Origin of the sequence: Paraburkholderia caffeinilytica (assembly GCF_046030355.1) — a bacterium.
Classification (GTDB): domain Bacteria; phylum Pseudomonadota; class Gammaproteobacteria; order Burkholderiales; family Burkholderiaceae; genus Paraburkholderia; species Paraburkholderia caffeinilytica_B.
Map to the genome: position 1 here is coordinate 1 of NZ_JAQQCQ010000036.1, position 57515 is coordinate 57515.

At 60.8% G+C, this 57515-nt stretch carries 51 protein-coding genes and 2 pseudogenes (1 of these 53 running past the window's edge); 24 read left to right on the forward strand and 29 right to left on the reverse strand.

What is annotated here, in order from left to right; genetic code table 11:
• The 3 genes and pseudogenes from PQQ95_RS33990 to ppnP form a co-directional block, all read left to right on the forward strand.
• Positions 1-888, forward strand: a pseudogene (locus PQQ95_RS33990) (hypothetical protein); the annotation flags it as partial.
• Positions 889-1313: 425 nt separating this feature from the next.
• Positions 1314-2018 (forward strand): hypothetical protein, encoded by a 705-nt coding sequence (locus PQQ95_RS33995; RefSeq protein WP_408446079.1) that lies wholly within the window; start codon positions 1314-1316, stop codon positions 2016-2018.
• A gap of 190 nt (positions 2019-2208) precedes the next feature.
• On the forward strand, positions 2209-2529 hold the full coding sequence (gene ppnP, locus PQQ95_RS34000; RefSeq protein ID WP_408446082.1) for a pyrimidine/purine nucleoside phosphorylase: 321 nt from the start codon (positions 2209-2211) through the stop codon (positions 2527-2529).
• Between the two features lie 48 nt (positions 2530-2577).
• Here ppnP and PQQ95_RS34005 read toward each other — a convergent pair whose 3' ends face one another.
• Positions 2578-3639 (reverse strand): HoxN/HupN/NixA family nickel/cobalt transporter, encoded by a 1062-nt coding sequence (locus tag PQQ95_RS34005; RefSeq protein WP_408446084.1) that lies wholly within the window; start codon positions 3637-3639, stop codon positions 2578-2580.
• A gap of 160 nt (positions 3640-3799) precedes the next feature.
• On the opposite strand from PQQ95_RS34005, the gene nikR reads away from it, so the two are divergent.
• Positions 3800-4258, forward strand: a complete 459-nt coding sequence (gene nikR / locus PQQ95_RS34010; protein WP_408446087.1) for a nickel-responsive transcriptional regulator NikR — start codon at positions 3800-3802, stop codon at positions 4256-4258.
• A 12-nt stretch (positions 4259-4270) separates the two neighbouring features.
• Here nikR and PQQ95_RS34015 read toward each other — a convergent pair whose 3' ends face one another.
• On the reverse strand, positions 4271-5242 hold the full coding sequence (locus tag PQQ95_RS34015; RefSeq protein WP_408446088.1) for an AraC family transcriptional regulator: 972 nt from the start codon (positions 5240-5242) through the stop codon (positions 4271-4273).
• Between the two features lie 94 nt (positions 5243-5336).
• Between PQQ95_RS34015 and PQQ95_RS34020 the strand changes: the two genes are divergently transcribed.
• A complete protein-coding gene (locus PQQ95_RS34020) occupies positions 5337-6170 on the forward strand; it encodes an oxidoreductase (RefSeq protein WP_408446090.1) in 834 nt (277 codons plus the stop codon).
• 57 nt (positions 6171-6227) lie between these two features.
• Here PQQ95_RS34020 and PQQ95_RS34025 read toward each other — a convergent pair whose 3' ends face one another.
• Positions 6228-6647, reverse strand: a complete 420-nt coding sequence (locus PQQ95_RS34025; protein WP_408446092.1) for a cupin domain-containing protein — start codon at positions 6645-6647, stop codon at positions 6228-6230.
• A 247-nt stretch (positions 6648-6894) separates the two neighbouring features.
• Between PQQ95_RS34025 and PQQ95_RS34030 the strand changes: the two genes are divergently transcribed.
• From PQQ95_RS34030 to PQQ95_RS34040, 3 genes are all read left to right on the forward strand, one after another.
• Positions 6895-7767, forward strand: coding sequence for an AraC family transcriptional regulator (locus PQQ95_RS34030; RefSeq protein ID WP_408446094.1), 873 nt, complete (start codon positions 6895-6897; stop codon positions 7765-7767).
• Between the two features lie 273 nt (positions 7768-8040).
• Entirely contained in the window at positions 8041-8529 is a 489-nt protein-coding gene (locus PQQ95_RS34035; RefSeq protein ID WP_408446096.1) for an NUDIX domain-containing protein, read from the forward strand.
• A 111-nt stretch (positions 8530-8640) separates the two neighbouring features.
• Positions 8641-9321: a hypothetical protein gene (locus PQQ95_RS34040; protein WP_408446099.1), complete on the forward strand. Its 681-nt coding sequence runs from the start codon at positions 8641-8643 to the stop codon at positions 9319-9321.
• A 113-nt stretch (positions 9322-9434) separates the two neighbouring features.
• On the opposite strand, the gene PQQ95_RS34045 is transcribed toward PQQ95_RS34040, so the two are convergent.
• Positions 9435-10139: a GntR family transcriptional regulator gene (locus PQQ95_RS34045; RefSeq protein WP_408446101.1), complete on the reverse strand. Its 705-nt coding sequence runs from the start codon at positions 10137-10139 to the stop codon at positions 9435-9437.
• 209 nt (positions 10140-10348) lie between these two features.
• Here PQQ95_RS34045 and PQQ95_RS34050 point away from each other — a divergent pair, with 209 nt between their 5' ends.
• The 3 genes from PQQ95_RS34050 to PQQ95_RS34060 all read left to right on the forward strand — a co-directional run bounded on the left by PQQ95_RS34050 (position 10349) and on the right by PQQ95_RS34060 (position 14452).
• Complete coding sequence (locus tag PQQ95_RS34050; RefSeq protein ID WP_408446103.1) at positions 10349-11623, forward strand: glucarate dehydratase family protein; 1275 nt, start codon at positions 10349-10351, stop codon at positions 11621-11623.
• 109 nt (positions 11624-11732) lie between these two features.
• A complete protein-coding gene (locus tag PQQ95_RS34055) occupies positions 11733-13061 on the forward strand; it encodes an MFS transporter (protein WP_408446104.1) in 1329 nt (442 codons plus the stop codon).
• A gap of 104 nt (positions 13062-13165) precedes the next feature.
• Complete coding sequence (locus PQQ95_RS34060; protein ID WP_408446107.1) at positions 13166-14452, forward strand: MFS transporter; 1287 nt, start codon at positions 13166-13168, stop codon at positions 14450-14452.
• 84 nt (positions 14453-14536) lie between these two features.
• Here the strand turns inward: PQQ95_RS34060 and prpF are convergent, their stop codons facing one another.
• From prpF to prpC, 3 genes are all read right to left on the reverse strand, one after another.
• Positions 14537-15721 carry a 2-methylaconitate cis-trans isomerase PrpF gene (gene prpF / locus PQQ95_RS34065; protein WP_408446109.1) on the reverse strand — a complete coding sequence of 395 codons (1185 nt, stop codon included), beginning with the start codon at positions 15719-15721 and terminating at the stop codon, positions 14537-14539.
• A gap of 156 nt (positions 15722-15877) precedes the next feature.
• Complete coding sequence (gene acnD, locus PQQ95_RS34070; RefSeq protein WP_408446112.1) at positions 15878-18475, reverse strand: Fe/S-dependent 2-methylisocitrate dehydratase AcnD; 2598 nt, start codon at positions 18473-18475, stop codon at positions 15878-15880.
• Between the two features lie 410 nt (positions 18476-18885).
• Positions 18886-20055, reverse strand: a complete 1170-nt coding sequence (gene prpC / locus PQQ95_RS34075; RefSeq protein WP_408446225.1) for a bifunctional 2-methylcitrate synthase/citrate synthase — start codon at positions 20053-20055, stop codon at positions 18886-18888.
• A 276-nt stretch (positions 20056-20331) separates the two neighbouring features.
• Here prpC and prpR point away from each other — a divergent pair, with 276 nt between their 5' ends.
• The 5 genes from prpR (at position 20332) to PQQ95_RS34100 (ending at position 26329) form a co-directional block, all read left to right on the forward strand.
• Positions 20332-22326, forward strand: coding sequence for a propionate catabolism operon regulatory protein PrpR (gene prpR / locus PQQ95_RS34080; RefSeq protein WP_408446115.1), 1995 nt, complete (start codon positions 20332-20334; stop codon positions 22324-22326).
• A gap of 74 nt (positions 22327-22400) precedes the next feature.
• Entirely contained in the window at positions 22401-23483 is a 1083-nt protein-coding gene (locus tag PQQ95_RS34085) for a tartrate dehydrogenase (protein WP_408446117.1), read from the forward strand.
• Positions 23484-23520: 37 nt separating this feature from the next.
• A complete protein-coding gene (locus tag PQQ95_RS34090; RefSeq protein ID WP_408446120.1) occupies positions 23521-24507 on the forward strand; it encodes a M14 family metallopeptidase in 987 nt (328 codons plus the stop codon).
• Positions 24504-25862, forward strand: coding sequence for an MFS transporter (locus tag PQQ95_RS34095; protein WP_408446122.1), 1359 nt, complete (start codon positions 24504-24506; stop codon positions 25860-25862). Before PQQ95_RS34090 ends, PQQ95_RS34095 begins: the two co-directional genes overlap by 4 nt.
• Positions 25863-25999: 137 nt before the next feature.
• Complete coding sequence (locus PQQ95_RS34100) at positions 26000-26329, forward strand: hypothetical protein (RefSeq protein WP_408446124.1); 330 nt, start codon at positions 26000-26002, stop codon at positions 26327-26329.
• A gap of 99 nt (positions 26330-26428) precedes the next feature.
• On the opposite strand, the gene PQQ95_RS34105 is transcribed toward PQQ95_RS34100, so the two are convergent.
• Both PQQ95_RS34105 and PQQ95_RS34110 read right to left on the reverse strand, forming a co-directional pair.
• The gene (locus PQQ95_RS34105) at positions 26429-27283 is read right to left on the reverse strand and encodes an AraC family transcriptional regulator (protein WP_408446127.1); all 855 of its coding nucleotides are present in this window, start codon (positions 27281-27283) and stop codon (positions 26429-26431) included.
• A 23-nt stretch (positions 27284-27306) separates the two neighbouring features.
• Entirely contained in the window at positions 27307-28020 is a 714-nt protein-coding gene (locus PQQ95_RS34110) for an alanyl-tRNA editing protein (RefSeq protein ID WP_408446129.1), read from the reverse strand.
• Between the two features lie 309 nt (positions 28021-28329).
• Between PQQ95_RS34110 and PQQ95_RS34115 the strand changes: the two genes are divergently transcribed.
• From PQQ95_RS34115 to PQQ95_RS34125, 3 genes are all read left to right on the forward strand, one after another.
• Positions 28330-28896: a chromate transporter gene (locus PQQ95_RS34115; RefSeq protein WP_408446131.1), complete on the forward strand. Its 567-nt coding sequence runs from the start codon at positions 28330-28332 to the stop codon at positions 28894-28896.
• Positions 28897-28898: 2 nt separating this feature from the next.
• Positions 28899-29471, forward strand: a complete 573-nt coding sequence (locus tag PQQ95_RS34120) for a chromate transporter (RefSeq protein WP_408446133.1) — start codon at positions 28899-28901, stop codon at positions 29469-29471.
• Between the two features lie 268 nt (positions 29472-29739).
• Positions 29740-30033 (forward strand): DUF1330 domain-containing protein, encoded by a 294-nt coding sequence (locus tag PQQ95_RS34125; RefSeq protein ID WP_408446136.1) that lies wholly within the window; start codon positions 29740-29742, stop codon positions 30031-30033.
• Positions 30034-30045: 12 nt separating this feature from the next.
• Here PQQ95_RS34125 and PQQ95_RS34130 read toward each other — a convergent pair whose 3' ends face one another.
• Complete coding sequence (locus tag PQQ95_RS34130) at positions 30046-30447, reverse strand: DUF302 domain-containing protein (protein ID WP_408446138.1); 402 nt, start codon at positions 30445-30447, stop codon at positions 30046-30048.
• A gap of 104 nt (positions 30448-30551) precedes the next feature.
• Here PQQ95_RS34130 and PQQ95_RS34135 point away from each other — a divergent pair, with 104 nt between their 5' ends.
• Positions 30552-31271: a phosphonate utilization associated transcriptional regulator gene (locus tag PQQ95_RS34135; RefSeq protein ID WP_408446141.1), complete on the forward strand. Its 720-nt coding sequence runs from the start codon at positions 30552-30554 to the stop codon at positions 31269-31271.
• An 80-nt stretch (positions 31272-31351) separates the two neighbouring features.
• On the opposite strand, the gene PQQ95_RS34140 is transcribed toward PQQ95_RS34135, so the two are convergent.
• The 5 genes from PQQ95_RS34140 to PQQ95_RS34160 all read right to left on the reverse strand — a co-directional run bounded on the left by PQQ95_RS34140 (position 31352) and on the right by PQQ95_RS34160 (position 38004).
• Positions 31352-32740: an FAD-dependent oxidoreductase gene (locus PQQ95_RS34140; RefSeq protein ID WP_408446143.1), complete on the reverse strand. Its 1389-nt coding sequence runs from the start codon at positions 32738-32740 to the stop codon at positions 31352-31354.
• Positions 32741-32846: 106 nt separating this feature from the next.
• Positions 32847-33977, reverse strand: coding sequence for a 2-aminoethylphosphonate--pyruvate transaminase (locus PQQ95_RS34145; RefSeq protein ID WP_408446146.1), 1131 nt, complete (start codon positions 33975-33977; stop codon positions 32847-32849).
• 34 nt (positions 33978-34011) lie between these two features.
• A complete protein-coding gene (locus PQQ95_RS34150) occupies positions 34012-35739 on the reverse strand; it encodes a putative 2-aminoethylphosphonate ABC transporter permease subunit (protein ID WP_408446148.1) in 1728 nt (575 codons plus the stop codon).
• Complete coding sequence (locus PQQ95_RS34155; protein WP_408446227.1) at positions 35736-36827, reverse strand: putative 2-aminoethylphosphonate ABC transporter ATP-binding protein; 1092 nt, start codon at positions 36825-36827, stop codon at positions 35736-35738. The genes PQQ95_RS34150 and PQQ95_RS34155 overlap by 4 nt, the downstream gene beginning before the upstream one ends.
• A gap of 121 nt (positions 36828-36948) precedes the next feature.
• On the reverse strand, positions 36949-38004 hold the full coding sequence (locus tag PQQ95_RS34160) for a putative 2-aminoethylphosphonate ABC transporter substrate-binding protein (protein WP_408446151.1): 1056 nt from the start codon (positions 38002-38004) through the stop codon (positions 36949-36951).
• A gap of 238 nt (positions 38005-38242) precedes the next feature.
• On the opposite strand from PQQ95_RS34160, the gene phnA reads away from it, so the two are divergent.
• Positions 38243-39478 (forward strand): phosphonoacetate hydrolase, encoded by a 1236-nt coding sequence (gene phnA, locus PQQ95_RS34165; RefSeq protein WP_408446154.1) that lies wholly within the window; start codon positions 38243-38245, stop codon positions 39476-39478.
• Between the two features lie 13 nt (positions 39479-39491).
• Positions 39492-40946, forward strand: coding sequence for a phosphonoacetaldehyde dehydrogenase (phnY, locus tag PQQ95_RS34170; RefSeq protein ID WP_408446157.1), 1455 nt, complete (start codon positions 39492-39494; stop codon positions 40944-40946).
• Positions 40947-41040: 94 nt separating this feature from the next.
• On the opposite strand, the gene PQQ95_RS34175 is transcribed toward phnY, so the two are convergent.
• From PQQ95_RS34175 to catA, 6 genes are all read right to left on the reverse strand, one after another.
• On the reverse strand, positions 41041-41514 hold the full coding sequence (locus tag PQQ95_RS34175; protein ID WP_408446159.1) for a hypothetical protein: 474 nt from the start codon (positions 41512-41514) through the stop codon (positions 41041-41043).
• Between the two features lie 334 nt (positions 41515-41848).
• Positions 41849-42625, reverse strand: coding sequence for a benzoate diol dehydrogenase BenD (gene benD, locus PQQ95_RS34180; protein WP_408446162.1), 777 nt, complete (start codon positions 42623-42625; stop codon positions 41849-41851).
• Complete coding sequence (gene benC / locus PQQ95_RS34185; RefSeq protein ID WP_408446163.1) at positions 42622-43644, reverse strand: benzoate 1,2-dioxygenase electron transfer component BenC; 1023 nt, start codon at positions 43642-43644, stop codon at positions 42622-42624. The genes benD and benC overlap by 4 nt, the downstream gene beginning before the upstream one ends.
• 39 nt (positions 43645-43683) lie before the next feature.
• Complete coding sequence (gene benB / locus PQQ95_RS34190) at positions 43684-44172, reverse strand: benzoate 1,2-dioxygenase small subunit (RefSeq protein ID WP_408446165.1); 489 nt, start codon at positions 44170-44172, stop codon at positions 43684-43686.
• Complete coding sequence (locus PQQ95_RS34195; RefSeq protein ID WP_408446167.1) at positions 44169-45527, reverse strand: Rieske 2Fe-2S domain-containing protein; 1359 nt, start codon at positions 45525-45527, stop codon at positions 44169-44171. Before PQQ95_RS34195 ends, benB begins: the two co-directional genes overlap by 4 nt.
• A gap of 111 nt (positions 45528-45638) precedes the next feature.
• Positions 45639-46574 (reverse strand): catechol 1,2-dioxygenase, encoded by a 936-nt coding sequence (gene catA, locus PQQ95_RS34200; RefSeq protein ID WP_408446169.1) that lies wholly within the window; start codon positions 46572-46574, stop codon positions 45639-45641.
• A gap of 176 nt (positions 46575-46750) precedes the next feature.
• Here catA and PQQ95_RS34205 point away from each other — a divergent pair, with 176 nt between their 5' ends.
• Positions 46751-47674: a LysR family transcriptional regulator gene (locus PQQ95_RS34205; protein WP_408446172.1), complete on the forward strand. Its 924-nt coding sequence runs from the start codon at positions 46751-46753 to the stop codon at positions 47672-47674.
• Positions 47675-47725: 51 nt separating this feature from the next.
• On the opposite strand, the gene PQQ95_RS34210 is transcribed toward PQQ95_RS34205, so the two are convergent.
• Positions 47726-48319, reverse strand: coding sequence for a TetR/AcrR family transcriptional regulator (locus PQQ95_RS34210; protein WP_408446173.1), 594 nt, complete (start codon positions 48317-48319; stop codon positions 47726-47728).
• A gap of 166 nt (positions 48320-48485) precedes the next feature.
• Here PQQ95_RS34210 and PQQ95_RS34215 point away from each other — a divergent pair, with 166 nt between their 5' ends.
• A complete protein-coding gene (locus PQQ95_RS34215; protein WP_408446176.1) occupies positions 48486-49262 on the forward strand; it encodes an alpha/beta hydrolase in 777 nt (258 codons plus the stop codon).
• A gap of 110 nt (positions 49263-49372) precedes the next feature.
• Here the strand turns inward: PQQ95_RS34215 and PQQ95_RS34220 are convergent, their stop codons facing one another.
• The 7 genes and pseudogenes from PQQ95_RS34220 to PQQ95_RS34250 form a co-directional block, all read right to left on the reverse strand.
• The gene (locus PQQ95_RS34220) at positions 49373-51592 is read right to left on the reverse strand and encodes a SulP family inorganic anion transporter (RefSeq protein WP_408446178.1); all 2220 of its coding nucleotides are present in this window, start codon (positions 51590-51592) and stop codon (positions 49373-49375) included.
• A gap of 425 nt (positions 51593-52017) precedes the next feature.
• Positions 52018-52782 carry a hypothetical protein gene (locus PQQ95_RS34225; protein WP_408446181.1) on the reverse strand — a complete coding sequence of 255 codons (765 nt, stop codon included), beginning with the start codon at positions 52780-52782 and terminating at the stop codon, positions 52018-52020.
• A 91-nt stretch (positions 52783-52873) separates the two neighbouring features.
• A pseudogene (locus tag PQQ95_RS34230) lies at positions 52874-53749 on the reverse strand (insecticidal delta-endotoxin domain-containing protein); the annotation flags it as partial.
• Positions 53750-53773: 24 nt separating this feature from the next.
• On the reverse strand, positions 53774-54310 hold the full coding sequence (locus PQQ95_RS34235; protein ID WP_408446184.1) for a hypothetical protein: 537 nt from the start codon (positions 54308-54310) through the stop codon (positions 53774-53776).
• 280 nt (positions 54311-54590) lie between these two features.
• On the reverse strand, positions 54591-55793 hold the full coding sequence (locus PQQ95_RS34240) for a helix-turn-helix transcriptional regulator (protein WP_408446186.1): 1203 nt from the start codon (positions 55791-55793) through the stop codon (positions 54591-54593).
• Positions 55794-55964: 171 nt separating this feature from the next.
• Entirely contained in the window at positions 55965-57080 is a 1116-nt protein-coding gene (locus PQQ95_RS34245) for a porin (RefSeq protein ID WP_408446189.1), read from the reverse strand.
• A 155-nt stretch (positions 57081-57235) separates the two neighbouring features.
• A protein-coding gene (locus PQQ95_RS34250) for an acyl-CoA dehydrogenase family protein (RefSeq protein WP_408446191.1) crosses the window boundary here: on the reverse strand, positions 57236-57515 show its final stretch. The gene runs 863 nt beyond the window's last position; 280 of the gene's 1143 nt are visible here — the last part of the coding sequence; its start codon lies off the right edge, out of view; the stop codon is at positions 57236-57238.

A 57515-nucleotide genomic window follows, 5' to 3' on the forward strand; every position in this document is an offset into this window, starting at 1 on the left:
GGAGACGGCGGCCACGGTGGCTCAGGTGGCTCAGGTGGCTCAGGTGGCTCAGGTGGCTCAGGTGGCTCAGGTGGCTCAGGTGGCTCAGGTGGCTCGGGCGGCTCAGGCGGCTCAGGCGGATACGGCGGCGGTTCCGGAAACGGTGGTCACGGCGGTTCCAGCGGCTCCGGCAGTTCCACTGGCGTGGGCTCCAGCAGTGGTAGCCAAACCACGGGTGGCCTCCTTGATCCGATCGTCAACCTGGTCGTCAGCGTCGGCGCAATCAGCGTACCTATCGTGCCGATCACGTTGGGCAACAATAGCGGCAGCGGCAATGGAAACGGCGTAGCCAACGGCACAACTGGTGGTTCACACGGCGTCGCAGGCGGGTCGAGCGGGCATAGCACCGGTGGCCTGCTGGCACCTGTGACCGCGTTGCTCGGCGGACTGTCGGTGGTCCCGGTAAGCGGCGGCTCGCAAGGCAACAGCAGTGGCCCCCTCGCACCAGTCACCACCCTGCTCGGCGGACTGACCGGCGGCTTGGGAGGCGGCACCTCGCAAGGCAGCAGCAGCCCCCTCGCACCGGTCACCACCCTGCTCGGCGGACTAACCGGCGGCCTGGGAGGCGGCACCTCGCAAGGCAGCAGCAGCCCCCTCGCACCGGTCACCGCCCTGCTCGGCGGACTAACCGGCGGATTGGGCGGCGGCACCTCGCACGGATCGTCGACGAACTCCGCGTCCAATCCGGTTGCACCACTGACTAACCTGGTCGGCACACTGACCGGCGTACTCGGCGGCGCAAGCGGCGGCTCGTCTCCGCTCGCACCGTTGACGAACCTGCTCGGCGGCCTCACGGGTGGACTCGGTGGTGGCAGCAGCGCGCAGACGCCGTCCATACCCAAGCATTAGCCCGCAACGCGAGGTGCTCTCCGGGGCACCTCCAGTGCAACCTCGTGGGTGCAACAGAAAGACCAGCCGGACCTGACTGGCATCACAGCATCACGACGTCAGGCCCGGCACACCCCGACATGTCTAGTCGTACGAAACGCCACACGCCACACGCCACACGCCACACGCCACACGCCACACGCCACACGCCACATCCACATCCACATCCACATCCACATCCACATCCACATCCACATCCACATCCACATCCACATCCGCTGACGGCTCACGGCTCACGACAGCAGACTACCCCCATGAAATCGGCTCGGCCTACCTAGCACGATTACGCAAGCGCCACGACACACGACCGACGCGCGCCAAGGCGTCCCCCTGGAATCGTTACAATGCCCGCATGAATCCCCCTTCAACTGAATCGAATGCGAGACATGCTGACCTCCTACTACTGGAGTGACGACGCCATCCGCAGTCGAAGCGTAAGCGACATCGTGCTATCCGGCACGGTCGACGTCCCTATGCCACCCACCCGCCTGCTGGCGGATTGGGAAAGAGAGATAGCGTCGCATCTGGTCCTGGAACCGGGAGACGTCGAGCCCATGCCTTTGCCGCGCGCGCGAGCGCGCTGGCCCGACTACACACGCTGCGTGCAGGCCGTGTCCGACTGGACCTGCATGCTTGGACTGCCCGAGGTGCTTGCCGCCAGTGACGTAGCCCTCATGGCCTGCCGCGGCGCAAGGTATCACCATGACGGCGCACAATATGGCGACGCGGCGTTTTGCAATCTCTTCATGAGCGAGGACAGGGGTCTTGATTTGCACTTCCCCGCTTTAGGCCGGCGTATTCCCCTGACCCGGGGAACGGTGGTGATCTTCGACACAGGCCAGCCTCATGGCGTGATTCAGCGCACCAGCAATGGCTTCAATGCGGCCGACTTCGCACCGGACCAGGATTGCATCCAGATATTCCTGACCTGGGAGCTTCCCATCGAAAATGCCCATGTCGGGCACGCGCTCAAGGTGGCCTTCGACATTGCCCCTTCCACGTCGTCGCAACTGGATACAGAGCAAGTCCAGTTGAACGGTGAACAGGTCGTTGTGTGCCCGGATTCGGGTCGTTGGCGCCGGGCTGACTAATCGCCAGCATTACGTCGCGGTGTTGCCCCGACAGGCACGAGGGTTACCGGCTGGCACCGCTTCGCGCCTGTATGATGGCGGGCTTGCGCAGGACCGAAAGCCCGCGGGCAGTCCGCGCAGATCGCGCGCCGCCCGTTGCCGCTGCACAGCGCGAACGCATCCATTCACGATGACCCAAAGGAAGACCGCCATGACGGCCACAACGCAATTCGATCAGGTTTCCGTTATCAAACGCGCCAACGTCTACTTCGACGGCAAGTGTGTCTCGCATACCGTTCTCTTCGCCGACGGCACGCGCAAGACGCTCGGCGTGATCCTGCCCGGCACACTCAACTTCGGCACCGACGCGCCGGAACTCATGGAAGTGCAGGCCGGCCAATGCCGCATCCGCCTGGAAGGCAGCGACGAGTGGAAAACGTATGGCGCGGGCGAGTCGTTCTCGGTGCCGGGCAAGAGCCGCTTCGATATCGACGTCGTCGAAACGCTCGATTACATCTGCAGCTATCTGTAAAGACGGACGGGCGCCGGGTCATTCCCCGGCGGCCCTTGTAGTCGGCGATCAGAGCGACGTGGACCGAATATCCAACTCTTCGAATCGCTTCCATCGGTAGACAGCCGCGGAAAGCAGCCAACTGACAAGAAACACGCCGATGATCACGTATCCGATCATGCCGAAGTTGTCGTTGAGGCTGCCGATGAAATCCCAGAAGCCCCCCTTCAAGTGAAGTTTGTCGGCCAGCAATCCGAGTCCCTCGATGCTGCCGACCAGCAACGCCACGACCACGGAGATCGTCGTAATGGTGATGTTGTAATAGAGCTTGCGGATCGGCTTGACGAACGCCCAGCCGTAAGCACCCAGCATCAGGATGCTGTCTGTCGTGTCGACGAGTGTCATACCGGCCGTAAACAACACGGGAAATACCAGAATCGACCAGATCGGCAATCCCTGCGCAGCGCTCGCGGCTGAGATGCCCAGCAGCCCTACTTCGGTTGCGGTATCAAAGCCCAGGCCAAACAGAAAGCCCAGAAAGTACATGTGCCAGCTTTTTGTGATCAGGCGGAACATCGGCCGGAAAATGCGTGCGAGAAACCCGCGATCCGCGAGCAGCATATCGAAGTCTTCATCGACGTAAGGCTCGCCCGCACGAACGCGGCGAAACGCGCGAATCACGGAGCGAAGAATCATCAGATTCATTAACGCTATCGCAAACAGGAACAACGTCGACACGAGCGTGCCGACCACGCTTCCAACCTCCTTGAAGCTGTCCATCCTGCTTTGCAACGCCATCGCAGTCGCGGCGATACCGACCGAGGCAAGTACGACGATAGTGGAATGTCCCAGCGAGAACATGAGCCCGACAGTTATTGGCCGCTTGCCGGCCTGCATCATCTTGCGCGTCACGTTATCGATTGCGGCGATATGGTCGGCGTCCACTGCGTGCCGCAACCCGAACGAGTAGGCCAGCAGGCTTGTGCCCATCAACAGCGGATAGGAATGGAAGGCAACGAAAGCCCATGCCCACGCCCCCACGTTGAACACGAGCAGCAGTGCATAGAGCCCCGTAATCTTTTTACGCAGATGGCTGTGCTCGCCGCTCAGCGCTTTCATCAGATTGTTCATTCTTTATCTCCCCTATGCGAGGAGCAGCAGTCGGAAGGTGGCGAGGCCACCGCCATGGTGGGTCGATTGAGCGAGCTAATAATACCTTTTTCAAAAAAAGTCATACCGACGACGTTCGGTTACGATTGACTCGCGACAGGACACTGAGCCAGGAGGGCATGTGCAAAGAATCACGATCACCATTGACGATGACCTGCTTGCCGTAGTTGATTCACTGGTCGAGCAGCGCGGCTATACGAGCCGCTCCGAGGCGTTCCGGGACATCGTGCGGGAGAGTCAGGCGCGTGCGCACGAAGGACAGCCGGACGGTCAGTGCGTGGCGACCCTGACCTATGTGTACGATCACGCAACCCGCGACCTGGCTCGCCGGATCACGCAAGCTCACCACGATCGCCACGATCTGGCGGTGGCGAGCATGAGGGTCCACCTGGATCACCGGAGCTTGCTGGAATCCTCAGTACTGCGAGGTCATGCAAAGGACGTCGCGGCTTTTGCAAACAGCCTGACCAGCCAGCGAGGAGTCCGATATGCGCACCTGCACACGATTCCCGTCACGATCGAGCACGCGCACCATCACCATGGAGACGACACCGCTCAGCACGAACATCTGCACGTCTGATTGAATCTGAACTCAGTGCGACGAAACGTATGTCGCATCGTCGAACGCTGGCGGAATGGCAAAGCTCTCGCGCATACGCTTCGTCTCCGCTGCGGGCGTCAAGCCAAAAAGCCGCTTGAACTCTCTGCTGAACTGGGACGCACTCGTGTAACCCACCGCGTGACTCGCGGCCTCCGCCGTCAAATCCTCGCGGACCATCAAGAGGCGAGCCTGATGCAAACGTGTCGACTTCACGTACTGCATCGGCGAAACGTGTGTGATTGCCTTGAAGTGGCTATGGAAGCTCGGAACACTCATTCCCGCCGCCTCTGCCAGCTGCGTTACGTCCAGCGGATGCGCGTAGCCGGCATGAATGAGGCGTAGCGATCTGCCTATCCGGCCGAACTGCCCTCTCATCGCCAACGCCTCGCGCATCGAACTTCCCTGCTTTCCGGTGAGCACCCGGAAATAGAGTTCGCGCAGCAGGCCCGGGCCCAATACCGCGGCTTCGAGCGGCCGATGCATCGCCTCAAGGAAGCGCAACACGGACGCCTGCATCGCGCCATCCATCGGCGTCGACATCATGCTCTGAGGCGCCCGCATGTGTTCCGTTGCGCCTTCACGATCGATCTGTTCGGCCAGTTCAGCGGCCAATGTGAAATCGAGGTGAAGGTACAGCGCGAGCAGCGGACGCTGCTGAGTGGCCTCGGTTTCCATGCTGAACGGAACAGGCACGGACACAGCCAGGTAGTGATGCTCGTCGTACAGATAGAGCTGGTCGCCGAAATACCCTCGCTTGCGGCCCTGGCAGACGATCACGATGCCGGGATCGTAGAGAACCGGCGTTCGCGACAGGGGCCGGTTTGAACGCAGGATGCGAACGCCCGGCAGCGCGGTGAGGTTATAGCCCTCCTCCGGCGCCAACGCGCGGAGCAACGCAATCATGCGTTGCCGGGTTCCCGGGGAAAGATCCGGATTGTGCGTAGAAGTCCGCTTCGCGTTCATAGTTTTAGGCAAGAAAAATAGCGGAATAGCGCTTAGCCAGCCTCGTCCTTCAGACTAGTATGCATTCTCCAGACACCATTCGGGAGAAGCTTCAGTGGCATCCAGCAAAATTCTGCTTATTACCGGCGTAAGCAGCGGCTTCGGCCGTGCACTCGCCGAAGAGGCGTTAGCGGCGGGACACACAGTCGTCGGTACGGTGAGAAGTGCGCAGGCACAGCATGATTTCGAGTCGCGCTCTGCGAAGGCCGCTTTTGGACGTGTACTCGACGTGACCGACTTCGATGCCATCGACGGCATCGTGGCGGACATTGAGGCGAGCGTCGGACCGGTAGACGTTCTGGTCAACAATGCCGGCTACGGTCACGAAGGCGTCATGGAAGAATCGCCTTTATCCGAGATGCGCAGACAGTTCGACGTGAATGTGTTTGGCGCTATCGCCATGATGAAAGCCGTGCTGCCCTTCATGCGTGAGCGCAGACGTGGCCACATTCTGAATATCACCTCGATGGGCGGCCATATCACCATGCCGGGCATCACCTACTACTGCGGAAGCAAATTCGCGCTGGAGGGCATCTCCGAAGCGCTGGGCAAAGAGGTCAAGCCGTTCGGCATCGCCGTGACAGCCGTCGCGCCAGGTTCGTTTCGCACCGACTGGGCAGGTCGCTCGATGACGCGAACGCCCCGTTCGATCGCGGATTACGACGCGATCTTCGAGCCCATCCGCCAAGCGCGTGAGGAGAAGAACGGCAAGCAATTGGGCGATCCCCGGAAGGCGGCACGCGCAATGCTCGCCGCAATCGCCGCGGACCACCCGCCCACGCATCTTTTGCTCGGCAGCGACGCACTCGGGCTCGTGAGGGACAAGTTGTCCGCGTTGGGAAATGAGATCCGTGACTGGGAGTCTGTTACGGTCTCGACCGACGGCTGAAGACCGCTAACGTAAGGAAAGCATGAGCGCCTGCCTCCGCAGGACGAAGCGCCGCGCTCAACGCTCGAGCAGATCCTGCGGCTCGATGCCGGCCTCGCTGCAGTAGCGTTGATAGTCGGCTAAACGATCGGCTGTTGTGATGCGGTGTTTGATCTCGCCATTGTGACCCAGATACTCGACGGTGCCCATCACCACCACCATCACGACCAGTGGTTCGTCACCCACCGCCTCCCACCAGTCGACGTTACCGGTAGACTCGTGCACGTAGTCGCCGGGTTCGACGATTTCGCCCGTACAGAGGCGACGCTGCCCTTCGAGGTTGAAAGCGTGCACTTCGCCGGTATGACGGTGCAGGCCGAGCTTGACACCCGGCGCCAGACGCATCAGTTCCACCCAGCCGCGGCCCTCTTTCAGAAAGCGCAGCGGCCGCGACCACTTACCCGGACCCTCGGGGATCCACAGTCCGTCTGCGGACAAAGGGCTGGCACGGGTGACGTATGGCGTTCATTGATCATGCGATGGCTCCGAATAGAGGGGGATGTCGTTGTTCGGTTAGCTACGCACCAAGGTGCGTAGAAAAGTCTATCACCCGTAACAGGCAAGCATCTCCGCGAATTTCCGTAGCCGAATTTCCGTAGCCTGGAGATTGAGCAAGAACGGCTAGGCGCGATGTGTCGACCATGAGCGACCATAACGCCAGTCGCACAATCCAGATATCCAGACCATGCAAGCTCACGTTGACGCCACTCATGCTTACACGAAGCGCTTCAATGCCGTACTCGCGTACATCGAAACAAACCTCGATGGCGATCTGTCGGTCGAGGCGCTAAGTCGCATTGCGAACTTCTCGAAGTTCCATTTTCATCGGCAGTTTGCCGCCTATGTGGGGGTGCCGGTCGCACGCTATGTGCAACTGATGCGCTTGCGTCGGGCGGCCCACCGCCTGGCTTCGCGTGAGTTCTGCCCGGTACTCGACGCCGCGTTCGACGCGGGCTTCGACAGTCCTGAAGCCTTCAGCCGCGCATTCAGACGCGCTTTCGGCACCACGCCAAGTTCGTTCCGGCAGCATCCGAACTGGCAGATCTGGAGTGCGACGTTTGTCGTCCCCTATCTTTCGAGGAAACTCACCATGCAAGTACACATTGTCGATTTTTCTGAAACCCGCGTCGCCGCGCTTGAGCACTGCGGACCGACCGGGCTCGTCAACGAGAGCGTGCGCACGTTCGTCGACTGGCGCAAGCAAAGCGGGCAGTCTCCGGTTGCGTCGAGCAGAACTTTTGGCATCCCGCGCAATAACCCGGATACGACACCGGCGGATGCATTTCGCTTCGATATCTGCGGAGAAATCGACGAGCCGGTCGCGCCGAACGTCTACGGTATCCGCGAACTCGTCATTCCGGGCGGCCGATGCGCGGTGGTTCGGCATACCGGATCGACCGACCACGTCGGCGAGACAATCTATCCGATCTTTCGCGACTGGCTTCCTGCAAGCGGAGAGGAACTTCGCGACCATCCCTTGTTCTTTCACTACCTGAGCGTCTTTCCGGAAACACCGCAGGACCAGTGGCAAACCGATATCTACATTCCCCTAGTGTGATCGGACGATCAGACCGCAGCGATCATACGGTCGCTGGACCGTTGCTCCGAACCTGGCGACAATGCGGCATCCACTGTGATGGGCTGGCTACGGAGTTCGATTCATGGATCGTCCGACTAAAGCAGTAATCGGAGTCGCATTGGCGGTCTGCGTAATATGCATTGTCACAGGCTTTTACTACTTCAGGTGGCAGGGTGTCGACACGTCGGTTGTCGACGACCCTGGCTACCCTTCTGCGGGTGGCACGCGCTGACGTTTCCGAGAAAAATCTTCATGTTGACGCTAGCCAATCCCAAGCTTCGCCGGGTATCCGACTCAGTCTGGCGCGTGGCGCTTCGCCTTGGATTCCGGGTCGCTCGCGCCTGGTGGCGCCTTCGGCGGCCTCGCCATGAGGGTGCGCTAGTAGCAATCTACGTCGGGCGGGCGCTGTTGCTCGTGAAGTCGTCGTACCGGGCCGAGTGGAATTTTCCCGGCGGGAGTATCCGGCCCGGCGAGACGCCTGATGCAGCGGCGCAGCGCGAGATGGAAGAGGAAATTGGCCTGTCGTCGTACACATTACGCGCCGCAGGCAGCGTCTATGGCACCTGGGAAGGGCGAAGAGACCGGGTGCATTTCTTTGAATTGCATCTCGATTGCTTACCCGAACTACAGCTTGATAATCGTGAGGTGATCGCCACGCATCTGGCATCGCCGGAGGAATTGCCCAGCATCGCGCTGACAGGGGCGGTTGTTGCGTATCTCCGCAAAGATTTCTGCTGTTAGTGGGTACTTTCCTGACGGCACATCTCGACGGGTCCTGATGCCTTGCCTATCCTCTATGAGACGACGCCGTTCCTGAATGTTCGTGTGTTGTCCCGGTCAGGAGGTGTACCCATGAAGACCATCGTCGTGACGCCACACCTGTCAATGTTTGCGAGGCAGTTCTGCTATGCCGCATTGTTGCTTGGCTGCCTGACAAGATTCGTCTCGGCTCAAGAGCCGGCGAGTACGCAAAGTACGCCCACGGCGGCTGCCCCGGTCTACAAGGTCGGAGACACGTGGACATTTTTATGGGGCAAAACGGACACCAAGCCGGGAGTCGCAGGCGTGCAGACAGTGGTGGCGGTGACTGAAAATCAAACGACACTCAGTGTCTCGACAAGCCGGGGGCCGCTTGAAGTAGATTTCAACAGTCAAGGCGATTTAATCCGAAAGGGCAGCACGACGTGGGAACCCAGTTTGGGATGGCTTAATTTTCCGATGACGGTCGGAAAGAGTTGGGACTCTCGTCATGTCAGCCGGTACGCATCGGGCGCTATTGTCGCCAGCGAGCACATCGAGGTGGTGGCGTTCGAGCGTGTGCAGGTCGCCGCTGGCTCCTTCGATGCCTACAAAATCGTTATCCGCGGCGTGAGCACACCAAGACTCAGTGGCGGGGCCGCGACGTCATTCACTGCAACCTGGTGGTATGCACCCAGTGTAAAAAGAGTCATTAAAGAGAATAACGAATCATACGTCTATCACCATATAAACATCGAGACTGGCGAATTGGCTGCATTTTCACTTGCGCCTTGATAAACCTGAACGCTCACGAACACCGGGACGAATAGCCTCCGCTCGACGACAGCCATCGCCGAAACCGCCCACTCTCCTTTCAACGACGCTAGTCCACCCTCCTCAGCCCGTATTCAATCGTCTGTCAGGAAGTTCGGATGCCTCGTGCGGATCTGATCGACCTGGTTCAGCGTACCCGAGAGATGCTTGCGCAGCGCCGCCTGCGCGGCCTCGGCATCGCCCTTTTCGATCGCATCGACGATCTCAGTGTGATCGCGCACCACCGCCATCGTCTTGCCCTCCACTGGCAAATGCAGGCGACGCAGCCGGTCGATATGGCCGCTCAGTCTGCGCACCAGATCCCAAAGTTGCGGCACGCCCGCCGCCTCGTACATCTGGCGATGAAAGGCCTGGTCGAGCAGCGAAAACTGCTCGTAGTTCTTCAGGTCGCGCACGGCCATCTGCCCGGCAATCGTGGCGCGCAACTGGCCGATCAGCGCGGCATCGCGCTGTTCCGCGAGCGTGCGCACCACTTCCAGTTCGATCGAGCGGCGCAGGAAGTGCGCCTGCAGCGCGGAAGTCACGTTGATCTGACTGACGACCGTGGCGTGCTGCGGAAAAATGTCGACGAGGCCTTCCTCGCCGAGCTTCATCAGCGCGTCGCGCACGGGCGTCTGGCTCAGACCGTACTGGGTTGCCAGATCGGCGCGCGAGAGCACCGTGCCGGGCGCCAGTTCGAGAGACAGGATCATTTCGCGCAGACGCTCGAATACTTGCGGCGCGGCATGGCGAGACCGGTCGAGCCGGGTCGCCCCCGACGAAGCAGCATTGATTTTCATAGCAGGACTAGAAGCGTGGGCGCAGACGGAGACCGCAGTTTCCATCCGCTGAAATATTAATACTATAGCCGACGCCCGCACGCTTCCCGCGATCGTGCACCTGTTTTCGGGCCCAAAGACGTTGGTGTTTTCCCCACTGACACACTAATACATTAGTGCTTTACCATGCGTCCATCGATTTCAATCCCCTCCTTTACCGGACTGCCGCCATGACTCGCGACATCACCGTCACCCAGGTGCGAATTACGCCGATCGCCTTCCGCGACGGCCCTCTTCTTAACGCTGCCGGCATCCATGAGCCGTGGGCACTGCGCGCCATCGTCGAACTGGAGACGAGCGACGGCCGCGTAGGCATCTCGGAGACGTATGGCGACGAACCGATGCTGCGCGTGCTCGAGCAGGCCAAGGCGCTGGTGATCGGCCTGTCGCCGTTCGATCTCAACCGGATGGAAGAACGCGTGCGTGCTGCGATCAAGCCGGCGCCCGGCGCGATCGAATTCGAACTCGCGCCCGGCTCGCACTCGGCCAAGAACGCGCCGAAAGTCATCAGCACGCTCGAAGTCGCGATGCTCGACTTGCAGGGGCAAATCGTCGGCGCGCCGATCGTCGATCTGCTAGGCGGCAAGGTTCGCGACGCCGTACCGTACAGCGCCTACCTCTTCTTCAAGTACGCGGAGCACATCGACCAACCCTATGCGCCCGACGCCTGGGGCGAGGGCCTGAGCGCGGAGCAGATCGTCGCGCAGGCGCGTCGCATGATCGACCTGTACGGTTTCCAGAGCATCAAGCTGAAGGGCGGCGTGTTCGAGCCGGCGCACGAGATCGCGTGCATGCGTGCGCTGCATCAGGCTTTCCCCGGCATGCCGCTGCGCCTCGATCCGAACGCCAACTGGACGCTCGAAACGAGCATCGCTGCCGCCCCCGAACTCGACGAACTGCTCGAGTACTACGAAGACCCGTGTCCGGGGCTCGCAGGCATGGCCAAACTGGCGAAGCACACCCGCCTGCCTCTCGCGACCAACATGGTGATCACCACCATGGAAGATTTCCGCCGTGGCGCCGAGATGGGTTCGGTCAAGGTATTGCTGTCGGATCACCACTACTGGGGTGGTCTGCGCGCGACCCAGACACTCGCGCGCATGTGCAAGCTGTGGGACCTGGGTATGTCGATGCACTCCAACTCGCACCTCGGTATCAGCCTGATGGCGATGACGCACGTCGCGGCAAGCATCCCCAACCTGACCTACGCGTGCGACACCCATTACCCGTGGCAGGAAGAAGAAGTCATCAAGGGCGGCCGCGTGACCTTCGACAACGGCGCGGTACGCGTGCCCACCACGCCGGGCCTCGGCGTCGAACTCGACCGCGGCCGCCTCGCCGAACTGCATGCGCAGTATCTGTCGTGCGGCGTACGCAATCGCGACGACCTGAAGCAGATGCAGAAGTACGACCCGGGTTTCAACGGCAAGAACCCGCGCTTCTGACCTGGCCAGACGTCCCGCGCGCGAAGCGCATCATCACCTAGCAACCCTATTGCACGGAACCCGAGTCGATGCCAAAGCACCGGCTCCGGTCGACAAAGGAGACAAGCCAATGAGCAGATCCATCCCGGATGCGGCCCGACCGGACCGAGCGGATGCGCTGGCAAGCGCCGTGCACAAGATCAAGTGGCATGTGCTGCCGCTCTTCGTCGTGATGTTCATCATCAACTACATCGACCGGGTGAACATCGGCTTCGTCCGTCAGCATCTGAGCGCCGATCTGGGCATCGGCGCCGCGGCCTACGGACTCGGCGCGGGACTCTTCTTCATCAGCTACGCGGTCTTCGAAGTGCCGTCGAATATCCTGCTGCAGCGCTTCGGCGCGAAGGCGTGGCTCACGCGCATCATGTTCACGTGGGGTCTGGCCGCGGTCGGCATGGCGTTCGTTCGGGGCGAGATGTCGTTCTATGCGATGCGGCTGCTGCTCGGCGTCGCCGAGGCCGGCTTCTTTCCGGGCGTCATCTTCTATTTCACCCAATGGCTGCCGCGCGACGAGCGAGGCAAGGCGATGGCGATCTTTCTCAGCGGCTCGGCGCTCGCCTCGATACTTTCCGGGCCGATCTCCGGCGCGCTGATGCTGATCAGCGGCTGGGGCCTGCACGGCTGGCAGTGGATGTTCATGATCGAAGGCACGGCCTCGGTGGTATTGGCGGGCTTCATCTGGCTCTGGCTCGACTCGAAGCCGCGCGACGCCCGATGGCTGAGCCGCGCCGAGCAGGACGCGGTCGTCGCCGAGATCGAGGATGAGCAGCGTGAGCGCGATGCGGCGCACGTGGTCAAGCCGTCCGTCTGGACGCTGCTGCGCGACCCGCAGATCCTGATCTTCTGCGTGATCTATTTCTCGGTTTCGCTGACGATCTACGGCGCGACGTTCTGGCTGCCCAGCATCATCCGCAAGATGGGCCATTTCAACGATTTCCAGGTCGGGCTCTTCAATTCGATCCCGTGGCTGATCTCGATCGTGGCGATGTACTTCTTCGCGATGCTGGCTGCCCGCTTCAAGTTTCAGCAGGCATGGGTTGCGTGCGTGCTGCTGATCGCCGCGCTCGGCATGTATGCGGCCGGCAAGGGCAGTCCGATGTTCTCGTTCGTCGCGATCTGCTTTGCGGCGATCGGTTTTAAAGCCGCGTCGGCGTTGTTCTGGCCCATTCCGCAGGGCTACCTGGATGCGCGGATTTCCGCGGCGGTACTGGCGTTGATCAATTCGATCGGCAATCTCGGCGGTTTCGTGGCGCCGGCGGCCTTCGGCTTGCTTGAGCAGAAAACCGGCTCGATCGAAGGCGGACTCACCGGGCTGGCCGTGATGTCGGTGGTGGCAGCCGGTGTCGTCTTCTTTTCCCGGATGAAGCCTCGCGAGGGGCGCTCCGCCCTCGCGCTGTAGGCGACGCGCGGAGCCGTTTTCCCGGCGTTTCCGCGTCGCCCGTCAGCGATCAATCGATTTGAAACGGTATCGCTACAACCGATCACATACTTTGCGGAGACACGATGAAAATAATAGAAACCCGTTCCGTCGCCGATCAAACGGCCGTCGGACGGTATAGATGGACCATCTGCGCGCTTATCTTTTTTGCAACGACGATCAACTACATGGATCGCCAGATGCTCGGGCTGCTCGCGCCGCTGCTGCAAAAAGACATCGGCTGGACTCAGATCCAGTATGCGCAGACCGTGATGGTGTTCACGGTCGCCTATGCGGTGGGCCTCGCGACGTTTGGTCGAATCGCGGACAAGATCAGCACCAAAGTGGTCTACGGCAGTGCCATGGCGATGTGGAGCCTGGCCGCGATGTTGCACGCGTTGGCGGCGACCGTTCCCGGTTTCGCGGCGGTGCGCGGTTTGCTCGGCTTCGGCGAAGCGGCCAATTTCCCTGTCGCCATCCGCACCACGGCCACGTGGTTTCCGAAGAAGGAGCGTGCGCTGGCCACGGGCCTATGGAACATGGGCGCAACCGTCGGCGGGATCGTTGCGCCCGCATTCGTACCGATCGCCGCGGTCACGTGGGGCTGGCGTGCGACATTCGTGGCAGGCGGGGCGGCCGGTTTCGTGTGGCTGGCGGTGTGGCTGCTGGTGTACCGTCCTCCTGCGGAGCATTCGTCGGTATCGAAGCGCGAACTGGATTACATCAATTCGGACCGGGACAAAAGCGTTGAGCAATCGGTGAGCTGGCTTTCAGTGCTGAAGTACCGCGAAACGTGGGCGTTCATTGCCGGCAAACTGCTGACCGATCCGGTGTGGTGGTTCTATCTGTTCTGGCTGCCCAAATGGCTCAACGAGTCGCGGCATATCGACATCGGCAATCTGGGCCTGCCGCTGATTGTCATTTACACGATGGCGTCGATCGGCAGCGTGGCCGGAGGATGGCTATCGTCCCGCCTGATGCAGCGCTCCAATAAACCCAATGTCGCGCGCAAGATCGCGATGGGTGTCTGCGCCCTGTGCGTCCTTCCGATTGCCACGCTCTCGCAATTTCAGAGCCTCTGGTACGCCGTCTTCGCGGTCGGCCTTGCCGCGGCGGCTCACCAGGGGTGGTCGGCAAATCTCGTCACCACCGTCGGCGACGTGTTTCCGCGCCGGATGGTTGGCACGGTGGTCGGAATCGGCGGCGTGGCGGGAATGATCGGCTCGTTCCTCTACTCGGGCGTCATCGGTGAGACGCTGCAGCGCACCGGTCAATATTGGGTGCTCTTCGCGGTCGGCGCGTCAGCGTATCTGGTCGCGCTTGGCATCATTCATCTGCTCATGCCACGCATGACGCCAGTGAATCTGCGCTAGCGACAGTAAGAGGCGTCCATCCGGCCAGGTCTGTCAGCGTTACAGGGACCTGGCCGCCATGATGCCGGGCTGGCAACCGTCAACTCATTCCTCCGGCACCCTCACCCATCCTTCCATCAGCACCCGCGCGCTCCGGCTCATGATCGCCTTGGTGACCGTCCATTCCCCGCCTTCCTCCCGCGCCTCGGCTCCCACTCGCAACGTCCCCGACGGATGCCCGAACCGCACCGCATCCCGCGCGCCGCCACCGGCAGCAAGATTCACCAAGGTCCCTGAAATCGCCGCAGCCGTCCCGATCGCCACCGCCGCCGTCCCCATCATCGCGTGATGCAGCTTGCCCATCGACATGGCCCGCACCAGCAGATCGACGTCACTCGCGGCAATACGCTTGCCGCTCGAAGCGACGTAGTCAGCAGGCTTCGCGACAAAAGCGACCTTCGGCGTATGCTGCCGCGTCGCGATCTCATCGATATTCTTGATGAGCCCCATCCGCACCGCGCCATGCGCGCGAATGGTCTCGAACTTCGCCAGCGCCTTCTCGTCGCTATTGATGGCGTCCTGGAGTTCGGTGCCCTTATAGCCGATCGCTTCGGCGTCCACGAAGATGGTCGGGATACCGGCATTGATCATCGTCGCCTTCAGCGTGCCGACGCCTGGCACGTCGAGGTCGTCGACCAGATTCCCGGTCGGGAACATCGCGCCGCCCGCACCCTCTTCTTCCGCGGCCGGGTCCATGAACTCGAGCTGCACTTCAGCCGCCGGAAACGTCACGCCGTCGAGTTCAAAGTCACCCGTTTCCTGCACCGCGCCGTCGGTAATAGGCACATGCCCGATGATCGTCTTGCCGATATTCGCCTGCCAGATGCGTATGACAGCCACGCCGTTCTGCGGAATCCGGCTCGCGTCGACCAGACCCGCACTGATCGAAAACGGCCCCACTGCAGCAGAGAGATTCCCGCAATTGCCGCTCCAATCGACAAACGCCTTATCGATAGAAACCTGGCCGAACAGATAGTCCACGTCATGATCCGGCTTGCTGCTCTTCGCGATGATGACCGTCTTGCTCGTGCTCGACGTCGCGCCGCCCATACCGTCGATCTGCTTGCCATACGGGTCCGGGCTGCCGATCACACGCATCAGCAGCGCATCGCGCGCGGCGCCCGGCACTTGCGCCGCCTCCGGCAAATCCTGCAGCCGGAAAAACACGCCTTTGCTGGTGCCCCCGCGCATGTAAGTTGCCGGAATCTTGATCTGAGGTTTGTGGGCCATGAAAGTAATGTCCTGATGAGGGTGGGTGGCATGGCATGACATGTTGAGCCACGACACCCAAACCTGAGTTACATACGCCGCTGAACCGATCAGGCCGACCAGGTCGGCATAGACAGTTCAAGCGGCTGAATCAACATGAGAAGCTCAAGAGCAGCCTTAAGCCGCAGCCTTCGTCGATTCAAGAAAGTCCTGTGCAAAGCGTTGCAACACGCCGCCGGCTTCGTAGATCGACACCTCTTCTGCTGTGTCCAGGCGGCATGTTACCGGCACCTCCACCCGCTCACCGCTCTTGCGATGAATCACCAGCGTGAGATCGGTGCGCGGCTTGCGTTCGCCGATCACGTCGAAGGTCTCAGTGCCGTCGATAGCGAGCGTGAGGCGATTCACGCCCGGTTTGAATTCGAGCGGCAACACACCCATGCCCACCAGATTCGTGCGGTGAATCCGCTCGAACCCTTCCGCAACGATCGCTTCCGCGCCGGCAAGCCGCACGCCCTTCGCGGCCCAGTCACGCGATGAACCCTGGCCGTAGTCGGCCCCGGCAATCACGATCAATGGCTGCTTGCGCTCCATGTAGGTTTCGATCGCTTCCCACATGCGCGTCACCTTGCCCTCAGGCTCGATACGCGCCAGCGAACCGGCCTTCACCTTGCCGTCTTCCAGCACCATCTCGTTCTTCAGCGTCGGGTTCGCGAAGGTGGCGCGCTGCGCGGTCAGGTGATCGCCGCGGTGGGTCGCGTACGAATTGAAGTCCTCTTCCGGCAAGCCCATTTTGGCGAGGTACTCGCCCGATGCACTGTCCGCCATAATCGCATTCGACGGCGACAGGTGGTCGGTCGTGATGTTGTCGCCCAGCACAGCCAGCGGACGCATGCCCTTCAGCGTGCGCTCACCGGCAAGCGCGCCTTCCCAATACGGCGGACGGCGGATATACGTGCTCATGGGACGCCAGTCGTACAGCGGATCAGCCTTCTCACCGGTATCGACGGAGACGGCGAACATCGGCTCATACACTTTGCGGAACTGTTCCGGCTTCACGCTCGAAGCGACAATCGCGTCAATCTCTTCATCGGACGGCCAGATGTCCTTCAGCCTGATCGCCTTGCCGTCGGCATCGACGCCGAGCACATCCTTCTCGATATCGAAGCGGATCGTGCCCGCAATCGCGTAGGCCACCACCAGCGGCGGCGACGCCAGGAAGGCCTGCTTCGCGTACGGATGGATACGGCCGTCGAAGTTACGGTTGCCCGACAGCACAGCCGTCGCATACAGATCGCGATCGACGATTTCCTTCTGGATCACCGGGTCCAACGCACCCGACATGCCGTTGCACGACGTGCATGCATACGCGACCACGCCGAAGCCCAGTTGCTCCAGTTCCGGCAACAGGCCCGCTTCTTCCAGATACAGCGTGACCGCCTTCGATCCCGGTGCGAGCGAGGTCTTCGCCCAAGGCTTGCGCGTCAGTCCGCGTTGATTGGCGTTACGCGCCAGCAAACCGGCGGCGATCATGTTGCGCGGATTGTTGGTGTTCGTGCAGCTCGTAATCGCCGCGATGATCACCGCGCCGTCCGGCATCAGGCCCGGCTCGTTCTCCACCTTGCCGCTGATGCCGCGAGCGGCCAGATCGGAAACCGGTAAACGGCGATGCGGATTCGACGGACCCGCCAGCGTGCGCACCACGGTGGACAGATCGAACTTCAACACGCGCTCGTACTCGGCGTGCTTCAGCGTATCGCCCCACAGGCCGGTTTCCTTTGCGTAGGTCTCGACCAGCTTGACGAGTTCATCATCGCGGCCGGTGAGCTTGAGGTATTTGACGGTCTGCTCGTCGATATAGAACATCGCCGCCGTCGCACCGAATTCGGGCGCCATGTTGGCAATGGTCGCGCGATCGCCGAGCGTCAGGTTGGCCGTGCCTTCTCCGTAGAACTCGAGATACGCGCCGACCACTTTTTCCTTGCGCAAAAATTCGGTCAGCGAAAGCACGACATCGGTCGCCGTAATGCCTTCAGCCGGCTTGCCCGTGAGCTCCACGCCGACAATATCCGGCAGCCGCATATAAGACGCACGGCCCAGCATCACGCTCTCGGCTTCAAGACCGCCCACGCCGATCGCGATCACGCCAAGCGCATCCACCATCGGCGTATGCGAGTCGGTACCGACCAGCGTATCGGGGAAGGCCACGCCGTCTTTCACCTGCACCACCGGGCTCATCCGCTCCAGGTTGATCTGATGCAGGATGCCGTTGCCCGGCGGAATCACGTCGACGTTCTTGAACGCGCGCTTGGTCCAGTTGATGAAGTCGAAGCGGTCTTCATTGCGGCGATCTTCGATCGCGCGATTCTTCGCGAACGCATCCGGATCGAACCCACCGCACTCGACGGCGAGCGAATGATCCACCACCAACTGCGTCGGCACGACCGGATTCACCAGCGCGGGATCGCCGCCTTGCGCGGCAATCGCGTCGCGCAAACCCGCGAGGTCGACCAGCGCGGTCTGGCCGAGAATGTCATGACACACCACGCGCGCCGGGAACCACGGAAAATCCAGCTCGCGCTTGCGTTCGATGATCTGCTTGAGCGACGCCGTCAGTGTCACCGGATCGCAGCGGCGCACGAGGTTTTCGGCCAGCACGCGCGAGGTGTAGGGCAGCTTGTCATAAGCGCCGGGCTGGATCGCCTCGACGGCAGCACGCGTGTCGAAGAAATCCAGCTGGGTGCCGGGAAGGCGTTTGCGGTTGGCAGTATTCATGGCGTAGGGGACAAAACAATAATGATCCGGGGACGATAGCGGCAGCCGTACTTCACGCTCCACTGCCCCTCTTTAAAGCGGCGCAACGCTTGCGCGTCAATCGGACAGCCTCTGTAGTTTAGCTTGCGGTGGCGGGTCGGCTTGCAGTGTGTTTCGTTGATGCGCCGCACAACGTCCGGCATAACCAACTGCAATAACCAACAACAATAAGCACCGCAATAAGCACCGCACCCCATGTTGCAAAAAAACAGCCTTGGCTCGGGGTTCCAGCGAGCCAAGGCCCAAACTTCATTACGTCGCGCTCATGAGACGCAATGGAGGAGAAACGCTGACGGCTTGGCGCTTACACGGTCAAAGGCCGTCGATGGATTTCAAACTTCCTTCGACGCCCTGCAAGACCTTGGACATCTTTAGACACGCTTGGCGAGCGGCACGAACGGCAGGTCGTCAGGACCGGTGTAATTCGCGCTCGGCCGAATGATCTTGTTGTCGATCCGTTGCTCGATGATGTGCGCGCTCCAGCCTGCCGTGCGGGCGATCACGAACAGCGGCGTGAACATCGCCGTCGGCACGCCCATCATGTGATACGAGACCGCACTGAACCAGTCGAGATTCGGGAACATCTTCTTCGCGTCCGCCATCACTGTTTCAAGACGTTCGGCGATATTGAACAGCTTGCTGTTACCCGCTTCCTTCGAGAGCTTCTTCGCGACTTCCTTGATGACCTTGTTGCGCGGGTCCGAAATCGTGTACACCGGGTGACCGAAACCGATCACCACTTCCTTGTTCTCGACGCGGCGGCGGATATCGGCTTCGGCCTCATCCGGCGTCTGGTAGCGCGACTGGATCTCGAACGCGACTTCATTGGCGCCGCCGTGCTTCGGACCGCGCAATGCGCCGATCGCGCCGGTAATCGCCGAGTAGATATCCGATCCCGTGCCCGCGATCACGCGGCCGGTGAACGTCGACGCGTTGAATTCATGCTCGGCGTACAGGTTCAGCGACACATGCATCGCGTCGACCCATGCTTTGGACGGTTCCACACCGTGCAGCAGATGCAGGAAGTGGCCGCCGATCGAATCGTCATCGGTTTCGACTTCGATGCGCTTGCCGTTGTGCGAATAGTGGTACCAGTACAGCAGCATCGAACCGAGCGAAGCCATCAGCTTGTCGGCGATGTCGCGTGCGCCCGGCAGGTTGTGGTCGTCTTTCTCCGGCAGCACGGTGCCGAGCACCGACACGCCGGTGCGCATCACGTCCATCGGGTGCGCGGCGGCCGGAATCCATTCCAGCGCGGCTTTCACGTTCGCGGGCAAGCCGCGCAGCGCCTTGAGCTTCGTCTTGTAGGCGGTCAGTTCGGCTTGCGTGGGCAGTTTTTCATGCACCAGCAGATAGGCGATTTCCTCGAATTCGCAGGCACCGGCGATGTCGAGAATGTCGTAGCCGCGGTAATGCAGATCGTTGCCGGTCTTGCCGACCGTGCACAGCGCCGTGTTGCCGGCGGTCACGCCGGACAGGGCCACGGATTTCTTCGGTTTGAAGGCGCCTGCGTTCGGCGTGCTGTTATCGGCTTCACTCATCATTTCGTCTCCAACTGCGGGGTTGCGTTCGTGCGGCATTCAGCGCGCCGAGCTTGTCTTTCAGGGTTTCAATGCGGTAACCGGTGAAAACGGAAGCTAATAACGCAAAGAACGGGCCATGCTGGATAGAAGTCGCTAAGTGCCTGATTTAACAAAAAATCACCTCCCGGCCACATCGCCGTTCGATTTCATAAGTGAAATCGTTAATTTCAAGTTCGAAAGCGGGCGGTGCATAATAGGCGGACTTTTTCAGCCTTTCCGACAACGAGCCCCGCCGTGAGCACGCCCCCCTTCGATCCCGCGCAGCGCCCCCGCATCTGGGCCGTCAGTATCAGCCGTCTGCGTGATCTGTTCTTCGATATTGCCGGTGAATACGTCGAGCGCGCCGATCTGCGCATCGTCTCGCATGGCTTTGAAGACGCCGTGCACGAAATCGACGTGGTCGGCGCCGGGCGTCCGGACGTGGTCGGCGCCGGGCGTCCGGACGTGGTCATCGCCGGCGGCTCCAACGGCGCGTATCTGAAAACGCGCGTCGGCGTGCCGGTCGTGCTGATCAATCCAACCGGTTTCGACGTCATGCACGCGCTCGCGCGCGCGCGGCGCGATGGCGCGAAAGTCGCGCTCGTCACCCACGGCGACACGCCCGACGAAGTGCGCCGCTTCGCCACCGCCTACGGCATCGACGTGACATTCGCTTCGTATCAGTCGGCGCAGGACGCGGAGAGCGTCGTGCTCGATCTGCGCGACCGGGGCATCGACGTCGTGGTCGGTCCAGGGCTTGTCACCGATCTTGCGGCGAATGCCGGCATGGGCGCGGTGTTTCTCTATTCACGCGCATCCGTGCGTGCCGCGTTCGATACGGCGCTCGAAGTCGCGCAGGCCACCCGCCGCGAAACGGTTCGCCGTCAGCGGCTCGACAATCTGCTGCAGCATCTGCGCGACGGCGTCGTCGCACTCGATGCGCAAGGGCGGGTCGAAGCGATGAACCAGCGCCTCGCCAGCGTGCTCGGCATCGACGCGGCCCATGCAGTCGGCCGCGCGCTGCTCGATCTCGCGCCGGATCTCGCAGGCAGCTTGCCGGACGCAGACGGCGACACGTTCTGCACGGTACGTGGCGCGAGCTACGTCGTGCATCGCGGGCCACTCGCCAGCAGCGGCTCGGCGGCGGGCACCGTGCTGACGTTTCAGGAATCGCGCGCGGTCGAACGGCTCGACCGCACCTTGCGCTCACGGCAGCGCGCGCAGCAGTTCAGCGCGCGTTACCGGCTCGACGATATCGTCGGCTCAGCCGATTCGATCGAACGGGTCCGCACACTCGTGCAGCGCTACGCAAAATCGGACGCCACGGTGCTGATTCTCGGCGAGAGCGGCACCGGCAAGGAGATGGTTGCGCAGAGCATGCATCAGCTGAGCGCGCGGCGCGACTTCGCCTTCGTCGCCATCAATTGCGGCGCGTTTCCTGAGGCATTGCTCGAAAGCGAATTGTTCGGCTATGAGGAAGGCGCGTTTACCGGCGCACGCAAAGGCGGCAAGGCCGGGCTGATCGAAGTCGCGCACCGCGGCACACTGTTTCTCGATGAAATTGCCGAGATGCCCTTGTCTTTGCAGAGCCGGTTATTGCGCGTGCTGCAGGAACGTGAAGTCGTGCGGCTTGGTTCGACAGAGCCGACGCGCGTGGACATCCGGGTCGTCGCGGCAACGCATCGTGCGTTGACCGAAGGCATCGAGGCGGGCAGCTTCCGCGCGGACCTGTACTACCGGCTCAACATTCTGAGCATCGCGCTGCCGCCGCTGCGCGAGCGGCCAACCGATCTGCTCCCGCTCGCAGTCGAACTGCTGTTACAGGCGGCGTCGCGTGAACCGAGACTGGCGGTTCACCTGCCCGATGCGGAGGCGGCGAGGCACATCCTCGCTCATCTCAGTGAGCCGTTAAAACGTTACACGTGGCCCGGCAACGTGCGTGAACTCCAGAACGTGATCGAACGGATTGCCGTTGAACTGGCGGATGCGGACGTGGGCATGGATTCGAACGGCGCAACAGAAACCCTCTTTACACGCGAGGTACTGCGCACCGTCGCACCTGAAATCTTCGAGCAACCCCACGCGCGCACGAAGAAAGCAGCACTAACGTTACGCGAGCGCAGCCGTCACGTGGAAGCAGACGAAATCCGCGCCGCCCTCGCTGCCTGCGACGGCGATCGCGATGCGGTTTGCCAGGCGCTCGGCATCAGCAAGACGACGTTATGGCGGAAGCTGAACGCGGCGCAGTAGCCTGGGCGCCGCAAGCTGCAGGAATAAAATAACCGTTATCGAAGCATCGAAAGTCCCAACGGAGGAGCAGGAGCATGTCGAAGACCTATCGGATTGCGGTCATACCCGGCGACGGCATCGGTGTCGAAGTGATGCCGGAAGCCATTCGCGTGCTGGAGACGGTGAAAAAGCGCTTCGGCATCGAACTGGCGTATCAGCACATCGAATGGGCGAGCTGCGATTACTACACGAGGCACGGCAAGATGATGCCGGACGACTGGAAAGCCCAACTGCAATCCGCCGACGCGATTCTGTTCGGCGCGGTCGGCTGGCCCGACACGGTGCCCGACCATATCTCGCTGTGGGGCTCGCTGCTGAAGTTCCGGCGCGAATTCGATCAATACATCAACCTGCGCCCTGCCCGGCTCTTCGCCGGCGTGCCTTCGCCGCTCGCGGGCCGCAAGGCAGGCGACATCGATTTCTGGATCGTGCGCGAGAATACCGAGGGCGAATATTCGTCAGTGGGCGGCGTGATGTTCGAAGGCACCGAGCGCGAGTTCGTGCTGCAGGAATCCGTATTCACGCGGCACGGCAGCGAACGCGTGCTGAAGTTCGCGTTCGATCTCGCGCAACGCCGCGAACGCAAGAAGATCACCGTGGCGACCAAGAGCAACGGTATCGCGATCAGCATGCCGTGGTGGGACAAGTGCGCGGCCGGCATCGCGGCGCAGTACCCGGACGTCGCGTGGGACAAGCAACATATCGACATTCTCTGCGCGCGCTTCGTGCTGAACCCGGATCGCTTCGACGTCGTGGTCGCGACCAATCTGTTCGGCGACATCCTCTCCGATCTCGGCCCTGCCTGCACGGGTACGATCGGCCTCGCGCCGTCGGGCAATCTGAATCCGGACCGCAAGTTTCCGTCGCTGTTCGAACCGGTACACGGTTCCGCGCCTGACATCGCCGGCAAAAATATCGCCAATCCGATTGCGATGATCTGGTCAGCCGCCATGATGCTCGACTTCCTCGGCAATCACGAGGGCAAGGAACGCGAGGCGCACGACGCGATTCTCGCGGCGATCGAAGCGACACTGCTCGAAGGCCCGCATACCGGCGACCTCGGCGGCAAGGCGAACACCACCGAAGTCGGCCAGGCGATCGCGGCGAAACTCGCCTGAACCTCCCGCTCCCAACCCTCTGCGAGGACACGTTCGAATGAGCATGGAAGCCTATCCCATCGAAGTCGAATTCCCCGATATCTCGGTTCACGAGCAGTCGTCGTCCGGCATCGCCTACGTTCATACGTTCGACTCGGGCGTGCCGGGGCCGCATGTGATGATCAACGCGCTCACGCACGGCAATGAAGTGTGCGGCGCGATCGTCGTCGACGACCTGCTGCGCCGCGCGTTGAAACCGCGTCGCGGGCGCCTCACGCTGGCCTTTGCGAACGTTGCTGCGTATCAGCGGTTTGATTCAGCGAAGCCCGACGCCGCCCGCTTCGTCGATCAGGATTTCAATCGCGTATGGACCGCCGCGGTGCTCGACGACACGTCACGCACGTCGAGCGAATTGGCCCGCGCACGCGACATGCGCCCGGTGATCGACACGGTCGACGCGCTGCTCGATCTGCATTCGATGCATGAGAAAAGCAAGCCGCTGATCGTGGCGGGACCGCTGCAGAAAGGCATCGACCTTGCGGTGCGTCTCGGCACACCCGCCACGGTGATCTGCGACGAGGGCCACCCCGAAGGCCGCCGTATGCGCGATTACGAAGGCTTCGGCACGGCGGATAGCGCGAAACACGCGTTGCTGATCGAATGCGGACAACACTGGGAACAGAGCGCGGTCGCCGTGGCGCGCGACACGACGGCGCGCTTCCTGCTGCTGGCAAGCGTGATCGACGAAGCCGATCTGCCGGACGGCTGGCTGGCGCCGCTGCCGCCCGCTCAGCACATCGTCCGCGTCACGCAGCCGGTGGTCGCGACCAGCATGGATTTTCGTTTCGCGGCGCCTTATACCGGCCTGGAGATTTTTCCGCATGCCGGCGCGGTCATCGGCTGGTCGAACGGCGAAGCGGTCGTCACGCCTTACGATAACTGCATGCTCGTGATGCCGTCGCTCCGGCAGTTGCGTCCCGGCGTCACCGTCGTACGACTCGGCAAGATCGAACAAACCGTGCAGTCAGGAGACACATCACCATGAGCCGCACCCACGCTGTGGACGTTCAAACGTTTATCAACGACCACCCCTTCTCGCCGTTCCAATGGCTCATCTTTTTCATGTGTTTCGTCATCGTCCTGCTGGACGGTTTTGACACCGCCGCGATCGGTTTCATTGCACCCTCGCTGATCGCCGAATGGGGGATCACCCGGCCGGCGCTCGCGCCGGTGCTCAGCGCGGCGCTGTTCGGCCTCGCGTGCGGCGCGCTTGGTTCGGGACCGCTGTCCGACCGGCTCGGGCGGCGCTCGATGCTGTTCGGCTCGGTGCTGCTATTCGGTGTGGCCTGCTTCGCTTCCGCGTTCTCTAACAGCATCGAACACCTGACGATATTGCGCTTCATCACCGGCGTCGGCCTCGGCGCGGCCATGCCGAACGCCGTAACGATGATGGGCGAGTACTGCCCGGATCGCCGCCGCGCGACCGTGATCAATCTGATGTTCTGTGGCTTTCCGCTGGGCGCGGCCTTCGGCGGTTTTCTCGCTGCATGGATGATCCCGCACTTCGGCTGGCGCAGCGTGCTGCTGCTCGGCGGCATTACGCCGCTGTTGCTGCTGATCCTGCTGGTGCTGAAGATGCCGGAATCGGTCCGCTACATGGTGGCCAACAACAAGCCCGTCGAACGGATTCGTGCAGCACTGGCGCGCATTTCGAGCGAAGCGGCGCAGGGCGGCAGCTTCGTCATGACCGAAACGGCGCCGCAGACTGGCGGCAAAGGGATGGGCGTGGTGCTGTCGCGCTCGTACATCGTCGGTTCGGTGATGCTGTGGATTGCCTACTTCATGGGCCTCGTGATTTTCTACGCGTCGATCAACTGGATGCCGATCCTGCTGAAGGACGCCGGACTCACCCCGCAACGCGCCACGCTCATTTCCGCGCTGTTCCCGCTCGGCGGCGTGGGCGCGGTGCTGTGCGGCGTGCTGATGGACCGCTTCAACGCGAACCGTATTATTGCGGCCTGCTATGCGCTAACCGCGATGAGCGTGTACTTCATCGGCCAGGCGGTGGGCAATGTCGGCGCGCTGGTGTTTATCGTGTTCGTTGCAGGTGTGCTGATGAATACCGCGCAATCGTCGATGCCGGCGCTCGCCGCCGCGTTTTATCCGACTCAGGGTCGCGGCACGGGTGTGGCGTGGATGTTGGGGATCGGCCGGTTCGGCGGGATCGCGGGCTCGTTCCTCGTGGCCGAACTGACGCGCCGCCACTTCACGTTCGCGGGCATCTTCGCGATGGTCGCGGTGGCGGGCCTGATTTCGTGCGTGGCGTTGCTGCTCAAGCAGGCGGCGCGGCCACATGTCGCGGTAGAGGCTGGCGCGAAAGCGGAGTCGTTTGGGCATTGAGTGAGCGAGAGGCGCAAGTGAAAAGCACCGCGCCTCACTTCCCGATACACTACGCCGCTATTTGATTCGTTCGGTTGCCGCGATGGTCAATACCACCGCTTTTGCACCGTCGCCCATCTCACGACAGGATTCTGGTAATGAAACGCGTAGTTGTATCGGCCGTGCTCGCACTGTGCCTCGTGCAGCCGGCCATTGAAGCCGTTGCACAGACGGTCAGCAATCAATGTTTTGCGATCGGCGACATTGCCGGTCAGGTCGCGTCCTGGCGTGCGCACAAAAAGACGAAAGCGCAAGCGCTCGATCAGGCGGCAAAGTACTACGAGAACGAGTCCGATCGGCAAGCGGTCTTCGGCATCATCGAGAAGATCTATCGTCCCGATGCGCCGCATATGACGCCCGATCAGGCCAGCATGACCTTCACATCGGACTGCGCAAAGCAGCAGAAGGCACAGGCATCCACGCAGTAGTGCCTGCTGTTCGAGATGGAAATTTCACTGCGCTACCGCTGCCGCCTGGCTTTGCTTGCAAGACGTGCGACGCATCGATCGCGTCGCGCGGCAACGGACCTAGTGCCCAGGCTTCAGCGCCGCATAGGTCCCCGGCGTGATCCCATAGGCCCGTTTGAAAAGCCGGTTGAGATGGCTTTGATCGTAAAACCCGACGGCCGCGGCAGCGTTCGCCGCACTATGCCCCGCCGCGAGCATACGTTTGGCCGCGAGTAGCCGCACCTGCGTCGCATAGGCGTGCGGTGGCAGGCCGAACTCTTTGCAGAAAGCCCGCGTCAGGTAGTAGCGGCTCAGCCCTACCAGGTCCGCCAATTCGTCGACAGGAATATCGCGCGCATAGTTGGCGGCGACGTACTCACGCACCTGCGCCATCTTGTGGGCTTCGCGCCGTGCTTCGCCGAGCTCGTGCCGCGATTGCCCATATCGCCCCACCAGCATTCCCATTGCCGCCCACCAATTCGCCTGCCGCTCCATCAGCGAGACCGAGCCGTGTTGGTCGAGGCTCGCATGCGCCTTGACCAGCAGGCCGGCCAGATGCGCATCCTGATAGAGCCCCGGCGGGATCAGCAGCGGTTTGTCTGGGCGCGAGTCGGGCGAAAACACCGCACCCAGCGCGCCCAGTCCCTCCATGTCGAGATAGATGGCGCGGTAATTCCATTCGCGGCCTTCCCACACCTCGCCGCTGTGATATTCGCCGGGTCCGAACACGAGCACGCTGCCAGGTCCGGCAACCTCGCTGCCGGTGCGCGTGTGGCACTGCCCGGCACCGGATTCCGTCATGACAATGACGAGTTCGTCGTGCAGATGGCGGTCGAATTTATGCTCGCCATAGCGGGCGGTCGCGAGACAGGCGCCGTCGAGCGCGCCGTCTCGCCAGCACACCACTTCCGGCTCGCTTTTATCCGATGTGTCCATGAATCGCTCTCCCGGGATGCCCGTCAAACCAGCTCTATTCTGACCCGGCGATTGCGGCGCCCCTTGTTTTCTATCTTCACGATGCGGATCGGTCTCGATTGCGCCGTGTTGGTCAAATGCGTGCCGCCGCAAGCCTGCCGGTCCAGGTCGCCGATTTCGACGATCCGCACCGTGCCGTCGGCGGTCGGCGGCGGCGCCACTGAAAGGCTGCGGATCAGGCCCTGCGTCGATTTCGCCTCGGTTGCGCTGACGTAGTAGGTCCGCACGTCCATGGCGCTGCGGATCACCTCGTTGGCGGGCTCTTCGAGCAGGCGCAGGGCGTCGTTGTCCGCCTCGGGCAGATCGAAGTCCATGCGGGCGGTGCCGTCGGCATTGATCTGCGCGCCGGTCACGAGCGCGCCGGCGAAGCGTTGATACACGAGGGCGTTCAGAATATGCGTGGCCGTATGAAGCTGGGCGACGGTGGCGCGCCGGGCCGCGTCGACGGCCACGTGGACGTCGCCGTTCAGTTCGAGCGGTTCGTCGAGCAAATGCCAGAGCATACCGCCTTCCGGCGCGACGCCGGTAATGCGGACGGCGCCGTGCGCGTGCGTCAGGGTCGCGGCATCCGAGACCTGGCCGCCACCGCCCGGGTGCAAGGCCGTGCGGCCCAGCACGACGGCGCCGGGCCGCGAAGCGATCACGCTCGTGTCAAATTCGAGTAAGTCCGGCTCCTCATGGCAAAGATAGTGCGCCACCTTGATGTCCCCGCATGAAATGACTGATTACGCCTAGCATACTCAGTCTCCGGGGCGGTCGTCTTGGTCAAAAATGCCCTGGGCGGTTGAGGGCCGGACCATGGCCGCTCCCTCGCCCCCGGATCAGGCGGCTTGCTGTAGCCAGCCATGACCAACGTTTGATCCCTGATCCTGAGTCCCTTGCGACCGTCAGTGTAAAAGCGTCCAGAAACACGCTGGTTGATATAATTTTCCCGTCGCCTATGACCGGGCACGCTCACCGTGAGCAAATATTTCGCCCCTCATACGTCAATCTGACTGGAAGATTCGATGTCCCAACAAATTGCCAACGCGAGTCGACCGCCCACCCTCACCGGGCTTTTCATGATATTCAGCCGTATCGGGCTCACCAGCTTCGGTGGCGGCCTGAGCGGCTGGCTCCTGCGCGAATTCGTCCAGGATCGCGACTGGATCAGTGAAGAAGACTTTCTGAACGGCCTGGCCATTTCCCAGGCGCTGCCGGGCATCAACGTCAAAAACATGGCGATCTGGATCGGCCACCGTCTGCTCGGCTGGCGCGGCGCCCTGCTGGCGGTTGCCGGCATCATCGTCCCGCCCGCCATCTTCATCATTGTGCTCGGTACGGTTCTCAGCCATCTGCTGCAGTTCCCGCTCGCTCACATCCTGCTTGCAGGCGCGGCAGCAGCGGCCACCGGCCTGTCCTTGTCGATGGGCGTGACGACCGCACGCCGGGTGCCGCGCAGACTCCTTCCGCTGCTGTTCCTCGCGGGCACCTTCGTCGCGGTCGGCATATTGCGCCTGCCGCTGGTGTGGGTCGTGATCGGTGCGGGAAGCTTGAGCGTGCTGGTCGAATACATCAAACTACGCAAAGCCTGACCATGTCGAATCGTATTCTTCTACAGCTTGCGGCCGTTTTCGCGCCCCTGTCATTGGTAACGATAGGCGGCGGCCAGGCCATCATCGCCGATATCCAGCGGCAGGTCGTCGACGTGCACGGATGGATGACGCATGCCCAGTTCGGTGTCGACTTCGCCATCTCGCGCATGGCGCCCGGCCCCGGTTCGCTCCTGGCCACCTTGATCGGCTGGCAGATTGCCGGATTCTGGGGCGCCGTGGTGGCCACGCTGGCATTACTCGCGCCGACCGGCATTCTGATCTACGGCGTGACCCACATCTGGACACGCTATAAAGGTGCGCCATGGCAACTGGCGCTCGAGCGTGGGTTGCGCCCCGTCGCCTCCGGCATGATCCTCGCCGCGGGATGGGTCCTGCTGAAATCGCTCGATGGTGGGCTTCCGGCCCAGGCAATTGCCCTTATGTCGGTGGGAACGCTGCTCAGCACGCGGATCAATCCGCTGCTTCTGTTGCTATGTGGCGCGTTGCTGTTGTTCGGCGTGTCTGAGTTCGGCGCCAGTCTCCCGTCCATCCTTCAAGTGCATATAGCAGGCTAATACCATCACGGTGTCGGCAGCGTGCCGCCCTCTACGCGGTCGCCACCGGCTTCATTACGCCTGCATTCCCAACCCGGGTCCGATACGCCGGCATTTCGATCGCCTGTCAACCGTGCGCCTCGGTACGATAGACGGCGCATTTATCGCGCTGAAACTGAGCGTCGATAGTCGCTTCATCCATCACCGGGATCGCCGATAAGTGACATAATCCCTTCGCCGTTGCTTGTAACGCAACCATCACTTTCCGCCCCAGAACAAGGAGATTCACATGAGCAAGGGATATTGGGTGACCTCATACCGCGCGACGAAAGACCCGTCGAAGCTCGCAGCGTACGCACAACTGGCAGCGCCCGCTGTGGCAGCCGCGAACGGCAAATTCATCGTGCGCGGACTAGCCGACGAGGCGCGTGAGCAGGGCTTGAAGGAACGGACCGTCGTGATCGAGTTTCCGACCTACGAGCAAGCCGTTGCCGCCTATGAAAGCGACGCCTACAAGAAAGCGCTTGAAGCCCTGGGCGACGGCGTCGAGCGCGATCTGCGCATCGTACGCGGCGTGGAATAACAAGGCGTACGCTCAGCCGGCTGCGGCGGCCTGCACCAGCGCGCCGATGCCGTCGATCGCTTTCATCAACTCCGCGGGCGCGCCATGCCGCGCCTGCAGATAGCTCGTTGCGTTATACGAGAGCCACACCCGGCCGTCGCCGTCCTGCCACACCAGCACCTTGAGCGGCAGATCGAGCGCTGCGCCCGGCACGGCCTGCATCAGCGGTGTCCCCGCGCGCGGATTGCCGAACACCAGCAACTGAGACGGCGGCATTGCAAGTCCCGCGCGCCGCGCATCCGCCGCGAAATCGATGCGCGCGAACAAGATGATATTTTTCGCTGCGATCAGCGCGGCAAATGCATCGGCGGCCTCATCGACCGTGCGTTGCGTGGATACGGTGACGACGCCGTTATCGGCTGCGAGACTGGACATGGATTTCTCCCGGCGCTGACGATTGTTGACAATAGACAAGCTGTCACGCTATGGTCAGAGAAGCAGACGGTCTATTACCCCTTCCTTTGTTCTAATCGCCGATCATGACCACGTCAACCACGTCTAGCGCCATCGAACTGCTGCAGCGGCATTCTCTTGCGACGCTCGTGCAGGAAATGCTCGAACGCAGCATCGTCTCGGGGGAATTCGCCCCGGGAGAAAAATTGAACGAAGTTGAAGTCTCCACGCGGCTGAATGTGTCTCGCGGGCCACTACGCGAGGCGTTCCGCGCATTGGAACAGGCCGGTTTGCTGAAGACGGAAAAAAACCGCGGCGTCACGGTGCGCGCACTATCGCTGCGCGAGGCCGAGGAGATTTACGAAGTCCGCGCCATGCTGGACGAGTCAGTCGCCCGCGCACTCGCCAATCGGATGACGCCCGAAACGCTCGCCACGCTCAAAGGCATCATCACGTCGATGAAAGCCGCGAAGAAAGATCATGATCTCACGCGCTACACAGCGTTGAACGTCCAGTTGCACGATGCGATGGTAACGGGCGTCGGCAACCAGCATCTGATCGAAACCTATCGGCATCTCGTTCGCCAACTGGGTTTGCTGCGTCAGGCGGCGATCGAATCGGAAAAGAGCGCGCTGGCGACATCCGTGACGGAACACGAGAAAATCGTCAACGCACTCGCCAAGGGCGATGCGGAGAGCGCCGTCACGCTCGTGCGCGAACACGTCGCACATGGCCTCGCGAGAATGCGGCGAGCCCACGAGCACTGGGCAGCGTCTGCCGGTAATGGCGGCGCAGGCAACGCCTGAAACAGGGCTTGACGGCTGCGCACACGGCCCCGCGTTCGGCGCTGCAGGTTCGGCTCCGTGTGCGGGCCCGCAGCCGCGTCCTACGCTTTATCCGATTTCCCTGCAGCGTTGGCGAGCTTGCTGAGCAAGCGGTCAACCAGCCACGGCTGCCGATCCTCATCTTCCGCGCGCTCCTTGCGCCGAATTGCGTCGCGCACGGTAATCGAACCAACAAACCGGATCGGCTCCGGCGGGAAATAGCCCAACGGTCCCTTCGTCAATGGACTGCGCGTCCATTCGTTGTCGAGTTCGAGCAACAGTGAAGACAGGATCTGCCCGCCCATATAGGTCGGCCCAACGCCATTACCGGAATAGCCAAATCCATAGAGCACGTTCGGCGCGTCATCGAGCCTGCCGAAAAACGGAAAACCCGTGACCGAGCGATCCGACGGGCCGTTCCAGCTCGCCGTCACCGGCACGTCGCGCAACGCCGGGAAGAAATCGTACAAGCTGCGCGTCAGATCGGCTTCATACGGCGAACGTTGATCGAACACCGGTGCGATCCGGCCGCGCCAGGCAAAGGTATTGCCGCCCTTGCCGAGCATCAGCCGTCCGTCTGCCGTGCTGCGGTAGTAGTAAACGAAGATGCGCGAGTCGAGCACCGATACGCCATCTTTCAAGCCGATCTGCTGCAGCAACTCCGGGCATTTCTCGGTGACGATCATGTCACTGGAGACGACTGCGAGCGTGCGTTCGAACTGCGGGAAACGGCTCGCCATCCATGCATTGATCGCGAGCACCAGTTTGGGCGCCGTGACATTCCCAGCCGGCGTGCGCACGGTCACGCGCTCGCCGGAGGTGAAGTCGAGCATCGGCGTGCGCTCGTAAATACGAATGCCCATTTCGAGCGCGACACGCCGCAACCCGCGCACTAGCTTGCCGGGATGAACCGTTGCCGCGACCGGCGAATACACGCCGCCGAGATTGCGCGCCGAACCGGAACGGCGCGCCACTTCGTCCGCCGCGAGATGTTGATACGAATTGATGCCATGCTCACTCAGTGCGGCGATCACCGGATCGAGCAAGCCGATTTGCGCGCGCGACGTCGCCGTGTAGAGCGTGCCGTCGAGCCGAAGCTCAGCATCGATAGCATGCTCGACACAGAAGTCTCGAATCCGCCCCACAGCAGCTTCAGACGCTTTCACCAGCCGGATCGCTTCGGCCTCGCCAAACAGACGCCGCAGCGTGAAGAATTTCGTCGACCACGTCAGCAGGCAGCCACCGTTGCGGCCACTGGCGCCCGCGCCGCACAGATCGCTCTCGATGATCACGATGTCGAGATCGGGTTTCTTCTGCTTCGCCTGGATGGCAGTCCACAACCCGGTGAAACCACCGCCGACAATGCAGACATCGGCAGTGATCGCGCCTTGCAATGCCGGCGCCAGTGAACCATCGGCGAAAAGTGCTTGTTCAATCCAGAACGGACGCATGAATTGCTCTCGTTAGTAGAACGGTTTAACTCGATTCAGCAGAAAGAAAGACTTCTTCCCGTTTCAACGGAAAGAAGCCTTTTTACATGGGCATAGTCAAGCAAACTCAGGCCAACGCTTTCGCCGATACGCGCGTGATCCCCATGGCCTGCAAGGTGTCGGCAATCGCGGCGACCGCGCCAGGAATACCGGATTCGCCGAAGTGGCCGATACAGCCGACACGGAACGTCTCCAACTGAGTCAGCTTGCCCGGATAAAGGATGTAGCCGCGCTTTTTCACTTCCGTATAGAACGTTTTGAAATCGTAGTTGGGATCGTCAGGCGCATGGAACGTGACGATGATCGGCGCCTGGATCGCCGGGTCGAGAAAGGTTCGAAAGCCGAGTGCGGCCATGCCGTCTATCAAGACGCGGCAGTTGCCGGCATAGCGTGCGCCACGCGCTTCGAGACCGCCCTCTTCCACGTATTGCGCGATGGCCTGATCGAGCGCCGCGACAACGTGCGTGGGCGGCGTGAAGCGCCACTGCGTGGTGCGGTTCATGTAGGCCCACTGATCGTACAGATCCATCGCGAGTGACGGACTGTTGCCCTCGCATTGCTCCAGCGTGCTGCGGCGAATGATCACAAAGCCCATGCCGGGTACCCCTTCCAGACATTTCCCGGACGCCGCCACGACAGCGTCGAATGGCGTTTCGCGCGCATCGATGTCGATAGCGCCGAATGAGCTCATCGCGTCGATGATCAGACTGCGTCCGTGTTTGGCGACCACCACGGCAATCTCGTGCAGCGGATTGAGCACCCCCGCACCGGTTTCGCAATGAACCAGCGCGACATGCGTGATGCTCACATCCGCCGCCAGTGCGCGATCGACGTCGGCCGCTTTGACCTGCGTGTCTTCCGGATAATCGAGGGTCTGGTGGCGGCGGCCCAGTGCCCGGCAAATCTTGGCGATACGCTGGCAATACGCACCGTTGTTCGGTATCAGCACATGTCCATCACGCGGCACCAGCGTGCCGATCGCGGCCTCAACCGAGAACGTGCCGCTGCCTTGCAAGGGCACGCATTCATGCGTGTCTTCGCCATGCACGATACGCAGCGTCTGCTGGCGGATACGGGCGGTAATCTGATTGAAGTCGCCGTCCCACGATCCCCAGTCGCGCAGCATCGCCTGACGCGTGCGGTCTGAGGTCGTGAGCGGACCGGGAGTAAGCAGAATGGGCTGAGCGGGCAGATTCACAGTAGCTCCTTGTCGATCTTGAAGAAGATTTGTTTCAGCCACGACGCGCAGTGCGCCATGCCTGGGTTCTGCGCAAGACGCCGTGCGACACGCAGGCAAACAGTACGCAAGCGAATGCCGCCGTCACGAGCACCAGCGTGGCCATCGCCGCGGCCGGTCCAATCTGGCCGGCGTCGTCGAGATTGAGAATGGCAACGGAGGCGGGTTGCGTGTCGGGTGAATAGAGAAACGCGACGGCCGATACCGTCGTCATGCCGTTGACGAACAGATAACGCGCGATCTGCAGGATCGATGGCAGGCATACCGGCACGGTGACGCGCAAAAACGTCTTGTAGAAAGGCACTTTCAGCGAAGCCGAGACGGCTTCGAACTCATTGTCGATCTGGCGAAGCGCGGTGACCGCGGTCAGGTGGCTCGACGAGTAGTAGTGCACTACCGTGACGATCGCGAGCAGCGCGAGCGTGCCGTAAAGACCGTTCAAAGGATTGGCGGGCGAGTTGAACAGAAAGATGTAGCTGATGCCGAGCACAAGACCCGGCACGCCCATCGGCAGGATCGCGCACAGATTGATAAACCCGCGTAACCAGCGCGGCCCGCGTGTCTTCTCGACGAGATACGCGCCGCCGAACACGATGACGGTGCCGCCGATCGCCACGCACGCGGCCATTTTCAGGCTGTTCTTATACGCATCGAAAATTCCGGCGCCGATCAGCCCCATCTTGTAGTGCTGCAAGCCGAGACTCATCTGATACGGCCAGAACTTCACGAACGAAGCGAACACCGAAATGCCGACCACCGCCAGCAGCAGCGCGCAGACGAAGCTGCAGTACCCGAGCATCGCCATGTCGAAACCCCGCGCGGGTTTCGGCTGATACGGCGTCGAGCGCGCGCCGAGTTGCGATTGCTGTTTGCGGCGAATGAAGAAATCGACGGCGAACGCAACGAGCGCCGGACAGAGCAGCAGCAAGCTGACCACCGCACTCCGGTTGAAGTCCTGCAAACCGATGATGAGCTTATAGATGTCGGTGGAAAGCACCGAATAAGGTCCGCCGATCACCACCGGCACGCCGAAGTCGTTGATGCAGATCGTGAACGACACCATCGTCGCGCTGATCAGGCCGTACTTCGCGCCCGGCAGCGTGATCGTGAAGAATTTGCGCGCGCGGCGTGTGCCCATTGCTTCGGCAGCTTCGTATAAGCGCCCGTCGGACAGCGACAGCGCCGTCACGAGAATCATCAGCACGTGCGGAAAGGCGGCGTACACCAGACTGCATACAATGCCCGGCAGCCCATAAATCGAATGCCCGTTAAGCCAGGGCTTCAGGATGCCCGAATTGCCGAACCAGTAAATGAACGACACCGCGGACAGCAGCGTCGGTGCGAGCAGCGGAAGCAGCGCGACCGTGCGGACGGCGTTCTTCATCGGCATGCATGAGCGGGTCAGCGCATACGCGAACGTGAACGCCATCGGTATCACAATCGCCGTCACCAGGCAGGCCACCGTGACCGAATGCAGAGTCGAGGTCCACACGCCGGAATCCAGCAGATAGCCGGTGAAATTGGCAAGTCCGACAAAATGGCCATCCGCATCGACGAAGCATTTGCCGATCACCAAGGCCAACGGCACCAGCAGAAACATGCCCAGAAACGCGGACATCAGCACGAGAGCCAGTTGCGCGATGCGGTCGTGCCAATGGCTCTTCTGGCGCACCTCGGCGTGAGCTTCGTCGCCGCTGCGGCGCTCGATCAGAACGGCGCTCATTGGAGTCGCTCCTTTGCGGCGGAGAAGACGCATACGTGTTCGCGATTGATCGCCAGATTGAAGCGCGACCCCGGTTGCAGGCGGGTGCGATGCATTTCATGAAACGACAGGTCGGCGACGATCTCCTGTTCGCCGAGTCCATCCACCTTGAAGCTGACCCGGCAGAACGCGCCGAGAAATTCCAGCTTTTCGACGGAGGCAGGCAGCAGGTTGTCCGCCTCGCTGCCCGGCGCGCTGAGGTGAATGTCTTCGGGGCGCACGAACGCCGACACTTTCGAGCCCAGCGCCGCACGCTCCGATCCGCACCCGTAGCGCAGCGCGATGGCACCCGCCTTGAGACTGCCGTCGCGCGCCACCTCGGCCGGAATCAGATTGACCTTGCCGATGAAGTCGGCAACGAACGGCGACGCCGGCTCGCGATAGATTTCGTGTGGCGTGCCGATCTGCTCGATGACGCCCTGATTCATCACGACGATCCGGTCGGCCATCGAAAGCGCCTCTTCCTGGTCGTGCGTCACCATGATCGTGGTCACGCCGAGGCGCTGCTGCAACTGGCGGATTTCCTGGCGCAGCCGCACACGCACGCGCGCGTCCAGCGCCGAGAGCGGCTCGTCGAGCAACAGCAGACCCGGCGACGTAGCGAGCGCACGCGCCAGCGCGATACGCTGCTGCTGGCCGCCCGACAACTGGTTCGGATGCTTCTTCTGCGCATCCGGCAAACCAACCAGGGCGAGCAGTTCGTTCACGCGGTCGGCAATCGCCGCGCGTTTCATCTTGCGATTGACGAGACCATAGGCCACGTTGTCGAAGATGGTCAGATTCGGAAATAGTGCGTACGACTGAAAGACGATGCCGTAGTCGCGCAACTGAGGCGGCAGCCGCGAAATATCCCGGCCGTCCTGCGTAATCTGGCCGGCGCTCTGAGTTTCCAGTCCGGCAATGATGCGTAGCAACGTGGTCTTGCCACATCCCGACGGCCCGAGGAAGCAGAGCATTTCTCCCTTCTTCACGCCAAGATTGATGTCCTCCAGAACCGGCGTGTCGTTGAATCGCTTATAGACCCGCTCGACGCTCAAATACGTTGTCATCTGCTCCTCCGCTTGCATGTCGACCCGGCGGCGGCGCACTGCCGTGCGCTGCATCGCCGTATCGTTCGGGGGTCACGCAGTGCGTGCCCCGGCGCTCGTCAAGACCTCGCTGAACGCGGCCTTACTTTTGTTCCTTGTTGCCGTAGCGCTTTTGCCAGTCTTCGAGAATTGCATCGCGGTTCTTTGCGGACCATGCGAAATCGTTCTTCACGAGCAGTTCCGAATAGTTGTCGGGAATCCCGGAGAGTTTCTTCGCGACGCCGGGGTACGCAACAATCGCCCACCACTGCGCGGTGATTTCATTGGCCTCCTTGCTGGCCATAAAGTCCGCCAGTTTTTTGGCCGCTTCCGGCTGCCTGGTCGTCTTCATGATGCCGGTGGCTTCCATGTCCCAGCCGAGCCCTTCTTTCGGGAAGATCAGGTCGATGGGTGCGCCTTGCGCCTGCAACTCGTGGCCGCGGAATTCGAATGAGATACCGATCGGAAACTCGCCGGTGCCCGCCAGCGTGCAGGGCTTCGAGCCCGAGTGCACGTATTGCGCGACGTTCTTGTCCAACGCGTCCATGTACTGCCAGCCCTTGTCCTTGCCGAAGGTTTGCAGCCAGGACGTCACATCCAGATAGCCGGTGCCGGACGACACTGGACTCGGCATCACGATCATGCCCTTGTAGACCGGCTTGGCGAGGTCTTCCCATGAGGTCGGCTTAGGCAAGTGGCGCTTCTCTGCTTCGACGCGGTTGTAGCAGACCGTCGCACCCCACACGTCCATGCCTACCCAGTGCGGCGGCGTGTTCGCGTCGCTGTACTTGCGCGTCAGGCTGTCGAAACCCTTCGGCGCGTAGGGCATCAGCATGCCCTGCAGATCGAGCAGCGTCAGGCTGGATGCGGCGAGCCCAAGCACCACGTCGGCACGCGGATTGTTCTTTTCGGCGAGCAGCTTGGCCGTGACCGCGCCCGTCGAATCGCGCACCCAGCGGATTTCGATATCCGGGTTGGACTTTTCGAACGCGTCTTTATAGGGCTTCATCGCCTCGTCTTCGAGCGCCGTATAGACGAGCAACTGCGTTTTTGCATGCGCGAACTGGACGGCGCCGAGTGTGACGGTAGCGGCGACCAGACAACGCAGCGCCAGATTCAGACGACCTCTACAAGCTTTAAACCCCGACTGTTCCTTCATTTCCAGACCCCTTGAGAAAGTGGCGTCGCGGCCAGCGACGAAAACGACCGGTATTACGGGACGACTGTGTGTTGCAACCCTCTTAAGCAACTGCTGATGACTGCGCTTGATGATTTGCGATTTGTTGTCTGTTGTTGACAATCTACAAAGCATCAATTTTAATGTCAAGTATTGCCTCACTTTGCCACACAACGCCACATTGTCATCACCCGACTTACCCTAGCCAAGAGGACATGTCATGAGCGAAGCACCGATTTCCATTGAAGTGAACGGCCGCAGCTACAACTGGATGCGCAGACCCGTCGTCGTGGTCTGCGTGGACGGCTGCGCGTATGAATATCTGGAGATGGCGGCCGCGGCAGGGGTCGCGCCCTTTTTGGCCACGCTGCTGCGCCCTGGCACCTCGCTCAAGGGCGAATGCGTCGTGCCGAGCTTCACGAACCCGAACAACCTGTCGATCGTGACCGGCGTGCCACCCGCTGTGCATGGCATTAGCGGCAACTACTTTTTCGATCGCGACAGCGGCACCGAGGTGCTGATGAACGATCCGAAGTACCTGGTCGCCCCTACCGTGCTCGCCGGTTTCGCCGAACAGGGGGCGCACGTCGCGGTGGTCACGGCAAAGGACAAACTGCGCCGGCTGCTCGGCAAAGGCCTGAAAGGCATCTGCTTCTCGGCGGAGAAAGCCGACGAAGCAACGCTCGAGGAAAACGGCATCGACAACCTGCTCGAACTGGTCGGCCAGCCTGTGCCGAGCGTCTACAGCGCGGAACTGTCCGAGTTCGTATTCGCCGCCGGCGTGCGGCTGCTCGAAACGCGCGACATCGACCTGATGTACCTGTCGACCACCGATTACGTACAGCACAAGTGCGCCCCGGGCACCCCCGGCGCGAACGCGTTCTATCAGATGATGGACGGCTATCTGCAGCGGCTCGACGAACTGGGCGCGATCGTCGCGCTCACCGCCGACCATGGGATGAACGCGAAGCACAACGAAGACGGCGAGCCCAACGTGATCTATCTGCAGGAGCGCTTCGACGAGTGGCTCGGCGAGGACGCTGCTCGCGTGATCCTGCCGATCACGGACCCCTACGTCGTGCATCACGGCGCGCTCGGATCGTTCGCGACGGTCTATCTGCCTGCCTCAGCCGATCTCGAAGCGATGCGCCGCCGGCTCGCCGCGGAACCCGGCATCGAACTGGTGCTGACGGGCGCCGAAGGCTGCGCGCGCTTCGAACTCCCGCCTGCGCGCATGGGCGACCTCATCGTGATTTCAACGCAAGACGTGGTGCTCGGCACGCGGCGCATCAAGCACGATCTGTCCGGCCTCGACGTGCCGCTGCGCTCGCATGGCGGCCTTGCCGAACAGATCGTGCCGTTGCTGTTCAACCAGCCGGTCGCGAAATCGGTCGGCGAGCGGGCACGGTTGCGCAACTTCGACATCATCGATATCGCACTCAACCATCTTCAATGATCGGGGATCAGACATGAACGCTGTAGCTGAAATCAAGGCTCAATGGCAGGTGCGTCATGAAGCGCTGCGCATTGGCGGCGAAAAAATCTTTCGCGACGAAGTGATCGAAGTACACAACCCTTACGACGGCACGCTCGTCGGCACCGTGCCGAAGGCGACGCTTGAGGACGTGCGCCGCGCATTCGAATTCGCGCGCGCGTATCGTCCGGCGCTGACCCGCTATGAGCGCGCCGCAATCCTGCGGCGCGCGGCCGATGCCGTGCGGGCGCGCACCGAAGAAATCGCCGCCGTCATCACGGCGGAAGCCGGCTTGTGCAAGAAGGATTCGATTTATGAAGCCGGCCGCGTCGCGGACGTGCTGGTGTTCGGCGCCGGCGAGGTACTGAAAGACGATGGCCAGATTTTCTCGTGCGATCTCACGCCTCACGGCAAGAAGCGGCGCGTCTACACGCAACGCGATCCGCTGCTGGGCGTGATCTCCGCCATTACGCCGTTCAACCACCCGATGAATCAGGTCGCGCACAAGATCGTGCCGGCGATTGCCACGAACAATCGCATCGTCGTGAAACCGTCGGAGAAAGTGCCGCTGTCATGCTATCTGCTGGCCGACATTCTCTATGAAGCGGGCTTGCCGGTGCAGATGCTCCAGGTGCTGACGGGCGACCCGAGCGTGATTGCCGACGAGCTGATCACGAACCCCGCGATCGACCTCATCACCTTCACCGGCGGTGTCGCGATCGGCAAATCGATCGCCTCGCGAATGGGCTATCGGCGCGCCGTGCTCGAACTGGGCGGGAACGACCCGATCATCGTGATGGAAGATGCCGATCTCGACGAGGCCAGTTCGCTCGCAGTGTCGGGCTCGTACAAGAATTCGGGCCAGCGCTGCACCGCCATCAAGCGCATGCTGGTGCACGAAGCGGTCGCCGACCGCTTCACGGATCTCGTCGTGGAGAAGACACGCGCCTGGAAGTATGGCAATCCGGCGGATAGTTCGGTCGATATGGGAACCGTGATCGACGAAGCGGCCGCGCAGTTCTGCGAACGCCAGGTCAACGACGCCCTGTCACGCGGCGCCCGTCTGCTTGCGGGCAATCTGCGCGACGGTGCGCTTTACTCGCCGACAGTGGTGGACCGCGTCACGCCCGACATGCCGCTCGTCAAGTACGAAACGTTCGGACCGGTGTCGCCGATCCTGCGCTTTGCCAACATCGACGAAGCGATCCGCATGTCGAACTGCACGGACTACGCGTTGTCATCGTCGGTCTGCACGAACCGCCTCGACTACATCACGCGGTTCATTACCGAACTGGAAGTGGGCAGCGTGAATGTGCGCGAAGTACCGGGGTATCGGCTCGAACTTACGCCGTTTGGCGGCGTGAAGGACTCGGGACTCGGCTACAAGGAAGGGGTGCAGGAGGCCATGAAGAGCTTTACCAATACGAAGACTTACTCGCTGCCGTGGTGAGTGCGATCTAAATGCGATGAGAGTGCGGTGCATGACAAAAAGCGCTGATGCGCTTCCCGTCATGCACCCGTACTGCGCAGCGGATTGCCCGGCATCATGCCGGCGGGCTGGCGCCGCCGGAAACGTTCGGCTGCGCAGCCGTTGATATTTCCTTTGACGTCACCGCGCGATGGATCGCCTCCGTCAGCGCATTGTTGATCTCGATGAGCCGGTGCATTTCATCCTGGATCTTCAGGAGCGCCTCCGCGTCCTTGTAGGTTTGTAGCGCCTGCTTGTCCGAAGCCGCGGCCGCCACTTTTTGGCCCACCATGATCACGGACAGCAGCACCAACTGCAAGAATGTCTGCGCAATCCAGGCGATCAGCGTCGACACGCCGCTCTGAATAGCAGATGGCAAGCTGATAAGAGCGATCACCGCAAAGACATAGGCACACCACATTGTGCCGACCGCGTCGGTGATGATGAGGGCAATTCGCCCGTTCAGGCCTAAATGCTCCTGCGTGGTAAGGTGCGGTCCGTTTTTTTCGCGTTCATGGATGCGCGGATTGGGAAGATGGTCGACTGTCATCACTGAATCCCCGTTGGAGAGTGAACAGGTTGCGGCACGACGAGTGCCTCACCGCCCCGGTCTCGATTAACTCGCGCAGCGCGTCATCAAAGGCCACCGGCTCACGTGTGTCAAGTAAGCGTGCATCACGCCGGCAGGTTCGGCCAGCGGGTCCAGAAGTGGGTCCTGGACCCGTTGATTATAGTCAGCCTGATCGTCTTCCATGGCGATCGAAATGTCGACGTGCTTGTCAATGCGCCCAATATTTACTATCGCCTTTGGCGCTATTGATGTGGGCAGCCAGTCACGCCGGACAGTGCGCCGGGGGTCGGCGATCACTGCCAGCCTGCGAGGGTCAACCTGTGTCTCCGCCGGCTACGGGCAACACGGTGCCGGTGATATAGCCGGCCTCGTCCGAGGCGAGGAACAGAATCGGCGCGACCTGTTCGTCGATGCTGCCGTAGCGCTTGAGAAAGGTGGATTCGGTAACCTGCTTCACCGCGTCGCCCATCCAGGTTTTTTCCTGCTCGCTGTCACCGGCAGCATTGCGAGGGACACGTCGCGGCGGTGCGTCGGTCCCGCCCGGCGCAGTGGCGACCACACGGATGTTGTGCTCCGCGTACTCCATCGCAAGCGACTGCGTAATCGCGTTGACACCGCCCTTGGCCGCGGAATACGGTACGCGGCGGATACCGCGCGTAGCATTCGAGGAGACGTTGACGATCGTTCCGCCGCCACGCTTGAGCAGGTACGGCAACACAGCATGGCAGGCGTACAGCGTAGGCATCAGGGAGCGGCGAATTTCCGCATCGATCTGCGCAGGCTCGAATTCGGCGAACGGACGCATGCGAATCGCACCGCCGACACCATTCACCAGAATATCGATGCCGCCAAACTTGCGCGCGGCAAACGCCATTGCCGACGCAGCACCTTCGTACGTCTCAAGGTCGGCGACAAATCCAACGGTCTCCTCGCCGTCCGCTTCGGCTGCGACTTCCGCAACGAAGTCGGCGCGGTCGACAAAGAGCACCTTGCCGCCCTCAGCGGCCGCGCGAAGCGCGACAGCGCGACCGATACCCTGGGCGGCGCCGGTGACCACCATGACCTTGCCGGCAAATCGTTGAGTGCTCATGGGGTCCTCGGTGCGGCGTTGGGCGTGAACTTCTCATAGTGGAAGCTGCGGGGCTTCACACCGTTGTCGTCGAAATGTTTGCGCACTGCATCGACCATGGGCGGCGGCCCGCACAGATACACGTCGACGTCACCCTCATTGACGGCCTCCGCCGGGATATGCTGCGTCACCCAGCCTTTGCGGGGATGGGCCGAATCCGCGTCGGCCACAACAGTGCTGTAAGTGAAATTCGGCAATCTCGCCACGTACGCGTCGATCGCATCGACCTGCACGAGGTCGAGGTCTCGCGTTACGCCATAAATCAGATGAACCTTCTGCTGCGAATTCGCGCGAGCCAGCACTTCGAGCATCGCCAGGAACGGCGCGAGACCCGTGCCGCCGGCAAGGAACAGCAACGGCCTCTCCACCGCACGCAGATAGAAGCTGCCGAGCGGCCCGGTGAGCTCCACTTTGTTGCCTGCCTGTGCGGATTCGAGCCACGTGCTCATCACGCCACCGGGAATCTTCTTGATCAGAAAGCTGATTGTCGACTCACCCGGCGCCGACGAAAAAGAATACGAACGGTGCTGGCCGCTGCCTGGAACATCGATGTTGACGTACTGACCCGGCAAGAATACCGGCGCGCTTGCCTCCACCTCCAGTTCGAGCACGATGGCCGCATCGTTGTGCGGCTCCACTCTGGATACGGTCGCGGCGAACCGGCTTTGCTCAGTCTTGCACGCAGTGGACGATGCCGGCACGGCAATCACACAGTCGCTTTCCGGCGTCATCTGGCAGGTGAGTACGAGGCCACTTTCTTTCTCGTCCTCGGTCAGCGCATCATCGATGTAATCGTCACCCAGGTCGTAGCTCCCACTCTCGGCGCGGCACTTGCAGGTCCCGCATACGCCATCGGAGCAATCCATCGGCAGGTTGATTTTTGCGCGAAAGGCAGCATCGAGTACCTTTTCGCCCGCCTTGCATGTCACGAAGCGGGTCACGCCGTCTTCAAAATTGAGTGCAATGGTGTAGCTGGACATGTTGTCTCCTGTACGTCTCATTTCCGCGGATGTTTGCGCTCAAACGTGATAAACGTCGAGTACCTGGCGGATGTAGTCGTCCTTCAACACGATGCGCTTGTAGCAGATCAACAGTTCATCGTTGACCTGGCGCAGCGTGACGAACATCGTGCCGAAAAACTGGTCGGTGGTTTTGTAACGGTGGCTGAGCGTGTTGAAGTTGTAGCGCACGTCCACTTCGTTCTCGCGCTCGGCGAGCACTTCCACATTGGTGACGTTGTGACTGGTTCGCGGTTCAGGCATTGAGGCACTGCTGCGCTCGGTCTTGATGCGAAACACACGGTCTTCCAGGCCGCCACGGTCCGGGTAGTACATCAGCGAAATCTGGCTCTCGTGGTCGTCGGTGAGCCGGTCGTCGTCATCCCATGCCGGCATCCAGTACGTGACGTCCTCGGTATAGCAGGCAAGCCAGTCGTCCCATTGACGGTCGTCGAGCAGGCGCGCTTCGCGGAACAGCACGGCGCAGATTTTCTGGTAATCGAAGTTCATGCCGCGGCCTCCCCTTGTTCCTTTTTGAGCGCGTCGCGCATCACATGAACCCAGTACTCGTGCTGACAGACAAACAGGCCTTCGTCTTCGCTGCGCTCGCCTGAAATGCGCGGCTTCAGACCCATATTTTTTGCATTCGTGTCGGCCCCTTCGACCCACAACGGCGCGCCGCGCGAGAGGTCGTTCCACATTGCCGTGGTGCCGGCATAACCCGCCTGGCAGGCACGGAACTCTTCGAGGTCGTCCGCGGTGCCCATGCCGGAGACGTTGAAGAAGTCTTCGTACTGGCGGATGCGAGTCGTCCGGTCGGCTGCGCTCTCACCCTTCGGCGCGAAACAGAAGATGCTCACTTCGGTCTTGTCCACGCTGATCGGACGCACGACGCGAATCTGCGTGCTGAACTGGTCCATCAGGAACACGTTCGGATACAGACAAAGATTCCGCGTCTGGTTGACGATGAAGTCCGCCTTCACCTCGCCCACGCGCGCCTTGATTTCGTCGCGGTATTGATAGACCGGCCGCACTTCCGGGTTCATCGTCTTGGTCCACAGCAGGATGTGGCCATGGTCGAAACCGTACACACCGGCTACGGACTTGCTCCAGCTATTCGCATCCACGGCCTTGGTGCCTTCGACCTTGCGACGGTCCATCGTCGCCGCGTAGTTCCAGTGCACGGTGCTGACGTGGTAGCCGTCGCAGCCGTTCTCCATCTGCATCTTCCAGTTACCGTCGTAGATGTACGATGAATTGCCGCGCACTACTTCCAGCCCGTCCGGCGCCTGGTCAACGATCTGGTCGATGATGACCCGGGTCTCGCCAAGGTAGTCCTCCAGAGGAATCGCATCTGCGTTAAGGCTGCCAAACAGAAAGCCGCGGTAACTCTGGAAGCGCGCCACTTTCTTCAGATCGTGCGAGCCGTTGGTATTGAATTGCACCGGATATTCGGTGGTCTTCACGTCCTTCACTTTCAGCAGCTTGCCGGTGTTGGCGAAGCTCCAGCCGTGGAACGGACAGGTGAAAGTACCTCTATTGCCATGCTTTTTCCGGCAAAGCATGGCGCCCTTGTGCGCGCAGGCATTGATGACCGCGTGCAGCTCGCCGCTCTTGTCGCGCGTGACGACCACGGGCTGACGGCCAATCCAGGTGGTGTAGTAATCGTTATTGTCGGGAATCTGGCTTTCATGCGCGAGATAGACCCAATTGCTCTCGAAAATGTGCTTCATCTCGAGTTCGAACAGATCGGTGTTCGTGAAGATGTCGCGGCGGCAACGGAATACGCCGTTTTGTTTGTCATCCTGAACGGCGGTGTGCAGCAGTTCATCCAGTTGCGCGGCTTTGTCGATAATTGCAGACATGAGTGCTCCCCTACGCGTACTCCGATAAGGGAGCGCGCGCATCGGTGTCGAAAGATTCTTGCGAAGAACTGAGCGGCAGCGGTGGTACGACGCAGCCGCTGCGGTCAGCGGTTAGGCGGCAGCAGAGGCACGCAGGCGATGGACGAGCTGGTTATCCTTGCCTTGAACCAGCGGAGTCAACTCGATGTTGAACTCGATTTCCTTATACGCATCGGCCTTCATGCCGAGCGCCGTGCCGCCGGTCTTTTCGACCACGTGCGGAATCAGTTCCTCGCGCGTGGCATAGGCAAAGTCGTCCCAGATCAACGGGTCGCCTTCGATATTGATTTGCGTCGTCAGCTTCCGGCATTGATCGGCGGTGGCAAAGAAATGGACATGCGCCGGACGGTTGCCATGACGGGCGAGCACGTTCAACAGGTGTTGGGTCGCGCCATTCGGCGGACAGCCGTAGCCGACCGGCATGAGCGTGCGGAATTCGTATGTGCCGTCGGCACCCGTGCTAACCGCGCCGCGTAGATTGAACTCGCTCTGCGCGCCGGTCGGGTCGAAGTGTGAATAGAAGCCCTTCGAGTTGGCATGCCAGCATTCGACAACCGCGCCCTCGACGGGCTTGCCGTCTGGACCGGTGACCGTGCCGCGAATCACCAGCGGGCCTGCATCCTCGTCCGGATTGAGATCGATCTTCGATACGCTATCGCACACTGGGGCACCAGCGACGTAGAGAGGCCCTTCGATTGTGCGCGGCGTGCCACCGTCGATGTCAGCCGCCTTGTCCTCAGCATCCATCCGGATGTCGAGGAATTTCTCCAGACCGAGACCGGCAGCCAGGAGCGCCGCTTCGCCATCCTGGCCGAGCTTGTTGACGTAGTGAACGCCAGCCCAGATTTCGTCGGGCGTCATGTCAAGGTCATCGATGGCCTTGAAAAGATCGCTCAGCAGGCGGTGGACAATCTGCCTGGCGCGAGCATTGCCCTCCTGGCTGCCGATGTTGGCGGCCGCCTTCAGCAGGTCCTGCACTTCCGTCGTATCGAACACTTTAACGCTCATGTCTGCTCCTGAATCGCTCTATTTTCTGTGGGGTTAACCCTCGGCTTGACACTCGTTCTAATATGCCCAGGAGGTATAATCCGGTACTGAAACAGCGTATGAATGCAGAATAAACGACGCCGGAAACGCTCGTCCAACACTGATTTAGTATTGGTCTATATCCTGGAGGTATTGAAATGGAACTGCGGCATCTTCGCTATTTTGTCGCGGTAGCCGAAGAACGCAATTTCACGCGCGCGGCCCAGCGATTGAACATGGCGCAACCACCGTTGAGCCGTCAGATACAGCAACTGGAAGAGACGCTTGGGGTGCAGCTATTCCAGCGCGACTCGCGCCCATTGAAGCTGACTGAGACCGGCAAGTTCTTCTATGCCCATGCGGTGCAATTGCTGGCTCAGACCGCCGAACTCGAATCCATGACAAAGCGCGTAGGCAACATCGAACGCAGCCTCTCCATCGGCTTCGTGGGTTCGACGTTGTACGGCATGCTGCCCAAAATCATCCGGCGCTTCCGCGACGAGAACACGACGGTCGAACTCAGCCTCCACGAGATGTCCACAATGGACCAGATCAGGGCGCTGAAAGACGGGCAGATCGATGTCGGCTTCGGTCGTATTCGACACGAGGACGCGAACATTCGCCGGGTGATTCTTCGCGAGGAGAAGATGATCGTCGCTCTCCCGGAGGGCCATGCGCTCTCGCGCGCCAAACCCTTGCTCGCCCTCAGCGACCTCGTCAATGAGACGCTGATTGTCTTTCCGAAAGCGCCACGCCCCAGTTACGCGGACCAGGTGCTTTCTGCTTTCCAGGATCGAGCGCTCAAGCCTCGCCGGATATATGAAGTACGCGAGTTGCAGATCGCGCTAGGTCTCGTGGCAGCGGGGGAAGGAATCTCTGTCGTACCAAGCAGCGTGTACGGCATGAAGCGGGACGATGTGAGCTACAAAGAACTGGACGACCCGACTCTGGTTTCCCCAATCATCATGAGCATGCGTGCGCTCGACGAATCGCGGGACCTGCGGGAGATGCTTGAGCTTGTCTATCGGCTGTACGAGGAAGAACAGATACCCTACGTACCCCGTACCGAATGGGGACGATGATGCCCGTTGTACCTGGCCGGTACGGCACTGGATCTCGAAGGTCCCGGACTGTCAGTTTTTGCGGGGCTTGACGAGCTTTTCCACGGCGTCGGCGGTAACGTCCCTGAAAAGTGCAGCGTCGCCATAGGCTCGCGCCGCCAGCATCGCACCATAGACCAGCGATACGAATTTCCTCGCCTCAGTCGATACCGAAGCACTCAATTTGAATTGCTTGTCCCTCACGCCCGACTCGAGCACCTGCTCGAGCCACAGAGCGAGGTTATCGAAGTACCCTTTGACCTCTTGCGCCACTTCGGCGGGCAAAGCCGGCATTTCCGCGCCGAGCATGCCCGCTACGCAGAACGGCTCGCTATCGTCGGTAATGCAGCGTTCCCAGTGACCCAGATAGGCGCCTAGCTGCGTCATCGCATCGGCGCCGCCTGCCTGTAGCGAAGCCATGTCGGTGTCGAACGCCTCGCGCGATTGTTGCACCGCGGCGATTGCCAGATCCGCCTTGGTCGGAAAGTGGTGGTGAATGCTTGCCTTGCGAATCTCGATCGCATCGGCCACGTCGGCATAGCTAAACCCGCTGTAGCCGCGCCGCATAATGAGCTGACGCCCGGCCTCGACGATTCGTGCCGCGGTCATGTCGCCTGTTACTGTCATTTTGCCTACCATCTAGTCGGTCGAATTTAATAAGTCTACATGCAAATCGCGAACATTTCTGTTGCAAAAATCGCGCTTGCCGCCTTCCCATCCAACTAGTAGGATGACTACATCGACGAGCCAAACAGCAGTCGGTCATTCCTACCTAACCTTCTGGAGCATGAAAATGAAAGCAGCCTCGCGTATTACCCGGATTGCCGCCGCCCTCGCCTTGTCCTTCGCCGCCTTGGGTTCGCACGCCGCGACGCCCGCCCCGGCCGCGCCGGTCAAGAATATCGTGCTGGTCCATGGTTTCTTCGCGGACGGCTCGGGCTGGCAGGCAGTATCGAAGATCCTGACCGCAGACGGCTATAACGTATCCGTCGTGCAGGAGCCGGAAACCTCCTTCGCGGATGACGTCAAGGCAACGACGCGCGTGGTGGACGCACAAGACGGCCCGAGCATTCTGGTCGGCCACAGCTATGGCGGTGCAGTGGTGACCGAAGCCGGTAACGATGCGAAGGTCGCGGGCCTTGTCTATGTGGCCGCCTTCCAGCCCGATGCCGGCGAAAGCCCCATGGATCTGACCAAAAAGACGCCCCCTGCCACCACCGCGATCAAGGCGACGGCAGACGGCTATCTGTATCTCGATCAGGCCAAGTTCCACGCCGACTTCGCCGCCGACGTGCCCGCAGCCGAAGCGAAGTTCATGGCGATCTCGCAGGTGATGCCGGCAGCCCAGTCGTTCGGCGTGCCCATCTCCAGCCCGGCGTGGAAAACAAAGCCGAGCTGGGCCGTGGTCGCAACGGCGGACCGCGCCATCAACCCCGACCTCGAACGCTTCATGACAAAGCGCGCCGGCAGCAAGACGATCGAGATCAACTCGAGCCATGTTGCCTATATCTCGCATCCCCGCGAGGTCGCGAAGCTGATCGAACAGGCTGCCGCCGGCTCCGCGCGGTGAGTTGGCAGAGGCGATCGGGACGGGTTCACCCGCCGCCGATCCCTTCCGCCGTACGGGACCGGCGCCGTGACGGCGGCCACTTGCAAAGCCCAGTAGCGAAAGCTCGCCGGTCAATCACCCTCGAAGTCCCTTACCGCTTCAAGCAGGTCACAGAGGCGATCACTGATTTCGAAATTCAGATTGCGCATCAGTTTCGCGTCCAGTTCCGGCATCGTGGTGCGCAGATAGTCGAGCGTGTCCTGCGATAGCGCCAGCAAGACAGCGGGCGTATCGGCGACGAGCTTTAACAGGTGCTGCCGGTCCAACATCAACGGTATTTCTCCTAGCGTCATGCCCGCCCGGTAACTGGCAGTGCGCAACGCCTTGCCGTCCTTGTCCCAGAGAACGCTCAGCCGCCCTCGCGTCAGCAGTAACAGGCCGCCATGCGGGTCTCCGCGTCCGAGCACAACCTCGCCGGCGGCAAATGATCTACGCGCCGCCAGACTCGTCAGCAGCGCTCGCTCGCTATCGCTCATGTTCTGCGTCAACGGAAAGGCGGCAAGGTCGAGTTCCTCATCGCTGTCCTGGGCGGCCAACTTGTCGAGCAGTTCGTCTTCGGCTTGCGATAGCGCGGCGTCCGTGCTTTCGAATACGCGCAACTCCGCTTCCGGCTTCGTCAGTCCCCATTCCTCCAGAAACTTGCGACGGCGTCCGCCAGCGAGAAGCGGTGCAAGAAACAGACGCCGTCCGGACCTGACCAGCAGTTCATCGAGGCGCTTCAACATCAACACGCCGCTACTGTCGAAATGGCTGATGCGCTTCAGGTCGAGCAACACCCAATCGCTACCGGATAATTCATCTCCGACCACCCGCTCCACTCTTTCCGCCGAGCCGAAAAAGAGCGGACCATCAAGTTCGACGATAGCAATCCGGCGACCGTGCTGGCCAAGCGCCTCAAGCGCCGCATCCGATCTTTCCGTTCGGGAGCGAAGCTGCGTTGCGTGTTGGATGCGGCGAATCATCTGCGCATTCGAGCGATAGATGAAGGCGATCAACGCAGCGGCGAAACCCACCCCGAGCGCAACCAGGACGCTGGTGAAAACGACCAGCGCGGTCACCACGAACACCAGCGCCAGGTTGAGGAAAATCTCCCAGCGGGTCGAAGAATGGCCGCCATAACCGACACCGAGCAGCAGTTGATGCGTCCACTTGTCCATCGCCTCCGCGCTGGTCACGATCACGACACCGGCCATGACCGAGAGTGGAATCTGGCCGACCAGCCGGTTCAGCCCATACGACAACACCAGAAGCATGCACGCATAGGCGAAGTTGGCAAATTGCGTACGGCCGCCGCTCGCATGAACAATTCGTGTGATGTTCGGCGATCCGCCGCTGGGCGCGCCGCCAAACAGCGCCGACACGATGTTGGAGACGCCCTGCACCACCAGTTCGCGATTGCTGTGGTGACGAGCGCCGAAGAGTTGTTCGGTGCTCGAGATGCTCAGCAGGGATTGAATTGACGACACCAGTGCAATCGTGACGCCGGTTGCCAGTATCACGGCGGCATGATTGCGAAAATCCGCGGAGGTGGCGAAGCCAACGATATCCGTGAGACGCAAGTTCAGCGGAATGCCTGGCGGCAGCGCGCCAATCGAGGCGCCAAGATCCTCGTGCGGAACAAGACGCAGGCACAGCATCTGGAGTGCTGTTCCGCCAAAAAGGCCGATCAGCGCCGCTGGAATAGGCCCGCTTCTCTTTTTCGCCAGGATCACCAATCCGCCCGACCCGAGTGCAAATCCCACAGCCCACCAATTGACCGGCACCGTGCCGTTCAAAGCCCGCAGGAGTTCTTGTGGTCCATCGATCGCCAGGGCTCGGGGCAACTGATTCAGGATGATCTGGATCGCAAAGCCATTGATGAAGCCCGCGAGAACCGGATACGGAACGAACTTGACGAGCAAACCGAGACGTGACGCACCCAGAATCGACTGAACAATGCCGGAAACGAGCAATGCGGTGGACGCTACGACGATGAGGGCTGCACTCCCGCTGCTGCTTCCGGCGCCGAATGACGGATCCGTTGCCACGCTTGCAATCAGGCCAGACAAAATGGCGGCATGCGTGGTTTTCGGTGAATTCATGTGCAACGGCTTGCCGCCCAGCAGCGCCGTGACGATGGCAGCCGCCACCGCCGCCACAAAGGCGGCGGATATGCCCGCAGTCACCCACGCAGCGCCCATGCTTTCGTATAGCACGGCGCCGCAACTGAGGATGATGGGAACGACGGTCAATGCACCAGCAAGGGCACCGGTGGCATCGCGGGCTACCGATCGGAGACGAGCTGATTTCATATTCGCCGACCCTCGTGGCCAATTGAAGTCCATTTCCGCCTTTTCGAACCGCTGATCTGTGGGACGCCTGATAACACGTTCAGGCGTCGACCATCCGTGCAGTCAATGCGAAGCATTTCCGGCTCGGTACAACCGGCAGCGGACTGAATGACTCGTGGATATTACGCAGACCTTTCTAACGATCGAAACGCAGTTTTCGTCTTAAGCGTAGTCCGCTTTCGCGGCGTCTCGACGGCAACCATCATGCATGGTTCATGTTCGCAATTGTCGGCGATTCAGACGGCAATGCGAAGGACGAAAACGGGTCAGTTGCGAGGAGTGGGTTGCAGGGTTCTGAGGCCGTTTCGCTTTCGCGCTAGCGCCGCTTCCCGCTCGCCCATTGCGAGTTGAAGTCATCAGTCTTCAGGTTGAATTGACGGCGCCGCTCATGGCATAAATCCGAGTAACTGCCCATTGACGAGCTTCACCGCGCGCCAAAGACCTAACTCAGCGGAAAACAGCAACTTGTAGCCACCCTGACTCGGCGCGTCGGCCAAACAGTACAACTTTGCGTTGCGAATCGGCCGCCCCTGATGATGGGTCGGCCATTCGATGTAAAGGTCCTGATCTTTACCCGGACGTCGTGCCAGAGGAATTTCGACCTGCCCTCCGTCCCATGTCACGCTCAATTTCCGATACCAGTGCGTATCCATATCCGTCGTGACCCTCACCCAGGCACGACATTTGGCCCCAAGTTCCCAATAGATTTCCCCCGGATGTTCCGGCGTTCCGAATCGAGCAACCAGGTTTCCGTCATCCTTCACCTGAGCAAAGAATCCCGTACCCGGATGCGATGACGGCTTGCCCGATTCCCAGAGCGTCCGGTCCTTTCCTTTAACCCTCAGCGCGCCGTCATTTTCCAGTACGAGCTTATAGGTGATCGGTAAAACGCCGCCCTTTCCCGCTAGCTGGAGCGCTGATCCGCTCCTGCTTCGAAACAGCGGTACATAAGCGTCAGGAAGGCCGCCAGAAAATACGACGATGGCGCCATCCACATCAATAAAAAGACCATGTGAACCGTTGCCAGATACCAGGGACGAACCCACCATTTCCGGTTCTTTGGGTTTCAGGTATCCCGTTGCATAGAATTCAAAGTCCGGGGAAAGGAACTCGCCCGAGCGAAGATATTGAACTGAGTTAGATTCAATCATTGACGGTTTGATATTTCACACAAAAGAACAAACATCCGACACGCGCTTTCATGCGCCAGGTCAGCCAGTTTTATGCTTCAATCGTTCAGCATCATGATCTGGAACGACGGCGTTCTCTTGCCCGCTGGATTTCCATGGCACCCACTTGATTAAACAATGCCTGATCGATGTACAATTCCGCATCCGGTTTAAACCCGACGACTATGCAGTCCGCGGAATTGTAGCGGCTATCTTTATCTACTCCCGAGATGTAAATACTCGACAATTTCATCTTCTCCGGTTTGATAACATGACTGCCTCCGCCTGACCCGCCCAGCTTGGATGTCAGGCCATTATTCACGTAGGTAAACTGAACGGCGTCAACAACTGTGCCGCTCCAGACTTCTGCGCCAGTAATCGTATCGGCGAAGTTAACCGTAGTTGCTCCTCCACCGCCTCCTCCCATGCGTGGAGTCGTCGTCACCCCGTCCGGTCCCTCTCCCGCTGCATAGGTCAATTGCGCAGAATCGAGGCGTGCGCCCGAATAGATGAGCATGGACTTCGGAAATGATTGCGGCTGCCGTGGAAGTTGAATTGCCCCGCTATCTCTGGCATTTCCATATGGGCCGTAGCAGATCTCCGCATTAGGTGCAATAGTTTTACGATCGTTTTGGGGATACTTTATGTAGTCGTAGTAAGGCCATTGTTCAACAAGATCCACCGCCTTATTCCGTGCATTTGTTCTGTACTCATTCGCCGAGGCGAATGGTTGGCATGATTCATAGTGACATAGACTGTTCAGTCGTCGAGCATAGGAGTATCGATATACCTTATTCGCGTAGGGAAGCGCGAAGGAAAGGAATGTTTCAATTTCCTTAACTTCTCGAGATGTATCTTGCAAGCCCCAATCCTTAGCATTAGTCTGGGCATCCCTTAAAAATCCAAGATACGCAGTTCCATACAGCGCATAAAGGGGTAGTAGCGGCTCCTCATATCCCGAGGTTTGAAAAAATTAATCCTTGTTGCGGATGTTTTGCTGACAGTCTCGCCAGGCTTCAAGTTTTTCACTATGAGATGCATTGCTTGTCACGATATCGATGTAAAGATCTATCTCCGATCTAACGTAGTTCAGGTGATCGGTCGCTTGCGCGAGGACGGTTTCCGAAACAATGTCCTTGATCTGCCTGGAGATATCTTCGATGGCGCTCTCCTGCCCGCAATCTGCTGCTGGCCAAAAGGCTCCTAGCAATCCGGCGACGAGTCCTCCCAATGGATGCACAGCCGAGAGCGCAGTTGTCACCACCACCATTGCGACCATATTCCAGGCCTGGCCCGGACACTGCAGCACGACGGATTGAGCTTTCATGGAGGTTGCGGACGCCGCACTGCCGTTGCCTCCCTGACCGTCGTCGCCTCCGCCGCCAGAGCACGCTGAAAGCGAAAACACCGTGGGCGCGAACGTCAACGCGACAGCACTCTGGATGAATTTTCGTCGAGCAAGGCAGTTCGTCGCAGGAAGGTTTTCATGATCGAATTTGAATTGCGCCATTTCAGTAATCAAAAATGAATTTCAAAACACCGGATCGACTCAGACCGGCGCGGCCAGATCCTCGACGCGGCGAGCCTTTACGCACGTCCGTTCGAGACCGATAACCGTGTGACGCCCGGCCACTGGGAAGGTGAATTCATTAAAGATGCAAAAAATGCACCTTCCGTCGGTGTGCTGATCGGCCCCTATTCAACTGGAGGCGGCGTTGAAATTCATAGTTGCATGGCAGAAGGAAGATTTCATCTTCAGTTCTGAAGATGAACCGCAGGGCGCGCGCCGTTCAATACTGGGCGCCTTCGGAAAACTCGGCGTGGTTCAGGTTCGGCGGGAACAAGACGCTCAATCCCGCCGCAATCTGCTCGACGTGGCGCAGATTGCGGGCATTCATTTTGTCCAGTACTACTCGGATTTGCGTGCGGATGGTTCCCAGAGAGACGCCGCGTGAGCGGGCGACATCTTCTGCTGTCGCGCCGCCCAAAAGCGCCACGGCGACTGCGGCCTCTGCAAACGTCAAGCCGAAAAAATCGCACAACATTTCGCCACGCGGGACCAATGGGGCAGCCAAGGGTTTCGCCAGGACCATCGCCGCTCCTGATGCCAATCCACGCCGCGCGTTCTCCTCCATAACGATGCGCGTTGGAATTGGGGAAACGACCAATGCCATCGACGTATCGTTTTCAACCGAATGGACACCGTGCGCCCGAACACGCATGGTGCCGCCCGCTCCACCGACAACGGCCGACGAAACCAGTTTCTTGAGTACTTCATGGTCTTCTCGCCGGGACGCACGCAGATGTGATGCCCGGCTATCGGGCATTCCGGAAAATGCAAAAGACAATCCGGCATTCGGCGCTTTCGTCATACGAACGCCGGCCGCGTTAGCGAATTTAACGCGCAGATCGGCATCGACAATCGCCACAAAGAACGGTAACGCGGCTAGAGCAGCAAAACCCGAGTCCGCATTGCTCGCTTTTATTTTAAGGTCCCTGTAAACCCGGAGACCTCGTTCGAGATGTTTCAGCAACATCGTAATCCGCTCGCGGCTTTCCGTGTCGAAAGGTCCCGCCTGCAAGTCGCGATAGAAGGCAATAGGGGCGCCTTCGTCGACCGCGAGCACGCCGCCGAACGCATGGTGCTGTCCATTGTGACGTGCAAAGTCGTTATAGTATTCGGTGCGGATCAGTGCATTGCGACGGATGAGGGCCTGCTCGTCGAAGGCCACCGACTCCTTCACTAACGAGTTCGAAAATAGAGTGTGGCTGCGAATGCGAAGCGGATCGATTGCATAGAAGTGCTCGTGATAGATCTTCCATGCAACATCGAACGGCATTAAGGCGTTTTCTCCGTCTTCGTCAATTCGCAGTGCAACGCTTCCAGCGTCGGCATAACTCCGCAGTCTGTCGCCTAACTCGGTCCAGCCGAGGCCGCCGGTCGCCGCTTCGTAAATCGCGGCCACGATCGAAGAACTATCTGATCTCATCATCGTCGCTCTCCATGCGGCGAAAGCGCCTAACCCGGGCGACGCAGGTCGTCGTAGAGCTAAGGACCAACGAACTTAAAAAGTCTACGCCCTTTATCGGATCAGTCGAGTGGGCAATGTCACCGCGCCGAAAGACCAAAATCGCCTGCTTTACAGAACAGCCAGCGCAACCTCTCAAAAGCGATGCGTGATCCCCAGCGCCATCACACTCTGCGACGATCCCAATTCCGTCACTGAGACCGCAGGCCAGCTCATCATCGAAGTGCCATGATTCTTGATGTACCCAGCGCGAGCATAAATCTGAGTACGCTTCGAGATGTTGTGATCGATGCCGATCTCGATCCCTTTTGCGCTATCGTCCACGCCGCGCGCATCGCGCGCGACGCCGGCGATTTCGACCGTGTCCGCCGACGTCGCCTGAATCGTCGCGCCGATCTCTGCGAAGCTGTATGAATGCGCAGCGCCCAGGCGGGCGGCCAGCGATCCGGCGGGCGCGTTGTTTGAGCGGTTATACGTGTAGTTCGCCTGCAGGTTCACTATGCCGATCCGGTAAGCAAGGGAGCCGGTAAAGCGCTCGGTTCCAAGCAGGTTCAATGCGGCAGGCAAGCCGGGCACGTTCTCCGATCCCGCGTGCTGATTCTGATACGCGAGTCCGGCGAATAGCCCATATCCGCTGTACGTCAGCGCAATATCGAATAGATTGCCGACGGTCTGCACAACGGGCAGCGTCGTCGTCGAGCTGAACGCATACATCGTGTAGAGCTTCAGCCCGCCCACAACCGGCGACTGATATTCGATCGAATTACTGGTTCGGCCGGATGCGGCCTGCGTGGCGAGGGTGTTGCGATCGAGCGCGACCGCTGCGGCCGCCACCGGCGACAGCACTTCGTCGCCGCGGAACGGGTCGGTGTAATAGATGGCCCAGAAAGTCGGCTGATACTGGCGGCCGAACGTCAGCGAACCATAGTCGATGTGCGTCAGCCCAACCCAGGCCTGACGATAGAACAGCGTCGAACTGTCGACAAAGAACGCACCGTTGTTGACGGTGTAGCCGCTTTCGAGCACGAATTTGGCCTTGAAACCGTCGCCCAGATCCTCCTCGCCTTTTATGCCCAGATTCGATCCGGTATTGCCGCCGCTGCGCTCGGAGAATGAGTGCGTCGAACCGTTGCCAAGGTATTGCACGAAGCTGTCGACGACACCGTATAACGTCAGCGTCGACTGTGCCCACGCGCCCTGCGCGGCCAGCAGCAGCGCTGCGCCGGCAATACCCTGCTTGATGATACACATGCGAACTCCTCAGATACGTCTCGTGTTTTATCGCTTTTTCAATAACGGCCCTGCTCGCCTTCAATGCGTTTCTTTGTACCTCCTCATCGCCGTGCGCCACGACGTCATATAAAAAAGCGGTCTCCGCAACGCGAAGAGCCGGACATGCACGCGCATCAATCGAATGCCGCAACACCGGTCAATGCGCGCGCAATGGCGAGTTGCTGGATCTCCGGGGTGCCGCCCAGAATTGGGACAGCCATGGCCTCGCGCAACAACCGTTCGACGTCGAGTTCGCGCGTCACGCCGTTCGCGCCGTGCAACTGCACGGCGTCACGGCATACCTGCACCGCGGCTTCGGCCGCGAACGCCATGGCGATCGACGCCTGCACGTCGCAGCGCAAGCCCGCATCCATCATGCCGAGCATGCGTTGCAAGAGCAGCCGGCCCGCGTCC

Excerpts from the sequence above, each read along its gene's own strand:
- phnA (WP_408446154.1), top strand. The coding sequence starts at position 38,243 with ATGAGCGAAGCACCGATTTCCATTGAAGTGAACGGCCGCAGCTACAAC.
- PQQ95_RS34050 (WP_408446103.1), top strand. The coding sequence starts at position 10,349 with ATGACTCGCGACATCACCGTCACCCAGGTGCGAATTACGCCGATCGCC.
- benD (WP_408446162.1), bottom strand. The coding sequence starts at position 42,625 with ATGAGCACTCAACGATTTGCCGGCAAGGTCATGGTGGTCACCGGCGCC.
- PQQ95_RS34030 (WP_408446094.1), top strand. The coding sequence starts at position 6,895 with ATGCAAGCTCACGTTGACGCCACTCATGCTTACACGAAGCGCTTCAAT.
- PQQ95_RS34005 (WP_408446084.1), bottom strand. The coding sequence starts at position 3,639 with ATGAACAATCTGATGAAAGCGCTGAGCGGCGAGCACAGCCATCTGCGT.
- PQQ95_RS34155 (WP_408446227.1), bottom strand. The coding sequence starts at position 36,827 with ATGACAACGTATTTGAGCGTCGAGCGGGTCTATAAGCGATTCAACGAC.
- PQQ95_RS34045 (WP_408446101.1), bottom strand. The coding sequence starts at position 10,139 with ATGAAAATCAATGCTGCTTCGTCGGGGGCGACCCGGCTCGACCGGTCT.
- PQQ95_RS34175 (WP_408446159.1), bottom strand. The coding sequence starts at position 41,514 with ATGACAGTCGACCATCTTCCCAATCCGCGCATCCATGAACGCGAAAAA.
- PQQ95_RS34085 (WP_408446117.1), top strand. The coding sequence starts at position 22,401 with ATGTCGAAGACCTATCGGATTGCGGTCATACCCGGCGACGGCATCGGT.
- PQQ95_RS34055 (WP_408446104.1), top strand. The coding sequence starts at position 11,733 with ATGAGCAGATCCATCCCGGATGCGGCCCGACCGGACCGAGCGGATGCG.
- phnY (WP_408446157.1), top strand. The coding sequence starts at position 39,492 with ATGAACGCTGTAGCTGAAATCAAGGCTCAATGGCAGGTGCGTCATGAA.
- PQQ95_RS34215 (WP_408446176.1), top strand. The coding sequence starts at position 48,486 with ATGAAAGCAGCCTCGCGTATTACCCGGATTGCCGCCGCCCTCGCCTTG.
- PQQ95_RS34100 (WP_408446124.1), top strand. The coding sequence starts at position 26,000 with ATGAAACGCGTAGTTGTATCGGCCGTGCTCGCACTGTGCCTCGTGCAG.
- PQQ95_RS34125 (WP_408446136.1), top strand. The coding sequence starts at position 29,740 with ATGAGCAAGGGATATTGGGTGACCTCATACCGCGCGACGAAAGACCCG.
- prpC (WP_408446225.1), bottom strand. The coding sequence starts at position 20,055 with ATGAGTGAAGCCGATAACAGCACGCCGAACGCAGGCGCCTTCAAACCG.
- PQQ95_RS34140 (WP_408446143.1), bottom strand. The coding sequence starts at position 32,740 with ATGCGTCCGTTCTGGATTGAACAAGCACTTTTCGCCGATGGTTCACTG.
- PQQ95_RS34160 (WP_408446151.1), bottom strand. The coding sequence starts at position 38,004 with ATGAAGGAACAGTCGGGGTTTAAAGCTTGTAGAGGTCGTCTGAATCTG.
- PQQ95_RS34135 (WP_408446141.1), top strand. The coding sequence starts at position 30,552 with ATGACCACGTCAACCACGTCTAGCGCCATCGAACTGCTGCAGCGGCAT.
- ppnP (WP_408446082.1), top strand. The coding sequence starts at position 2,209 with ATGACGGCCACAACGCAATTCGATCAGGTTTCCGTTATCAAACGCGCC.
- PQQ95_RS34095 (WP_408446122.1), top strand. The coding sequence starts at position 24,504 with ATGAGCCGCACCCACGCTGTGGACGTTCAAACGTTTATCAACGACCAC.
- PQQ95_RS34130 (WP_408446138.1), bottom strand. The coding sequence starts at position 30,447 with ATGTCCAGTCTCGCAGCCGATAACGGCGTCGTCACCGTATCCACGCAA.
- PQQ95_RS34245 (WP_408446189.1), bottom strand. The coding sequence starts at position 57,080 with ATGTGTATCATCAAGCAGGGTATTGCCGGCGCAGCGCTGCTGCTGGCC.
- PQQ95_RS34015 (WP_408446088.1), bottom strand. The coding sequence starts at position 5,242 with ATGAACGCGAAGCGGACTTCTACGCACAATCCGGATCTTTCCCCGGGA.
- PQQ95_RS34225 (WP_408446181.1), bottom strand. The coding sequence starts at position 52,782 with ATGATTGAATCTAACTCAGTTCAATATCTTCGCTCGGGCGAGTTCCTT.
- PQQ95_RS34105 (WP_408446127.1), bottom strand. The coding sequence starts at position 27,283 with ATGGACACATCGGATAAAAGCGAGCCGGAAGTGGTGTGCTGGCGAGAC.
- benC (WP_408446163.1), bottom strand. The coding sequence starts at position 43,644 with ATGTCCAGCTACACCATTGCACTCAATTTTGAAGACGGCGTGACCCGC.
- PQQ95_RS34150 (WP_408446148.1), bottom strand. The coding sequence starts at position 35,739 with ATGAGCGCCGTTCTGATCGAGCGCCGCAGCGGCGACGAAGCTCACGCC.
- benB (WP_408446165.1), bottom strand. The coding sequence starts at position 44,172 with ATGAACTTCGATTACCAGAAAATCTGCGCCGTGCTGTTCCGCGAAGCG.
- PQQ95_RS34235 (WP_408446184.1), bottom strand. The coding sequence starts at position 54,310 with ATGGCGCAATTCAAATTCGATCATGAAAACCTTCCTGCGACGAACTGC.
- PQQ95_RS34035 (WP_408446096.1), top strand. The coding sequence starts at position 8,041 with ATGTTGACGCTAGCCAATCCCAAGCTTCGCCGGGTATCCGACTCAGTC.
- PQQ95_RS33995 (WP_408446079.1), top strand. The coding sequence starts at position 1,314 with ATGCTGACCTCCTACTACTGGAGTGACGACGCCATCCGCAGTCGAAGC.
- PQQ95_RS34115 (WP_408446131.1), top strand. The coding sequence starts at position 28,330 with ATGTCCCAACAAATTGCCAACGCGAGTCGACCGCCCACCCTCACCGGG.
- PQQ95_RS34195 (WP_408446167.1), bottom strand. The coding sequence starts at position 45,527 with ATGTCTGCAATTATCGACAAAGCCGCGCAACTGGATGAACTGCTGCAC.
- PQQ95_RS34220 (WP_408446178.1), bottom strand. The coding sequence starts at position 51,592 with ATGAAATCAGCTCGTCTCCGATCGGTAGCCCGCGATGCCACCGGTGCC.
- PQQ95_RS34090 (WP_408446120.1), top strand. The coding sequence starts at position 23,521 with ATGAGCATGGAAGCCTATCCCATCGAAGTCGAATTCCCCGATATCTCG.
- PQQ95_RS34120 (WP_408446133.1), top strand. The coding sequence starts at position 28,899 with ATGTCGAATCGTATTCTTCTACAGCTTGCGGCCGTTTTCGCGCCCCTG.
- prpF (WP_408446109.1), bottom strand. The coding sequence starts at position 15,721 with ATGGCCCACAAACCTCAGATCAAGATTCCGGCAACTTACATGCGCGGG.
- PQQ95_RS34210 (WP_408446173.1), bottom strand. The coding sequence starts at position 48,319 with ATGACAGTAACAGGCGACATGACCGCGGCACGAATCGTCGAGGCCGGG.
- acnD (WP_408446112.1), bottom strand. The coding sequence starts at position 18,475 with ATGAATACTGCCAACCGCAAACGCCTTCCCGGCACCCAGCTGGATTTC.
- PQQ95_RS34240 (WP_408446186.1), bottom strand. The coding sequence starts at position 55,793 with ATGATGAGATCAGATAGTTCTTCGATCGTGGCCGCGATTTACGAAGCG.
- PQQ95_RS34205 (WP_408446172.1), top strand. The coding sequence starts at position 46,751 with ATGGAACTGCGGCATCTTCGCTATTTTGTCGCGGTAGCCGAAGAACGC.
- catA (WP_408446169.1), bottom strand. The coding sequence starts at position 46,574 with ATGAGCGTTAAAGTGTTCGATACGACGGAAGTGCAGGACCTGCTGAAG.
- PQQ95_RS34040 (WP_408446099.1), top strand. The coding sequence starts at position 8,641 with ATGAAGACCATCGTCGTGACGCCACACCTGTCAATGTTTGCGAGGCAG.
- PQQ95_RS34060 (WP_408446107.1), top strand. The coding sequence starts at position 13,166 with ATGAAAATAATAGAAACCCGTTCCGTCGCCGATCAAACGGCCGTCGGA.